Here is a 57671-nt window from a genome sequence, read left to right as displayed (position 1 = left end):
TGTCTTCCACCGCAAGCGTAAGGTCGACTGGTTCGGTGGCGTGCTCCTGATGGCATCCGCGGTGGTCTTCATGCTGGTCTTGACCTGGGGCGGCACGCGTTATCCTTGGCTCTCGCCGACAGTGATCGCGATGATCGGCGCCGCGGTCGCGCTCGCCGTCACCTTCGTGTGGCACGCGCGGCGGGCGGACGAGCCATTCCTGCCGTTGCCGCTGCTCCGCGGAACGGTGGCGCCTTACGCGCTGACGGCCGGCGGCTGCGCGCTGGGTGCGATGACCGGTCTCACCGTGCAGCTGCCGCTCTATTACGAGTCCGTCTACCATCTCAGCGCCAGCGAGGCGGGACTTGCGCTCATTCCGCTCGCGGCGGTCTCGACCTGCGGCGCGGCGATCGCCGGCCGCACCATGGCGCGCGCGAAGCACTACAAGCGCGTCGCCGTCGTCGGTACATCGTGGGCCGCGCTGTGCGGACTGGGCCTGACATTCTCCACGCTGCCGCTGTGGGCTCTCTTGGTCTTGATGGCCGCGTTCGCGCTCGGCCTCGGTACGACCTTCCCGGTCTGCGTGGTCTCGCTGCAAAATTCGGTCGCTCGAGCCCAGGTCGGCACCATCACCGGTGCGATGAACTTTTTCCGTTCGCTGATGTCCTCGTTCACGGTCGCAGCGTTTGCGGCCATCCTGCTGATCGCGCTCGGCGCCGACGTTCCGCTCGCCGGTGAGCATCATGGTGCGATCAACGCGATTCCCTCGGCCGACATGATGACCGCGTTCCGCTACGTCTTCGGCGCGGCGGCCGCAATGATGGCACTCGCCTCGCTCTGCCTGATCCTGCTGGAGGAGCGGCCGCTCGCGGGACCTGCGACCGCGCAACCCGTCGAGATGGCGGAGTAGCGGCTGGCTGCGCGCCAAGCGATCCGGCTATTTGACAGCACCGCCCGTGATGCCGGAGATGAAGCGATCAAGGAACAGATTGTAGGCGATGGCCACGGGAATACTGGCAATCAATGCGCCCGCCATGATCTCTCCCCAGAAGAAGATGTCGCCGCGGACCAGATCTGTGGCCACACCGAGCGTGACCGGCTTCTGCGCCGAAGCGGAGATAAACGTCAGCGCATAGACGAATTCCTGCAAGGTCAGCGTGAAGGTGAAAATCACCGCCGTCAGAATGGCTGGCAGCGACAACGGGAGCACCATCCTGACGAAAGCACCGAACAGGCTGCAGCCGTCGACGATCGCAGCCTCCTCGATTTCGACAGGCATCGTCTTGAAGAATCCCATCAACAGCCAGGTGCAGAACGGGATCGTGAAGGTCGGGTAGACCAGCACCAGCGACCACATCGAATTCTGCAGGCCGAGCGAGGCGACGATGCGCGAGAGTGGCAGGAACAGAAGGGTCGGCGGAACCAGATAGGTCAGGAAAATGCCGATACCGAGCGCCTCGCCGTTCCGGCCGACCATCCGCGCCAGGCTGTAACCCGCAGGCAGCGCGGCGACGAGCGTGATCGCGACGACACAAAGACCGATGATAAGCGAATTGAGGAGCCAGCGCGCGAACAGTGTCTGCTCGAACAGATACTGGAAGTGCTCGAGCGTCGGCGCCTCGTTGAACCAGAAGGGAATATTGGTGACGTTGTAGAGATCGGGGTTGCTCTTCAACGAGGTGATCAGCATCCAGTAGAACGGAAAGGCGGTCAGCACGACGAAGGCCGCCACCGCGCTGTAGAACGCGCCTTCGCCCGCGAAGTTGAGGAGGGCGCGCCGCATGTCAGATCTCCCGCCGTCGGATGTAGCGCAGCATGCCGATGACCACGAAGAACAGCACTGGCAGCATGAACAACGAGATTGCGGCACCATGCGACACATCGCCGGAGACGATGCCGACCTGGAAGCCCTCGAACCCCAGCACGGACGTCGCGCCGACCGGACCGCCATTGGTCAACAGAAACACGACGGAAAGGTCGGTAAAGGTAAACACGATGCCGAAGATGAGGCCGACGGCGACAATCGGCAGGATCATCGGCAGGACGATCTGGTAGTTGCGTCGCCAGAAGCCCGCGCCATCCACCGTCGCGGCATCGATGACGTCCTGCGGGACAGAGGTGATGCCGGCAAGAAAGATGACGATCGCGAATGGAAAGAACCGCCAGGCATTCACGACGATCACGGACAGCATCGCCAGATGCGGGTTGCCGAGCCAGTTTGGCGCCTCGGAGCGGGTGATGATGCCGAGCGAGATCAGCGTCCAGTTGATGACGCTGTAGAGCGAATCGAACATCCACTCCCAGGCGACGGTGGCGAGTGCGATGGGCACGGCCCACGGCAGGATGATCAGCGCCCGGACGATCTTGCGGCCCGGGAACGGTCGCAGCAGCAGCAGCGCGCCGAACTTGCCGAGCACGAGCCCGAGAAGCTGAGACCCGAAGGTGAAGAGAAAAGTATTGGCCAGCGTTTCCTGAAAGACCGGATTATTGATGATCTGTCTGAAATTCGAAAGGCCCACGAAGCGCCAGGACGGATCGTAGATCGTATAGGCGCTGACCGAGTAATAGACCGCGAGCAGAAAGGGCAGGCCGACCAGCAAGAGCACGTAGAGGATCGCGGGCGCGACCATGACGCTGCCGAGCACGTCGCGCCGATCCAGGATGAAGCGGAAGCGCGATGCCGGCTTAGCGATTGGTTCGGCGACCGAGACCATTGAAGGCAACCTGTTCTGGTGAGACCCCGTTCTAGTGAGATATGGCCTGCTTGCCGTCCGCGTCGAAATACCGCAATGCACCGCTGCGTACGGCGAAGCGGTGCCACTCTCCCGCGCGGATGCTTTCCTCGGCAACATGCGCCGGGGGCAACTTCGCGGCGATCACCTGCGCCGGATCGAAGCCCTCGACGGCGCCATAGACGATTCGTTCCGAACCGAGATATTCGGAGCGATCGACCCGGAATGAGAACTCCGCCGCGTCGTCGCCACTGATCATTTCCCTTGGAAGAAAGTTCTCGGGTCGAAAGCCGAGATACCCGCCGTTGCGTGCGAGCAGGTTCATCGGCGGCGTGCCGACAAAGGTCGCGACGAAGCGATCGGCCGGATTTTCATAGATCTCCACCGGCGTTCCGACCTGTCTTATCTGCCCATGATCGATGACGGCGATGCGATCGCCCATACCCATCGCTTCCACCTGGTCGTGCGTCACGTAGATCGTCGTGATCCCGACGCGTTGCTGGAATTGCCGAATCTCCTGGCGGGCCGAGGCGCGCATCTTGGCGTCGAGGTTGGACAACGGCTCGTCGAGCAATAGCGCCGTCGGCTCACGCACGAGCGCGCGTGCGAGCGCGACGCGCTGGCGCTCGCCACCGGAGAGCTGGCGCGGCCGGCGATCGAGCAGTTGCGAGATCCCGAGCAGGCTCGCCGCCCAGTTCACCTTCTTGTCGATTTCTGTACGGGGAACGCGTTGCGTCTTCAGGGGAAAGGCGATGTTGTTGCGCACCGTATAGTGCGGATAGAGCCCGTAGCTCTGGAACATCATAGCGACGCCGCGGGCGCGCGGCGGTACGTCATTGACGAGGTTGCCGCCGATCAGGAGGTCGCCGCTCGTCTGTCGCTCGAGCCCGCAGACGATGCGCAGGAAGGTCGTCTTCCCGCAGCCGGATGGCCCCAGCAGGACCATGAACTCGCCGTTCGGCACCGTAAGCGTAATGCCGTCGACGGCGAGAACGTCGTCAAACTTCTTGAAAATCTTTCTGGCGGACACTGCGGCCATTGTGGAATTCCAGGTATCGGCCCACGCGGAAATCTTCCGGAAGGACCGGTCGCGTTCTATGCCCCGATGTTCATCTGGAGCCTCCGTGCGAACCGCATGTGCATGCGGTTCGCACGCGCGGCGCTCAAGCTCTATGCAGCCACTTGTCGAGGATGCCCTCGCATTGCTGCGCGGCCCATTTGACGGCTTGTTCGGCGGTCATCGCCCCGGTCGCCGCCTTTGCCATCATGTCGCAGACGATGAAGTCGTTATAGATCTCGTCAGTGGCTGGCCACGCCGGCCCCGGATAGCCGGGCACGGCGGACCATTCGTCGGAGGTCTGCAGGACGGACAGCTTGTCACGCGGCGTCGAGGTCGGGTCGTCGGACAGCAGCGGCATCGGTTTCGGGACGATGTTGGCGAAGATCGGGTTGTTGTAACCCGAACTCGCCTTGAAGGCCTCGATCCAGTTGTCGGCATAGTATTTCAGGAACTCGAGTGCCGCCTCCTTGTTCCTAGCGAACTTCCAGACGCCGTAGAACTCGGCGGCACCGCCCATGATTTGACGCACGGGGCCCTTGGGTGGCTTCATGACGAAGATGTCGTCGGCGACTTTCTTGTTGAGCTGCTGGGCCGTCCGATAGGCGGAGATCGGGTTGATGATCAGCGAGCTGACGCCGGAGTCGATGTACTGGTTGTTGCTGGCGTCGTTCCACGAAAGCACATCCCCCGTCATGGCCTCCTTGTAGAGGGCGGCGACGAACTTGACCGCCTCGACCGACTCCTTGGTGTCGAGCACGACATGCTTGCCGCTCTCGTCCTGGAATGCGCCGCCATAACTCCAGAGCAGGCCGCGCCAGGTCGTATTCGGATCGTTGCTGTGGCCGAGCGAAATTCCGACCGGGTTGCCCTTCTGCTTCAGTTTCGCGCCGCCGATCCGCACATTGTCCCACGTATCGGGCACCACACCGATCTCGTCCCAAAGGCTCTTGCGGTACATCACCGGGAAATTGATGTAGTAGTCGGGGAATGCGGACCAGGTTTTGTCGTCCTGGTTGTAGCCGATCTGCCGGCCGATCACGGTGATCTTGCCGTATTTCTTTTCCACCGACTCGACCAGGTCAGTCACATCGACAAGGAATTTGCGGTAGAGATGCGCGCCGCCAGCTCCGTTCCATCCAAACAGATCGTGACCGGAACCAGCCGACGCTTCGGCGGCGGCGCGTGCGGCAACATCCCCGACGGGGATATGGTCGACCGTGACCTCGACGTGGTTCTTGGTTCCCCAATCCCTGGCGAAATTGTCGAACCATTTGTCGTAGGCTGGGACGAAGTGACTCCACTGCACGATCGACAGCGTCTTGGTGTCGGCCATCGCTGGAGAAATGAATGGTGTCGAAAGTACCGGTGCTGAACCGGCTGCGAGAAGGGCGAGCCCCGTGTCCTTCAGGAGCCGGCGTCGCGTGACACGATTGCGCGTGTTCATCTGCGAGTCCTCCTCCGTTTGGTTTCCTGGTTAGATCAGGCCGATCCTGTTGAGAGATCCGCCTCGCTCCCCTGGATTGTTCTTTTTGAGTACCTCTTTTGGGCTAACATAGTGCGGCGATCTGGCCTGCGATATCTCGACAAAAGCCGGTCAACAGATGTGACCCATCCGCGGCCTTCGAGTGGATCCGTCACGAAGCGGAAGTGCGATGTCTCATCCACCACGATCGGCATAGGGATTGTCGTCGGCGCGGCGCTCGGCTGCCGTCCTCGCCGCCGTCGCAAGATGGTCCTTCAACCGCGCGAGTGCCTCCGCAGACCAGTCCTTGACATCGGTGACGGCGACCCAGGCATCGACGTAATGCTCGGGCGCATAGACATGGCCAAAACCCATCGGCGTGTTGGTCGCGACCGCCATGTCGAGGGCGAGCTGAAGCATCGTGACGACAGGATACCAGCGCAGCTCCGGCGACACGTCTGGACCGCGCGGCGCTTTCATCCAGGCTGGCGCTCGGTAGGCATCGTGGTAGTCGAACAGCACGATCGGGTCGCTGGCATATTGGAGATAGACGACGCGCAGCGCACCCCAGGGCGCATTGGCTGGCACCGTCGGCCCGTTCTGGTTCATGAAGCGCACGAAGCGGCCGTCACGAAATTCCGGCAACCAGGCCGGCGAGCCCGCATTGCGGTTCGCGGTGACCGAGCGCCAGATGTGGCTCTCGAATGGCGGCCCGCTCCACAGCGCGCCGGCGATGGGGTCGCCAATCGTCTCGAACAGCTCGGCGGATCTTTCCGAGTTCATGGCGCCGAGGCTGAGACCATGCAGGTACAGTTTTGGCCGCTTGTCCCTCGGCAGCGTCGTCCAGTAGCCGTAAACTTCCGAGAACAGGGCGCGCGCAGCTTCCACGCCGTATTCGGGCTGAAACAGCAGCGACAGCGGGCTGTTGAGATAGGAATACTGCATCGCGACGCTCGCGACATCGCCGTGGTGGAGATACTCGACGGTGCCCATCGCCGCAGGGTCGACCCAGCCGGTGCCGGTCGGCGTGATGACGATCAGGATCGCGCAATCAAAGCCATGCTGGCGCTTGAGCTCGTCCAGCGCCAGCTTCGCGCGCGCCTGCGCCGTGTCGCGGGCACTTAAGCCCACATAGACGCGCACCGGCTCCTGTGCAGGGCGGCCCGTGAAGGCGCTGATCTCGGCTGCCGTTGGTCCCGAAGCCACGAATTCGCGGCCCGCGCGCCCGAGCTCATTCCATCTCACCAGCGATGCCGCGCTTCCCGTTTTCCCAGGTGCCGTCGGCTGCGGCCGTTCAGGCTCGAGCAAGGCGTCGAATTCGCGGAAGGACGAATCGAGCGCGCGGAACGCCGTGCCGATCAGGAGATTGTTGGCGATCGACCAGAACAGGAGCGTCGCGATCAGCACGCCGAGGACGTTTGCGATCTTTCTCGGGATGACGCGACTTTTCCACGCGGCCAGAAAACGAACGACAAGCACGAACAGCCGCCCCAGCGCCAGCAGCACGACGAACGTGATCAGCGCGATCGCGCAGACCTTGAGCGGATGCGCGGTCTCGACCGGAGCCATTTTCATGACGGCGCGGATCGAGTCCTGCCATTCGGCGGCCCGCCAGAGATAAATGATAGCGACGAGCAGGCAGCCGGCCGCGACCAGCGTATTGGCGGTCGATCGAACGCGCGCCGAAGGCTCGGGCAGTTCGAGATAGTGCCACAACCAGCGCCAGAGGATGCCGGCGGCATAGCCGATCGCAAAGCAGGCGCCCGCCAGCGCGCCCTGCGTGAGATAGCTGCGTGGAATGAGCGTCGGCGTGAGTGAAGCCGCGAAGAACAACGCGCCCAGCATGAGACCGACGCCGGACAGCGACAGCATCTGCCGCCGGATAAGCCAAGCAAGATTTTTGCCGACACTCATGTGTCCCTGCTGGCGTCGCTCATGTTCCCGGCCGCGACACGTCGGTCTCCTTGCTGGTGATGAACTCCAGCAGGGTCGGCACGCCGTCGCGGGTCTTCTGGATGCCGCGCTTGATCGCGGGCCCGATGTCCTCTGGCCGCGTCACCCGCTCGCCATAACCGCCGAAGGCGCGCGCCATCGCGGCGTAGTCGCCGGATATGTCGGTCGAGCGATATTTCTCCGTCGAGACCGGCATCACCTTCAACTCGATCGCCATCGAGAAGTTGTTGAGCAGGATCGACAGGATCGGGATGCGTTCGCGCACCGCGGTTTCGAAATCCATGCCCGTAAAGCCAATTGCGGCATCGCCCCAGACATTGATACAGAGCTTGTCGGGCTTTGCGAGCTTGGCGCCCATCGCAAGACCGAGGCCGTAGCCGAGCTGCGTGGTCTTGCCCCAGCCGAGATAGGAGAGGGGCTCGACCGTCCTCCAGAACGGCGAGAGCTGGTCGCGCGGACTGCCGGCATCATGAGTGATGATGGTGTTGTGGATGTCGACGGTGTGCTGGAGGTCCCAGAGCACGCGATAAGGATTGAGCGGCGCGTCGGTGCTGGTGAGCTTCGGCATCCACTTTGCGAGCCACTCCTTGTGGGACGCCGCGATCTCCGCTGCGACTGCCGATGCGTCGCGATCCGACGTAACCGTCTTGCCGATCTCCTCCAGCAGCGCATCGAGCACGAGGCCGGCATCGCCGACGAGTCCGACTTTCGCTTCGACATCCTTGTTGAGATGGTTCGGATCGAGCGTAGAATGGACGATGGTCTTGCCCTTGGGCATCGCGATACCAAAACTGGTCTCGGTGAACGAGCAGCCGATGCCGAAGATCACGTCGGCTTCGGCAAGAAACTTGGGAACCGCGCGCGGCACCGCGAGCCCGCCCGAGCCGAGCGAGAGCGGATGGGTTTCCGGAAACGACGACTTGCCGCTGAGGCTGGTGGTGACGGGGATCGCAAGCCGCTCGGCCAGCCGTTTCAGTTGCGGCCAGGCCTGCGCGTAGTGCACGCCCTGGCCGGCATAGATCACGGGCCGTTTCGCGTCGATCAGAAGCGCCGCAGCTTCCTTCACATGAACGGGGTCGGCGCCGTAGCGGGTGCGCAGCACCGGTGTGTAGTTCAGTGGTTCCGGGACCTCTTCGTTCCACATGTCAGAGGGAATCTCGACGATGACAGGACCGCCGCGGCCGTTCTTGAGCTTGGTGAAGGCGCGGCGAAAGATGTTGGCGACTTCGGCGGCGAGGATGATCGGCTCGGACGATTTGGCGAACGCCTTCATCACCTCGCTCGAGTTGAAGTTCGGCTCGATGTGCGAGAGCCTGCGCTGATAGCCCATCGGCAGCACCAGCACGGGCACGGACTCGCCAAAGCACTGGGCGACGCCGCCCATGGCGTTCTCCGCGCCGGGACCATGCTGCATGCAGAAGGCGCCGATGCTGCGCCCCGAGGTGACGCGCGAGATCCCATCCGCCATGTGGATGCCGACGCGCTCCTGCCGCACCATGACGGGCCGAATCTCCGCCTTCGCCGCGTGCTCGATCAGGTGATTGACGGGATAGCCGCAGAGGATATCGATCCCCTCGCGCTTCATGATTTCCGCCATCGCAGTGCCGAGCTTCATCGCGTCTCTTCCTTGGGTCAGGCCGGTTGATCCGGCCGGTTTGTCGGGTAGAGGATCAGGAATTCGCGGAAGCGTAAAGCGCGCGCGCCCGCGCGCAGCCGTAGGTCTGCCATGCAGGGCTGTCGCGCTCGGCGGCCATCCACCCGCGCGCTGTTTCACCCGTCTCAGACAGGCGGCGGATTGCGGTCAGTGAAGGTCGTTCGCTGGTGCCAATAAGGATAGGGCACCGTCACCTTGCTGGCTGCGTCCAGCCGCTCGATCTGACCCTTGGTCAATGACCAGCCGACCGCGCCGAGATTTTCGCGCAATTGCGCCTCGTTGCGCGCGCCGACGATCAAGGTCGAAACCGTCGGACGCTGGAGCAGCCAGTTCAACGCAATTTGCGACACGCTTTTCCCGGATTCCCGGGCAACCTCGTCGATGGCGTCCACGACGCGATAGACGTGCTCGTCAGGCACGGGCGGCCCAAAGTCGGCCGTTTTGGGCAAACGGCTGACCTCGGGCTTCGGCTGACCCCGGCGTATCTTTCAGGTGAGACGCCCCCAACCGGGAGGCGACCAGACGACCGCTCCGATGCCCTGGTCCATGCCGAGCGGCATCAGCTCCCACTCGTAATCGCGTCCGATCAGCGAATAGTAGGTTTGGTTGGCGACGTAGCGCGGATAGCCGTATTTGTCGGCCACGGCGAGGGACTTCATCAGGTGCCAGCCGGAGAAGTTCGAAACGCCGACGTAGCGGATCTTGCCGGCGCGCACGAGCACATCGAGCGTCGCAAGCACCTCTTCGGGCGGCGTAAATGCGTCGAAGCCACGGAGTTGGAACAGGTCGATATAGTCGGTACCAAGCCGGCTGAGCGACCCCTCGATCGCAGCGAGCAGATGCTGCCGCGATGAGCCGATGCCCACATGGAGGCGATGCTTGACGCGCGCCTTGAAGCGTCCACATTGCAGGTGGAGAAGCGGCAGGATATCGCGCGGGCTTGGAGACCGATGGGCGCCTGGGGGACTATGACACGTCGTATGGTCAGCGGAATGATGGCTGGCTCTGTGCTGCTGGCTGCGCCTGTCATGGCCGCCGAGTCTCCGGCCGAGCTGATCTCCGGATTCCGTCTCAAGCACGGCGAGGTTCGCGTGGTGCGCGATGCAACGCTGGATCGCATCGCGCTGGAGCAGGCGCGTGCGATGGCGGCGAAGGATGATCTCAGTCATGAGGTCCTTGGCCCGTTCACCAGGCGGGTTGCGCCGGCGCATGCGGGGCGCGCTGCGGAGAACATCGCCTATGGTTACGATAGCTTCGAGAAGACGCTGGGACAGTGGATCGATTCCTCCGGGCATCGCAAGAACCTCTTGCTGCACAACGCCTCTCGCGTCGGGATCGCGAGCGCGAGGAATGCCAGCGGCAAGCGCACCTATTGGGCCATGGTGATCGCCGGCGATTACGAGCCGAAGCCGGGCAAGGGCAAGAAGGACAGGGAGCCCGTTGTCGCCGTAAGACGCGACACCGCTCCCTCAGGGGGATCCAAGCCCAAGGATTGCCACGTCAAGCTGCTCAGCCTCTGCATTTGAGGCGGAGGGCGATGTCGGATTCGCCGGGCTAACTGCGGCGAGGAGCCTTGCGGAACGGGCTGCTGCAAAGGATGCTTGCAGGCACTGTCCATCAAGGGAATCATTATGTCCGTCGACACCCAGGCCGCCACCGATCGCCTCATGCGCTTCCTCGCCGTCGAGGGCGTGACCGGGAAGGAGGCGGCAATCGGGCGCGAGCTTACGGCGGCGCTGCGAGACAGTGGCGTGCCGGCGGGGGCGATCCGCCTCGACGATGCCAACATGCGCATTCCCGTGCCGACCGAGACTGGCAACCTCATCGTCGACCTGCCCGGCCGCGGCGCGATGCACAACCAGCCGCGGATCATGTTCATGACCCACATGGACACCGTGCCGCTGTGCGCCGGCGCGAAGCCGAAACGATCGGGGCGCAAGATCGTCAATGCGGCGAAGACCGCGCTCGGCGGCGACAACCGCTGCGGCTGCGGCGTTCTCGTCACGTTGGCGGCTGAGCTCGCGAAACAGCAGCTCGATCATCCGCCGATCACGCTCTTGTTCTGCGTGCGGGAGGAGAGCGGGCTCTATGGCGCGCGTCATGTCAAGACGGAGGAACTCGGCTCGCCGGTCATGGCCTTCAACTACGACGGCGGCTCTGCCTCCAACGTCACCATCGGCGCTGTCGGCGCGGATCGCTGGCAGGTCGAGATTTTCGGCCGCGCCTCGCATGCCGGCGTCGCGCCGGAGCGCGGGATCAGCTCGACCATGATCCTCGCGCTTGCGCTCGCCGAGGTGAAAGCCGGTGGCTGGTTCGGCAAGGTGGTGAAGGGAAAGCGGCAGGGCACCAGCAACGTCGGTCCCGTCACCGGCGGTGAGGGCCGCCCTGCAGGCGATGCAACAAATGTCGTTACCGACTATGTGCACGTGCGCGGCGAAAGCCGCAGCCACGATGGAAAGTTTTTCAAGGAGATCACCAAGGCCTACAAGGCTGCGTTCGAGAAGGCTGCCAAGCGCGTCACCAACGCGCAAGGCAAATCCGGCCGCATCAAATTCAAGGCCGAGACCGACTATTATCCGTTCCGCATGAAGGAGAGCCTGTCCGTCGTCAAACGCGCGATCGAAGCCGTGTCCGCGGTTGGAGGGACGCCGGCCGTCCGCGCCGCCAATGGCGGCCTGGACGCGAACTGGATGGTCCGCCACGGCATCCCGACCGTAACCTTCGGTGCAGGGCAGAACGAGGCGCACACCATCGACGAGTGGATCAACCTCGACGAATACGACCGCGCCTGCGCGCTCGCGGTCCAGCTTGCGACGATGCGGTGAGGGGCTGGACAGTTTTGCGACCGTCCGAGGGAGTGCGGTCGGGTCGTTCGCGCCCGGGAGTTGATCAAGATTCCGCAAGTGGCCTGTTTCTGCGCCGTTCCTGATATGGCGTGACACACTCGCTCGGAGTTGTCATGGCCGCGTCATGCCATCTATGGTCATGCCATCTATGAAAGCATGAGGGCAGGAAGCAGAACCGATGGGCAGGCGGAAGATCTCCTTGTCGGAAAGCGGGTGGATGCACCGCATGTTGCGCGGCATGGTTGATCCATGCGCAAGCTTGATGACATCGCCAAACGCGGAGAGGGGCTGCGGCCTGAGCTGAGGTCGTTTTACGAGCGGCTGGCAAAGGAGCCCGACGCGGAACTGCTCATTCGAAAGGATGGCATGATCCAGTCCGGACCAGACCCGGACAAGGAAACCATATCAGCCAAGGCACGGTGATTGGCAGCCTCGAACCCCCTCAAGCAGAGCGTGCTGCGAGTTTCCGTCGGCTTCCCTGGTTCGCGTTTGACGTCCGGCGTTCGAGTGCATTGTCGCGAGCGAACTGCACGGATATTCACCCGATCCACCCGAAAGCGCGGTTGAGAAATTCTCGACCTCCTTCGCTTTGCCACTCTCCGTGGGCCATGATGACTTTCAATGGCTCCCAGCTCAAGATCTTCGCTTTCGCCTGGCGGAGTGTCTTCCCGCGAATGAAGGTAAGGCGCCAATCGAGCGGAGCGTAGCCTTTGTCTTCGACAATCTTCGAAAGACGGGCGAGCGGTCGTTGCCATGGTCTCCAGTGCTCAGAAAGCCACTTCGAGGAGAAGTTTTCAGAAAGATCCGCCAGGATCGCCGTGCGCGAGGGGATGTGGAAGAACACGATCTCGTCCATCGCAAAGGATCCTCGGACCCAGCATTGGTCAATTTGCTCTGCCCAAGCGACGGGCGGTCGATCGACAAGCGGCGATTGGAACAAGAGGTCGCGACGCTTCCTTATCGTGGACGCAGGTGCCCACAGTTCAGCGTCCGGAAACGCTGCATGCCAGTCCCTGAGATAAAGGTGATGCAACTTGTTGGGACTGACCAAGTGCGCGGGCCGACCGATGGTTTCGATTTCGCGTCGGAGGCGCTCGGTGAGCTCGGTCGGCGACCAGACCCAGAGGCTCTCATCTCGCAATCGGACGATTACGCTGCGGGTTGGATAAGCAAAACCGTGAAATTTGACGATATCGCCATCAACCATCCAAATATCGTCGGCGATGGGAAGGAAGAGGGGCATCCTCAATCATCTCTCGAGGTGCGACCGCATTCGCATCCAGCAGGAACGAGACCTGTGCCGGCGCATCGCAGCAGTCTTCATCCCAAAGAACTGAGTGCACCTGAGTTTGTTCGATGAAGAATCCGGCGAAATGCGAATTGAAGGAACGACGTCAGTGCCCACATTCCGTCATTGCGAGCACAGCGAAGCGATCCAGACCGTCGCCGCGGGAACGTTTTGGCGGCCGGTATTTTCGGTTGCGGACGGAGGCGATCGGAATTGATGAGCGGCCCGAGGCGTGGCTGGTCGCCTCAAGACGCCCTTGCGAGGGCGCTTCAGTACTGTCGTTCGGCCGCTCGGCATGGTGCCAAGGCCGGATCTCGTGGTGCGATCAACGGAAGTCGGCGTTCGCGTCAGTCAGCTATTGAGGTTACTTCATCGCTGAGCTGATGGAGTTGAACTTGTTATTGAGTAGTGCCGAGCCCGTGTTGTTCACAACCGTAACGATTGCGAGCGCAATGCCGGCGGCGATCAGACCGTACTCAATGGCGGTGGCACCACTTTCATCGGCAAGGAAAGACCTAAGCAAAGCCATCGTCGACTCCTATTGATCCGTCTAATCTATGCGGACGTCGTTTTCGAAGTGGTAAATCGGTCGATTAAGTTTTTTCGTGCGCGTCAAAATAACAGGTTCGGTCGACCTCGCGTGCTGCCTGTATGATGGCACCCATTAAATTAAGGTTTCCTCACTCAATTCAGGTGGATTTGAATCGGTGCCCTGCGGGTGGATGCGGCATTGCAGGGGCTGGGCATGGTAAAGGAATCGAGAAGGCGCAAGGCGTGATCGCGCGTCTCTACGTGCCCTTGCGACCGCGTTTCAGCACGGCTGCGAGGCGCCCGACCAGATAGTTCACCACGCGCGGCTGCGATCGCGCGGCACCGGCGGCGACGCGCTCTTCGTCGCTCGCGTCATTCACGAGCCCGATGTAGTTTTTCCTGCCATCCTGCTGCTGCACGGGCGTACGACCTTGGCTCAATCAAGAGCGCGACCGTGCAGCGCAGAGCGGCAATAGACGGTTAATTTTCTCTTCCGTAGGAATACCCGGTGCGACGGTGAGGTCAGGCGGCCGTAGCGAAAAACGACGGCGCCGCTTAACCGACTATTGGGCCTGTTCGCCAACGGGTCGGCAAAAGGGCACCGGGCCGGCAGGGCTCATCCGTGACGGCCGTCCGCGTTCAGCGCCCGCAACATGGCGATACGGGCGAACATCATCCAGCCGCCACCGGTCTCGGCCGCGTTGATGAGGGTCTCGATGGCGGTCTGCCAGTGGGCTTCGTGCTGCGCGTCTTCTGGCAGTTGCATGATGTAGTCGGCCGCCTCTTGCAGCGTGAGCAGTTTGCGCCGGTTGGGCAGGGGGATTGGTTCGTCGAACGACGTCGACCAGGGCATATCAGGCCGGGCGATAGGCGGGAAGGGACATCGCGGCAGCGTCGCCCGGAGGTGGGGCCGCTATCCGGCCTTCCTGCCGCGCGCCGGCGCACGCACCGGCTTGTCTGCCTGCTTCTCGGCCCTCTTGGGCGCTTCCTTGGCGGCAGCGGGCTTGCCGCCTTTGCCGGCGATCGGCAGCAGCATTTCGCGCTGACCTTCGACCCGCTTCTTCGGCTTCTTGGTCTTGCCGTTGGGCCTGGCAGCGGGCGCGGCTTCCTTCTCGGTCGCGAGGCTCTTCTTGAGCGCATCCATCAGATTGATGACGTTGCCGCCGGTCTTCGGCGCGGCCTTGGCGGCGAGCGGCACACCGCTGCGCTTCTTGTTGATCAGGTCGATCAGCGCGGTCTCGTAGTGGTCCTCGAACAGCTCGGGCTCGAATGCGCCGGACTTCTTCTCGACGATGTGCTTGGCGAGGTCGAGCATGTCCTTGGTGAGCTTCACGTCCTGGATGTCGTCGAAATACTCCTTCTCGCTGCGCACCTCGTAGGGGTAGCGCAGCAGCGTGCCCATCAGGCCGGCCTCGAGCGGCTCGAGCGCGATGATGTGCTCGCGGTTGGTCAGCACCACGCGGCCGATCGCGACCTTGTCCATGCTGCGGATGGTCTCGCGGATCACCGCATAGGCATCATGGCCGACCTTGCCGTCCGGCACGAGATAATAGGGGCGGATCAAATAGCGATTGTCGATGTCGGTCTTGGGCACGAATTCATCGATCTCGATCGTGTGAGTCGATTCCAGTGCGATGTCGTCGAGTTCGTCCTTGGTGACCTCGATATAGGTGTCGGTGTCGACCTTGTAGCCCTTGACGATGTCGTCGGAGGTGACCTCGTCGCCGGTCTCCGCGTCGACCTTGAGGTACTTGATCCGGTGGCCGGTCTTCTTGTTGATCTGGTTGAAGGAGACCTTCTCGGTATCCGAAGTGGCCGGATAGAGCGCGACCGGACAGGTCACGAGCGAGAGGCGCAAAAAACCCTTCCAGTTGGCACGGGGGGCCATAGGCTACTCCAAACGCAACAGGGACAACTGGCAAGGATAACACCCGGGAACTGCGAATCATAGCAAGGCGCGGGATGGAATCTTGCAACGGCGTTAATCGCTGATCCTCTGCAGGTCCGGCCCGGAACATCGTTCGCGATGGGACGTTGCCCCGAACGTCGCGAGAAGCCGCGCGGAGGTCGCGGCATTTGGACGCGACACCCCGACAGTTGAGGGTTACCATGGCTACGAGACGCGACGATCAGATCATCGAGACATCGACCGAAGCGCGCCAGGGCGAGCCCGGTCCGTCGGTCGCAGCGTTACTCACCGTCTCGACTGGACTTGCGATCCTGATTCTCGGCGTCATCTGGTTCGTGTTCTTTCGGACCTGAGCGCCGCCGCGCGGGACGCGCGATCAGCACTTCCGACTCGCCGCGGAACGCGGCAAATTGCGCCCGCCATGCGGCCGGCTTGCCCGGCCCGCATGGCGGGCGCCGTCGTGTCGGCTTCATGACGAAAAAGTAACATTTGCCGGTTCCCGGCGTTCATATTCAGTTCACGCCGAGATTGGTCATCTTGGCAGTAGATTCCGCAGTCCATCCCTTTCGGACTATCCTTGGAGAGAAGCGTGCGCCTGCTTGTTGTTGAGGACGACCCCGATCTCAATCGCCAGCTCACCAAGGCGCTGACCGACGCCGGCTACGTCGTCGACCGCGCCTTTGACGGGGAGGAGGGGCACTATCTCGGCGACAACGAGCCCTATGACGCCGTCGTGCTCGACATCGGCCTGCCCAAGAAGGACGGCATCTCGGTGCTGGAGGCTTGGCGTCGCAACGGACGCGCCATGCCGGTCCTGATCCTCACCGCGCGCGACCGCTGGAGCGACAAGGTCCAGGGTTTCGATGCCGGCGCCGACGACTACGTCGCAAAGCCCTTCCATCTCGAGGAGGTGCTTGCGCGCATCCGCGCATTGCTGCGGCGATCGGCCGGTCACGCCCAGAGCGAATTGACCTGCGGGCCGGTGACGCTGGACACGCGAACCAACAAGGTGACCGTCTCCGGCAACCCCGTGAAGATGACCTCGCACGAATATCGGCTGCTGCAATATCTGATGCACCATGCCGGGCGCGTGGTCTCCCGCACCGAGCTCGTGGAGCATCTCTACGACCAGGATTTCGACCGCGACTCCAACACCATCGAGGTCTTTGTTGGCCGCATCCGCAAGAAGCTGGATGTCGATATCATTCAGACCGTCCGTGGCCTCGGCTATCTCCTGACCCCGCCGGCTGCGCCTGGCACTTGACCGGGCGGCGCGACCGGGGTCTTGGTCGTCTATGACCGTCTCCGACCATCTCCCGTCCTGCGCCTGCCGGGATCGAGCCAATGCGCGCTAGCTCGCTTGCCAACCGCCTGTTCCTGTCGGCGACGGCGTGGCTGGTGGTGATCCTGGCCATCACCGGCGTCGTCCTGTCATCGGTGTACAAGAACGCCACCGAGCGCGCCTTCGACCGCCGGCTCAATCTCTATCTGCGTACGCTGATCGCCGAGGTGGCGACGCCCGACGAGCCGCCGGACCGTCAATTCCAGTCGCTCGGCGAGCCGTTGTTCGAGCTGCCGCTGTCGGGCTGGTACTGGCAGATCACGCGCACCGACACCGAAAAGCCGGAGGTACGCTCGTCGCGCTCGCTATGGGACAAGAAGCTGCCGAAGCTGGAGGAGCAGGGCGTCGAGCTGACCGCGGCCGGCATCCGGCTCGGCTATGTCGATGGGCCGGAAGGTCAGACCTTGCGGATGGTTGAGCGGCCCGTCGATCTCGGCGCCGACGGCAAGTTCCTGGTCAGCGTTGCGGGCGATGCCACCGAGATTTTCGACGAGACGCGTAGCTTCGACTATTATCTCGGCGGCACGTTCACGGCGCTCGGCATCGTGCTCCTTCTTACCACGGTCTTCCAGGTCCGCTTCGGCCTTGCGCCCCTCAAGCGCATCTCTGAGGCAATCGCCGACATCCGCTCCGGACGTGCCGAGCGGCTGGAAGGCGAATTCCCCGTCGAGATCGCGCCGCTCGCGCGCGAGACCAATGCGCTGATTGAGGCCAATCGCGAGATCGTCGAGCGCGCACGCACCCATGTCGGCAATCTCGCGCACGCGATCAAGACGCCGCTCTCGGTGATCGTCAACGAGGCCACCGCCCATGCTGCCGATCCGTTCGCAGAGAAGGTCATGGAGCAGGCCGACGTCATGCGCGACCAGCTTGCCCATCACCTGGAGCGCGCCCGTATCGCGGCCAGGGTCTCGATCGTTGGCACCGTGACGGAGGTTGCACCGGCCATCGAGGCGCTGCGTCGGACCATGGAGAAGATCCATCGCGATCGCGGCATCGTCGTTGAAGCCAAGGCAGATTCCGCCGCGAGATTTCGCGGCGAGCGGCAGGATCTGGAGGAGATGGTCGGCAACCTCGTCGACAATGCCTGCAAATGGGCGGCCTCGCGCGTCTTTATCGAGGTGCGGGCGGAGGCGTCCGGCAAGCCCGATACTGGGCCGCGCCTGCGGATCATCGTCGATGACGACGGCCGTGGCCTGTCCGAGGCCGAGCGGGCGCAGGTCTCGCGCAGGGGGCAGCGGCTCGACGAGTCCAAGCCGGGATCGGGTCTCGGCCTGTCGATCGTCGTCGACCTGGCTGGGCTCTATGGCGGTAGCCTGATTCTCGGCAGCGCGCCGATCGGGGGCTTGCGGGCAGAACTGGTGCTCCCAGGTATTTAGCCCTTGATCGGCCGCGCCTTTCTCCGATCCGGGAAAGCGGGTTCGACACAAAACGCAACACCGCCGGGCAACTTCCTAAACGCCTTCTTAACGCGCCAACTCGTATGATCGCGCCCGGACGCATCCCTCGTCCGCCAAATGACCGTGCATTACCGGGCGCATGAGCCAGACATCGATCGAGCGGCTGAGAGATTATCTCGCGCAGCTCCCGCCGCAGTCGCAGGCGCTGCTGATGCGGGAGTTCGAGCGCGCGCTGGAGCGCGGCCAGGACACGGCGGTGGCCACCCTCGTGCTCGAGCAGTTGCGCAAGATCGTACGCAAGACCGAGGCCGATGAAGACGCTGCGCCGCGCACGGAGGATTTGTCGCGGCTGCTCTACCAGCCGCTGGAACCGTTCCTCGTCGAGGCCGGCATTCCGATCCGCCTCGGACAAATCCGCCGTTCCTCGCTGCTCCCCATCTGGCAGTGGCTTGGCCGCGATGGTGCCCCTGCCAAGGTGGGTGAGATCGACGCCGCGCTTTCCCGGCTGCCTGCCGGCGACGGCGGAGAGGCTCTGGCACTGAAGATCCAGGCGGTCGCGGCCGACGCAATCTTCGAGCTGACGGGGCCTGGCGGCGGCGACAAGTCGCGTGCGCTTGCCCGCGTTGGCCCGCCCAATGTCATCGAGGACCTCTACTCGATCGGTGCCGTGCTCGGGGTTCGCGAGGCCATCGCGAGCCTCAATGAGAAGCTGCCGCGGTTCCTGCGTGCCTTCGGCGATTCCCACATCGCCGCGGTGACCGCCGCGCTCAACGTTCCCGTCCTGCAGACGCCGCAGATGCTGCCATTTGCGCTGTCGATGGTGATCCAGCGGCTGACGGCGCCCTGGCAGATCATCCGCCTCGCCATCAAGATGGCAGCCTCAGACGACGAGATCCGCGTCGCCGCGACGCCGTTCGGCGTGGCGGTCACGATGGCCCTGCATGACCTGTCCTGTCTCGCCGCTATGCTGCGGCTGGACATCAAGCGCGGCCGCTTCGACAACATCGCCGAGAACCTCAAGGCGCTGCATGACGGCGTCCGCGGATTGCGCACCGAACTCGATCTGCGCAACGATTCCGCCTGGGGCAAGCAGCTTACCTCGATCCGTGCCGATATCTCCAACGCCCTGCAATCGGAGATCGATAGCGTGCCGGGCCGCGTTCGCCGCATCCTGCGCCAGCGCGCGGAGAAGGACATTCCGCCGGGCGCCCGCGTCGACAGCACCGAGGTCGAGGAAACCGCCGCGTTGATCGACTTCGTCGCGACCTGCCGCAACTATGCCAGCGAGCTTGCGATCAACGAGGTGACGCTGCGCACCTATTCGGACCTCCAGCAATATGTAGAGCGGTCGACGGAGTCCCTGGTGCAGTCGCTGCGCGCCGCCGACCACAAGGTCCGGGCCTATCGTCAGCAGCAGATGGCCGCCGCCATCCGTTTCTGCGAAGTGCTGTTCGGTGACGACTACGCCTCGTTGATGAGCCGGGCGGCCGAAAGCGCACTGACCGGCGAGCGCAAATCCTCCCGCGCCGGGTAGATTTGGGCGCATCACAGCCTGCCTGCAATTTATGGTTGACGAAGCCGGTGACGAAACGTACGGTCCGCGCGCAATTCGTCCGAATTCTGTTTGTAGGCGCATGAAACCCGTCATCAGCTTCGTGGAAATCGAGAACCGAGTGATTTCGGCGACCTATCGCAGAATGATGGTCAGGGCGAAGGTGGTGTTGGTCGAGAAGGCGAGTGGCCGGCAATTGCCGGATCCGGTCACGACGATCGCTTCTCCCGTTCCGGTCGGCGCATTGCGGATCAGGCTGCCGGAAACGGTTGGCCCGGGAACCTACTTTCTGAAGGCGCTGAACGGGCACGGCGAGGACGCGGCTCAGAGCGCGGATTTCGAGATCGCCTAAGCCGTTGGATTGTCTCGGTTTCGGCCTCACTTCGGTCGCGCCAAATTGACAATTGTCAATTGCCGCCGCGCTTGAGCGTGGTGTAAAGCCACGTGAGAGGCGCGGGATGTCGCGCTGCCGGAAGCTTGCCCGATGACGCTATGGTTCGTGTTCGCGCTGATGACGGTCGCGGCGATTTTCGCTGTGCTCTGGCCGCTCGGCCGTGCCGGCGGCGCGCAGGGCGGAGGCAGCGAGGTCGCCGTCTACAAGGACCAGCTTGCCGAGGTCGAGCGCGATCTTGCCGCGGGCCTGATTGCGGCGCCGGAGGCGGAGGCTGCGCGGATCGAGATCGGCCGCCGGTTGCTGGCCGCGGCCGGCAGCGAGTCCGCGCCGGACGGCAGCGAGCCTGCGCCGGACGGCCGGTCGAGCCTGAAATGGCGCCGCGCGGCGGCCGTGCTGGCGCTGCTCGGCCTGCCGCTGGTCGCGATCCTCGTCTACATTCCGCTGGGCTCGCCGAGGCTGCACGACTTTCCGCTGGCGCAGCGCGATCGCGCGCCCGGCATGCAGCAGCCGCTCGAGAACATGGTGACGCAGGTCGAGCAGCACCTCGAGAAGAATCCGACCGATGGTCGCGGCTGGAGCGTGCTTGCACCGGTTTTGGAGCGGCTCGGCCGCTATGATGAAGCGGTGCGCGCCTATCGCAATTCGCTCACCTATAACGGCGAAAGCGCGGAGCGAAGGTCCGATCTCGGCGAGGCGCTTTTGGCCGCGGCCGGCGGCGTCGTGACGGCCGAAGCCAAGGCAGAGTTCGAGCGCGCGCATGCGCTCAATGCAGAGGAACCGAAGGCGAACTATTTTCTCGGTCTCGCCGCCGAGCAGGATGGCCGCAAGGATGATGCGGCCGCGATCTGGCGCGGGGTGCTTGCGAAAGCGCCGCAGGACGCGCCGTGGCGCGCGCTCGTGCAATCCTCGCTGGCGCGGGTCGGCGGCGGCAGCGCCGCGCCGGCGCTCTCGGACGATACGATCGCAGCGGCCAAGGACATGAGCGAAGGCGATCGGGGCGCGATGATCCGCGGCATGGTCGAGCGGCTTGCCAACCGGCTCAAGCAGAACGGCGATGACGTCGACGGCTGGCTCCGCCTCGTGCGCGCCTACGTCGTGATGGGCGATCGCGACAAGGCGAGGGGCGCGCTCAGCGATGCCCGCGAGGCGGTGGCCAACGACGCGGAACGGCTGCGCCAGCTCAATGAAGGCCTGAAGAATCTCGGGCTTGACGGATGACGATCGCAGGAAGGGCGGAAAGAGACCAGCCATGACGCGCAAGCAGCGACGTATGACCATCATCGGCGGATCGCTCGCCGTGCTCGCGCTCGCCGCAGCACTGGTGCTGAACGCGCTGCGCGATTCCATCGTGTTCTTCTCGACCCCGACCATGGTCGCGGAGAAGCACATCGCACCGGGCAAGCGGTTTCGCCTCGGCGGCCTGGTGCAGCCGGGCTCGCTGCAACGTGGTGACAATCTCGCGGTGACCTTCGAAGTCGCCGATGGCAGCGCCAAGCTGCCGGTCGCCTACAAGGGCATCCTGCCCGATCTATTCCGCGAAGGGCAGGGCGTCGTCGCCGAAGGCGCGCTCGACGCCAGCGGCGTGTTCAAGGCCGACACGGTTCTGGCCAAGCATGACGAGACCTACATGCCCAAGGACGTTGCCGACGCCCTGAAGAAGCAGGGGCACTGGAAGGATGATTACGGCGCCAAGAACAGCACAAAGCCCGCGGCCACGACCGCGCAAGGCAATCCGCAGGGAGCCGTGCGGTGATCGCGGAATCCGGACACTACGCCCTGGTGCTGGCGCTGGGTCTTGCACTGATCCAGTCCTTCGTGCCGCTGATCGGCGCGCGCTTGCGTGATCCCGCACTGATGAGCGTCGCCCGCTCGACGGCGCTGGCGCAATTGCTGTTCGTCGGCGCGTCTTTCGTCGCGCTCGTCACCCTTCACGTCACCTCGGACTTCTCCGTCGCCAACGTCTACGAGAATTCCCACTCGATGAAGCCGCTGATCTACAAGATCACCGGCGTATGGGGAAACCATGAAGGCTCGATGCTGCTGTGGGTGTCGATCCTGGCGCTGTTCGGCGGCCTCGTCGCTGCCTTCGGCAACAACTTGCCGCTGTCGCTGCGCGCTCATGTGCTCGCCGTGCAGGCATGGGTCGCGAGCGCCTTCTACCTCTTCATCCTGATCACCTCGAACCCGTTCCTGCGTATCGCCAACCCGCCGATCGAGGGACGCGACCTCAATCCGGTGCTCCAGGACGTCGGCCTCGCGGTGCATCCGCCGATGCTCTATCTCGGCTATGTCGGCTTCTCGATCTCGTTCTCGTTTGCGATCGCGGCGCTGCTCGAAGGTCGCATCGACGCAGCCTGGGCGCGCTGGGTGCGGCCGTGGACGCTCATGGCCTGGATCTTCCTGACGCTCGGCATCGCCATGGGCTCCTACTGGGCCTATTACGAGCTCGGCTGGGGCGGCTGGTGGTTCTGGGATCCGGTCGAAAACGCCTCGCTGATGCCGTGGCTCGCCGGCACTGCGCTATTGCATTCGGCGCTGGTGATGGAAAAGCGCAACGCGCTGAAGGTCTGGACCATTCTCCTCTCGATCCTGACCTTCTCGCTGTCGCTGCTCGGCACCTTCCTGGTGCGCTCGGGCGTGCTCACCTCCGTACATGCCTTTGCCAGTGATCCGACGCGCGGCGTCTTCATCCTGCTGATCCTGTGCGTATTCATCGGCGGCAGTCTGAGCCTGTATGCTGCGCGCGTGTCCTCACTGAAGCAGGGCGGGCTGTTCGCGCCGATCTCGCGCGAGGGCGCGCTGGTGCTGAACAATCTCTTCCTCACCACTGCTTGTGCGACGGTGCTGGTCGGAACGCTCTATCCGCTCGGGCTGGAAGTCTTGACCGGCGAAAAGATCTCGGTCGGCGCGCCGTTCTTCAATCTCACCTTCGGGCCGCTGTTCGTGCCGCTGCTGATCGCCGTTCCCTTTGGCCCGATGCTGGCGTGGAAGCGCGGTGATCTGCTTGGTGCCGCGCAGCGTCTGCTGGCCGCAGGCATCCTCGCGCTGCTGGCGCTGGGGCTGGTATGGGCCTGGACGCATGGCGGCAGCGCGCTTGCGCCTCCGGCCATCGCGCTCGCGGTGTTTGTCATCGTCGGCGCGGTGACCGATCTCGTCGAACGTGTCGGTCTGTTCCGCGTGCCGTTCGGAACGGCGATGCGGCGTGCGCGCGGATTGCCGCGCTCGGTCTGGGGCACGGCCTTCGCGCATGTCGGCCTTGGCATCGCGCTGATCGGCATCGTCTGCGAGACCACCTGGAACAGCGAATATATCGGCACCATGAAGCCGGACGATGTTGCCAAGGTCGCCGGTTACGAACTGAAGCTCGATGGGCTGTTTCAGCGGCAGGGCCCGAACTTCAGTGAAATGATCGCGCGGTTCGAGGTCACCCGCGACGGCGAGGCGCTCAGCGTGATGACGCCGTCGAAGCGCAACTTCACCACGCGCGGCTCCTCGACCACTGAAGCTGCGCTCCTGACCCGCGGCGCAAGCCAGCTCTACATCTCGCTCGGCGACGTGACCGCGGAAGGCGCGATCGCCGTGCGCATCTATCACAAGCCGCTGGTGCTGTTGATCTGGTGGGGACCGGTCCTGATGGCGTTCGGCGGCGTGCTGTCGCTGTCTGACCGCCGCTTGCGTGTTGGCGCGCCAAAGCCGGCGCGCGCGCAGCAGCGCTTGCAGCCGGCGGAGTGATCCGATGCGCCGGATGATCGCAGCTTTCCTTGCGCTTGCATTTTTGGGGCTGCCCGCAGCCCATGCCGTGCAGCCCGACGAGATCATGGCCGACCCCGCGAAGGAGGCGCGTGCGCGCGAGTTGTCGCGCGAGTTGCGCTGCATGGTCTGCCAGAATCAGTCGATTGACGACTCCGAGGCACCGCTCGCGCGCGACCTGCGCCTGTTGGTGCGCGAACGGATCGCGGCCGGCGACAGCAATTCCCAGGTGATCGATTTCCTGGTGGCACGCTATGGCGAGTTCGTCCTGCTGAAGCCGCGCTTCGAGCGGCAGACCTTGCTGCTATGGCTGCTCGCGCCGCTCGCGCTGGGAGCGGGCGGTATCGCGATCTGGCTTCAGATCCGGCGTCGGGCGCAAGGCGCCGCAAATGTGACGCCGCCACTCACGCCCGACGAGGAAGCGAAGCTCGCGGCACTGATGTCCGACGAGGCGAAATCGAGCTAACCGTTTTGCGCCCTGCAAGGGACCCAAAAGCAGGCATCTGAGCCGTTCGCGGAACCTCTGCTAAGTTCCTGCGAAATCATCATTTTTGGCCTGCGCTATTCTGCCGCAGCGGTATTTGCCCATCATTACAAAAGTTTAACCCCGCCGCCAGCGCGCTGTAAGGCGCCAATCCCCATCTTCCGTATCGTAAGGCGTTGTCCAAGCAGCGCCAAAACGAATTCAAGGCCCTGGAGATTCCTGCATGACCGAACGTCCCGACCTCTCGTCCCTCCCGTCGTACCGGCAGCCGCGACGCTCGCTGCTTGCTGCCCGCAAGCTCGCGCTGATGGCCTCGGTGGTCGCCGGCCTGGGCGTCGCCGTCTATGGCTTCAGCCCGTCGACGTCGCCGGCCGACCTGTTCTCGAGCCCGGCGCATGCGCAGGTGAACAACGAGGTCAAGAAGGTCGAACGTCCGATCGGATTTGCCGACATCGTCGAGCGCGTCAAACCCTCGGTGATCTCGGTGAAGGTCAACATCAAGGAGAAGACCGCGAGCAACGATGACGGTGATGATTCGCCGTTCCAGCCGGGCTCGCCGATGGAGCGTTTCTTCCGCCGCTTCGGCGGGCAGGATGGGATTCCGGGGCTACGCGGACCGCGCGGCGGCGGGCGTGCCATCACCGGCCAGGGCTCGGGCTTCTTCATCTCGGCTGACGGCTTTGCCGTGACCAACAATCACGTGGTCGACGGCGCCGACAAGGTCGAGGTCACGACCGACGACGGCAAGACCTACACCGCCAAAGTGATCGGCACCGACCAGCGCACCGACCTCGCTTTGATCAAGGTCGAGGGTGGTTCGAACTTCTCCTTCGCAAAGCTGTCCGACGGCAAGCCGCGAATCGGCGACTGGGTGCTCGCGGTCGGCAATCCCTTCGGCCTCGGCGGCACCGTGACTGCCGGCATCGTCTCGGCCAGCGGCCGCGACATCGGCAACGGTCCGTATGACGATTTCATCCAGATCGACGCGCCCGTGAACAAGGGCAACTCCGGCGGTCCGGCCTTCAATACCGACGGCGAGGTGATGGGCGTCAACACGGCGATCTATTCGCCCTCCGGCGGCAGCGTCGGCATCGCGTTCTCGATTCCCGCCGCGACCGTGAAGAGCGTGGTGGCTCAGCTCAAGGACAAGGGCTCGGTCAGCCGCGGCTGGATCGGCGTGCAGATCCAGCCCGTCACGTCCGACATCGCCGACAGCCTCGGCATGAAGAAGGCCGAAGGCGCACTGGTGGCGGAGCCGCAAGCCAACGGTCCGGCGGCGAAGGCCGGCATCGAGTCCGGCGACGTCATCACCTCGGTCAACGGCGAGACCGTCAAGGACGCCCGCGAGCTCGCCCGCACCATCGGCGGCATGGCGCCCGGTGCGACCGTAAAGCTGAACGTGTTGCATAAGGGCCAGGACAAGGTCGTGAACCTCACCCTCGGTCAGCTGCCGAACACGGTCGAGGCCAAGGCCGACACTGACAACGACAACAGCAAAGCGCCGACCCGTGGCACCGACGTGCCGAAGCTCGGCATGACGGTTGCCCCGGCCAACAGCGTGGCTGGCGCCGGCAAGGATGGCGTCGTGGTCACCGAGGTCGATCCGAAGAGCGCGGCAGCCGAGCGCGGCTTCAAGGAGGGCGACGTGATTCTCGAGGTCGCCGGCAAGAGCGTGAGCACCGCCGGCGACGTGCGCGAAGCGATCAATGCGGCGCGTACCGACAACAAGAACAGCGTCCTGATGCGCGTGAAGAGCGGCGGCCAGTCGCGCTTCGTCGCAGTGCCTCTCGCCAAGGGCTGAGGATCAGGAGGCCTTACGAGATGAAGGGAGCCGCCGGCATTAGTCGCCCCCGCCGCGGGCTCCCTTCCGGGGAGCGGAGCAACTCCGCTTCCCCAACCTACCTTCCGGTGGAATACGCCCCCCTCCGTCGGAAGGGCCTAAGGGCGGTGAGGTCCCCCAGCTTCACCGCCCGCTCTTTTCCCGGTTCGAGAATCTTCCGCTCCGCTTGCATGCGATTGCCGACCGCGCCATGTTGACAGAAGGGCTGACCTCCTTGACCGCCGCCGACCGCACGATGCGCCTCCTCATCATCGAAGACGACCGCGAATCCGCCGATTATCTCGTCAAGGCGTTTCGCGAAGTCGGTCACATCGCCGACCACGCCTCTGACGGCGAGGAAGGCCTCGCCATGGCCGAGAGCGGCGACTACGACGTGCTGGTGGTCGACCGCATGCTGCCCAAGCGCGATGGCCTGTCGCTGATCGGCGCCTTGCGCGAAAAGGGCGATTCGTCGCCCGTGCTGATTCTCTCCGCGCTCGGCCAGGTCGATGACCGCATCAAGGGCCTGCGTGCCGGCGGCGATGACTACCTGCCGAAACCGTACTCGTTCGCCGAGCTGCTCGCCCGCGTCGAGGTGCTGTCGCGCCGCCGGGGCGGTCCCGCCGAGGACACGGTCTATCGCGTCGGCGATCTCGAGCTCGACCGGCTCTCGCATCGCGTCGCCCGCGGCAAGGACGAGCTGACACTTCAGCCGCGCGAATTCCGGCTGCTCGAATATCTCATGAAGCATGCAGGGCAGGTGGTGACGCGCACCATGCTGCTGGAGAACGTCTGGGACTATCATTTCGATCCGCAAACCAACGTGATCGACGTGCACATCTCGCGGCTGCGCTCCAAGATCGACAAGGGGTTCGATCGACCGCTGCTGCACACGATCCGCGGCGCCGGGTACATGATCCGCGACGGCATCAGATAACGGCTCGCTATCTCTCCGTTTTATCGGTCTGAGTTAGTTCTAGCTTGGCGGATTTTTAGCGCTTTTCGAGGGCGCTCCGTATCCAGCAAAATGTAAAAGCCCCGCCTAAGCGGGGCTCTTTTCAATCTGTTTGACCACGGGTCGTTGATCCGAAGCTGTGCTCCGCAATGCGCTATACCTCGTGCTTCCTCCTCTCCGGTCAGGCTGCTGTGCGCTGCGCGGATGGCTGGACGTTCTGGTTCAACCGGAACAGGTTGTGCGGATCGTACTTGGCCTTCAGCGCTGCGAGCCTTGCATAGTTCGCACCGTAAGCGCTGGACACGCGATCGGTTTCGTCCTCGGGCATGAAGTTCACATAGACGCCGCCGGTCGCATGGGGCGCGGTTTCAGCAAACAGGCTCCGCGCCCAATCGATGGAACGCTGCTGGTCGGCACGTTCGCGCCATCGCGTGTGCACATTCATCGCAAAATTCGCGCTGCGATGCGGATAGGCCATCGCGTCAGGCGCGACACGGCTGGCCGCACCGCCGAGTTGCCCAAGGAAGACCTCGCATTCGTCTGTCGGGAGACTGGCGACCTGGTTGACCATGACGTCCAGGAGGCCATCGCCGAGTTCGACGAAATTGTGCGATTTCCAATAGTTGTAGGCACCCGGAGTAAGCAGCGGGTCGAACGCGCTCTGCCATGCCGCGAAAGGCTGCATGCCGACCACGTCGGCAATCGGCGCTCCGAGGGAGCGCAACGGCTCCAATGCACGATTGCCTTCGCGCTCGTCCCCCACATAGCAGACCGCAAAGACGACGATCTCCTTGCCGTGAACGTCCGCGGGCAGGAAGGGCAGGGGTGGGGCCTTTCTGAGCACCACCCATTGCGTGAGCTCATCAGGCGCCTTGGCTGCAACCTGTCGGTAGCCGGCGAGGAGCTCTCGTGCCCGGGCAAAGGGATGGACAATCAGGCCGGAGTAGACCATCGGCCCAACCGGGTGGAGGCGAAACTCAAAGGAGCTCACGACGCCGAAATTGCCGCCGCCTCCGCGCAGTGCCCAGAACAGGTCGGAGTTCTCGGTTGTGCTCGCCTGCACAAGCTTGCCGTCGGCCGTCACCAGGTCGGCCGAGACAAGGTTATCGATCGACAGTCCAAACTTGCGACTGAGCCAGCCGAAGCCACCACCAAGCGTGAGCCCCGCCACGCCCGTCGTCGAATTGATACCGAGTGGGGTGGCCAGCCCGAAGGCTTGCGCCTCCCTGTCGAAATCGCCAAGAGTCGCGCCCGGTTCGACGCGCGCGGTGCGCCGAACGGGATCGACCCTAATGCCACGCATCAGCGAGAGATCAAGCAAAAGACCGCCTTCGCAGACGGCATTGCCGGCAATGTTGTGGCCACCGGCGCGCACAGCAAGCAGGACCCCGTGCTCACGCGCAAAGTTGACGCAACGGATGATGTCGGAAGCGCCCTTGCAGCGGATCGCTGCGCCGGGGTGGCGATCAATCATCGCATTCCAGATCGTGCGCGCCTCATCGTAGCCCGCCTCCCCGGGGAGACAAACGGCGCCCCGCACTGACTGTCGCAAAGCATCGAGAGTATCAGTTCCAAGCGCAATCGCCCCGCCCTGCAGCGAGGCCAGCCGGATCTCGGTCATGGCATTCTCTCCAAAGGTGCGGACGTGAGGGCCGGCAAGCGACGGCGCTCACGTCCCCGGACAAAAGATCACTCAAAAAAACCAGACGATGTCACTCAATGACGATCGTCGCATGCGAACGATTTCGCGGGCGGCCGCTACGCTCTCTGAGGGCGTTCAACGGAGTCCGCTCTAGACGTGAGTGCGCCTGGCGAAGGAAAGGTTCACTCATAAAATATGCCGGTCGGACGGCTTTCATCCGACGGCAGCGGGAATCGAAGCGGTCGTTACGCGCCATCGCCACAAGTCGAAGCACTAATCATAGAGACCATTGAACCCCTAGGTAGCCGGCCGATAAGTGGTCACCCATTGTCGTCCGCGAGGCAATCGATAGCGCCAAGCGATTTCCGGTAATGGTCCGGTGGCAAAGCTCGACTTGGCTCCGAAATGGTCTGTTGGGCGACGTATGGCGCGGTATGTCGTTAGTGGCTGGGCCTTGATTTGGTTGTGAGTTCCACGCTCGCGCTTGATGCGATTCACGATGGGGAGTGGTACGTCACCGATTGTTAGGTCCAATTTCTTTTCGACGACTCGTGCTTTTCATGTCGTTGTCATACGGGACGCGCAGGAGATGTATGTCCTTGCTCTGGTCACCCAAAAAGGCGGAAGCGGTAAGAGCACGCTGGCGGTCGGAATTGCAGTCGCGGCGATGGGGAACGGGGAGCGCGTCGCAATTGTCGAGGCGGATCCGCAAGGCACGATTTCAAAATGGAAAGAGCGGCGCGGCAATCCCTATCCGCGGGTCGTTCGGGTCGCCGATCCCGCCGAAATAGAAGGGGCGCTCGTCAGCCTTGAAGCTGAGGGGATCTGGCTTACGATCATCGATACCGCCGCCACGAACAATGCACTGGCCATGCGCGCCATCGCGAGGGCCGATCTTTGCCTGATGCCGGTGCGTCCGAGCCCGGCCGACATCGAAGCTGCGATACCGACGCTGATTGCTATTCGTAGGCTCAACCGCCGATTTGCTTTCGTCCTCAATCAGACGCCACCGCGGGGCTGCCGCTTGAGTGAAGCTGCAACGTCGCTCAATTCGCTCGGGGTGCTTGCGCTTCCCTATGTCGGACAGCGCAATGACCATCAGGACGCGCTTGGGGCAGGATTGGGCGTGACCGAGTTTGCACAAGAGGGAAGAGCCTCGGAGGAAGTTCGAGAGCTGGAGCGCTGGGTCCTGAAAAAGCTTGTCGAGGGGGCGTTAGATCATGAGCCACACGCAAAACAGGCGGCGTGCTAACCACCCGCGCTACGCGCGACGCTCGCTCGTGGAGTTTACCTCGGCGGCAAGCCGAGCCCTTGACGATGGCCTGTTTGCATTGTCCAGCGGGATTGCTGCTTACAATCCGGGATCGGAGCACACAGGCGAGAAGACGTCTGATCAAACAATCCTTGCACCGCAAGCGACGGCTCCCAGTCCCGTTGCAGTGCTTGAATCTCGGAATGCGGCGGCGGTACGCAAGGACGAACTCCTAGAGTCCGACACTACCATCGAGATGATGGTGAAGATTGCCAAGGACCATCAAGACAGAGCTTTTGAAAACATCGACGGCGCAGGGCAGCCGCAACCGCGATACATGCGGCGGCTCACTGACGAGGCGATCAGAATGCTGGACGATCTTCGGAGCGGTAAACTGGAGAATCAGGCGAACTTCATCCTGAGCGAATGCTTCAGAGAAGCCGCCAGCGCGTTCTCTATGATCAATCAGCAGCTCAAACGTGACGGCTATGCCGTGAGCATTGATCCATCAATCTTCATCTGGCTTGCCAGTATCACCGAACCGGAAACGCGCGACACCGGCACCATGCGGCTTGAGATCGTACCCAACCACCGAGGTCGTCCGAGCACGTACGCGCGCCAGGTCGCTCAATTTATCTGGCACCTTGAGGAGCAGGGCTGCCGGCGACAGGCCGCAATTCGGGGGGCGTCCACGAAGTTCAGCGAGAGCGCGAGCTTCGCCGAGAAGGCCTATGCCTTTTGGGAGCCGATCTTCAAACGGGCGGGACCGCACGTGAAGATGCTGACCCGCATTTCAGATCCAGAGATGTAAAGCTGACAGCGCGGCCATTTGGCGTCCGATTTGACTGAGGCCGAGGCCCGGGCGAGGACCGCCCGGCAACTTCCAATTTAGGCGATCTTGGCGATGCGGCCGAGACTGACCCCACCTGCGCCACATATGCGCCCCATTGTCTTCCCTTCGCCTCCTTAATTTACGTGCCAAGTCTGGGGGTACGAATGGGGAACCGCGCGGGGGCGCGGCTTGCAACAGTGAAAGTTTGGCAAGTTAGCTGGATTGCCGGGGCGCTGATCGCGACGTCGCTTGCCGCGATTCATCAGATCGCGGCATCGCGCCCGAGCGTCTCGACGCCGAATGCGAGAATTGCCGATGCATTCAGCGCCATCCCGCTGAAAGTGACGACGGTCCTGACAAATGCCGGCGCAGCGTTTCCGACTCCGGTCATCGAGACCAAGTTCGATACGGGATCATTGGCTAATGCGATCGTCGCGGCGGGATTCAGCGCTGCCGCGCCGGACGCGGTGATGCCGTCCGATTCAACTAGTTCGACGCGGCAAGAGCGAATGTTGCAGGTCGCCAGCCTTGAGGCAGCGCCGCCCGAGAGCCCGGCAACCCCACAGCAGGACCGTCCGAGCGCTGCCTCGCCCAATCCGGACGAAGGCGAACCGTCGTATCTCAAATACTACGTCTACTCGGAAATCCCGCCGCCGGACAAACCCGCGAAGATCGCCTTGTCGGCGTTGAGCGGCGTGCCGCTTGGAACGCCCATCCAGGAGATCGAACACGCGGCCAAGGCGTTCGGTATAGATGCCAATTTCATGAAGGCGGTCGCCAAGATCGAATCCGATTTCAATCCCAAGCAACGCACCGGCTCCTATATCGGTCTGTTCCAGCTGAGCAAGTATGAGTTCAGCAAATTCGGATCGGGCGACATCCTCAATCCTCGCGACAACGCCATGGGCGCCGCCTACAAGTTCATCACCGAGGCTGCGCTATTCGAAGTACTAACGCACAAGCAGCCAACGTTTTCCGATCTCTACCTGATCCACCAGCAGGGCTGGGAAGGAGCCGCCCAACACGTCAGTCATCCGCAGCGGATTGCCTGGAAGTCGATGTGCGCAACCCAGGAGGGCTCGGCGAAGGGCGAGCGATGGTGCAAGCGCGCCATCTGGGGCAACACGCTGCCGGCGGTCAAACGCGAATGGAAGTCGGTCGATAGTCTCACCTCTGGCGCGTTCGTCGCGATGTGGCGGGACCGCGTCGACACGCTCTATGCCCGCTATCCAGTGCTAACTGCGGCGGCCGAACGCGCGAGATAGAACAGTTTGTGACTGCCCACCGCGCACGTCTTTCCTCTTCATCCATCGCGTTGATAAGCGCTCCAACATCTTCCTCGCAGGGCATCGTGCTCGCTGCTGCCCTCACCTGGTGGGTGCATTGAGACAGCTTTTCCACAGCAGCGGACGCGGTGCAAAACCGAGCTTCGCTTTGGCGCGGCTATTGGAGGCGCCCGTCAGCTTCGTGTGGTAGTAAACCGCTTCCTCGCCTGCGATCTTCCGTGCCTCTTCCGCGCTCAAATGGGGCGGCTCGGGCGCATCGACCCAACGGGCGAAGGACGGCAGCCATTCGGAAACGGGCAGCGGATCGTCATCCACGACGTTATAAATTCCCGGTTCGGCGGTCAGTGAGGCAATTGTTCCCGCAATGGCATCATCGATGTGAACGAAGGACCAAACGGCATTGCCTTCGCCGATGATCGCCGCCTCGCGCTTTCGTACTTGCTCGGCGACGGCGCCCTCCGGGCGATACCATGTGCCGGGACCGTAGAAGAAGCCGTAGCGCAGGACCACGCCATCCAGGGCTCGCGAAGCAAGGACCCGATCCTCATATGCGCCTATGACGCGAGTGCTCTTGCCGATCTCGCCGGGCGCGTCATAGCGGAGCTTGGTCCTCTCGTCGGCGAGTTTCCCGGCCGGGGCGTCCAAATAGAAGCCGCGTGACTGGAGGATATAACGCTTGACTCCGAGCGCTTCGGCCGCTGCGAGCAGATTGCCGCCGCCCTCACGATGAAGGCGGGTATCGTTGGGCATGGACTTGATAATGTCGGCGGGGTCGGCGGGAAGCCAGGTTAGCTGGTCGATCACCACGTCCGGCGCCGCCGCCTCAATCGCATCGCGCACCGCTTTCGGATCGAATGCCTCGGCGGTGGAGGGCGAGGCACCAAGTTCGCGGAGACGATCGACGCCCGGACCGGCGCGTGTCATGCCGACTACCTGATGACCGAGCGTCCGCAGAGCGCGTACGAGCGGAAGACCCACGGCGCCGGTAGCGCCTGCAACGAATATCTTCATGACCAGCTCTCTTGTTGGCTTGCATTTGGGCGCAAGCATGCGGCCTCGAACTAACGTGGCTTGCGGCCCAAAGGAGACATCAGCCGACTTGCGTCGATTCCCTTGCTCCGGAAGTAGCCGCGCCGGTCTAGCGTGTTACCGCACCACTCCCAGTGGTCGGCTTCTCGGCAAACTCCTTGGCAATGTTTTTGTGCGCCGTTAGGACCGCGATCTGATGAGGAGAGGCGGGCATGCCTCCTGCCGTCAGAGTGGGGGTGGGCGAGACCTCCTGAACATGAGGCGATCCCACAACAGAAATCTGGACGGCGGTGATCGGGAGACCCATCGATTCGTAAGTCGGAAGGTCCGCGGCGGCTGCCACATCGGCTCCCCCCAAGATGACAACCGCAACAGCGGTAAAGAGCTCCAGACGTTTCATATTGCATCTCCTTTGGAGTAGGCGAGACCACAGCTACGATTGCAGTCGTTCGCGAGATGCTTCGTCAGGTAGGTATGGCGAGAGTTCTCTCAATCACATGATGATCATAATATAATCACGCTTTGTTGAGAGGAGCTGCGGCCGGATTTTGCGCTGGAGACAGCGTACCCAGAGTACTGTTCGTAAAATTGGTCATTTACGAAAAGTGATATATTCGGGAGGACCGAGCATGCAAATCAACGGCGTTGCCCACACGTTCATCACGGCTGGAAACTTTTCAGCCGCACGTGCCTTCTACGGACAACTACTACCGTTTATGGGTCTTACGATCGTGGCCGACACGGTGAACACCTTCTATTGTGTCGGCGGCCGTACGGGGTTCGGCATTCATGCGCCAGCAGACGAGTATGTTGGCCAACGATTCCACCAGGGCGCCGTTGGATTGCATCACCACTGTTTTCGTGCGCGAGAACGTGCCGATGTCGACGAGGCGTACGCCTTCCTCGTAAAGATTGGCGCACATATCGTTCACGAACCGCGAGACGACAGTTTTGCCCCTGGCTACTACTCGGTGCTGTTCGAGGATCCAGATGGCACGAGGCTAGAGATTAATCATGTTCCGGGCAAAGGGCTGCTCGCTCCGGGAACACAGATTGGCGGCGGCTACGCGGATGGGACGCAGAACGGGTAACAGCTTCAAATGATCAAGCTCGAGACGCCACGGCGCTCGGCCTAAACCTTTGCGCCGACGCCGCTCGTCCGCGCCGGTTTCGAGCTGTCGCACATGTGCTCTATGCCGCCTCTCTGCTGTTCTCGGCGCCATTCTGGAAGATACGTAAATGTCCCACGCAGCCGGCCCAAGCGGTCTCGTTCGCGAGCCGAGCCTGGTCGCTTATTCCCTAAGTACCTGATGCGGCGCAGCGGGATAACTGAATTGCTGCGGCGCGCATGCGCTGCTCGCCATCATGCTCGGCAAGGTCGGTATGTCGTCACCTTTTTGCGACGCGCGGATGCGTGTTCAGGAACGCAACTGAAGACCTCGCATTGTCGGCTTGTTCTTCGGTTGTTCGTGAGGCCGACAATGCGTCTTCTTTTGAGAATGGTTGCGATTGCGACGGTCCCGGTATGGATGGGACTGAGTGTGAACCCCGCTGCAGCACAGGATTTCAATGATCGATGGTCTGTTATTCCAAAGGCACATGCAGAGCCCGCTCCCGCCGAGACAAAGCAGGATCAGTCGCAAACGCAAATGCCGACTGAACAAGAGCCGGCACGAGGTTCGGAAGCTCGCTCATCCGCTCAATCTTCCAACCGAGTCTTCTCTGGAAAAGCCTCCTACTACTCGTATTCAAAAGGGAAGACAGCGAGCGGTTCGTCGTTTGATCGGAATCTACTAACCGCGGCGCACCGCCGTTTGCCGTTCGGAACGAGAGTTCGCGTTACTGATCTCAGGAGCAACAGGTCCGTGGTGGTTCGTATTACCGACCGCGGACCGTGGGTCCGTGGCCGAATCCTTGACCTTTCACTCAGTGCTGCGCGTAGCTTGGGGATTATCGATCGTGGCGTAGCCCAGATTCGCGCTGAGGTGCTTTAGCTTGATGATGGTCCTTCGGCTGTGCGCATCGGGTCGGAATGTCTTGGTGCGTTCGGACCAAGTCGAGGCCACAGCGTTCAACTAGATGTTTGAAAAGGTCTGTACAGTCTTGATCGCGACGTCGCTGATCGTGCTATCCGTGACGGCCGATTGGTTGGTTCAGGGCGGCATCCGCCAAGACGCGTCGCTAGCCAGAGCCGACGTCATCGCAGTTAGCTACAACCCGCAGCGCTGATGTGAGCCGTCACGTGCTAGAGACTGTGCGCGACCATCGCGTGCAGTGCGGCGCTGCTTGTTTCGCCAGGGCATGCGGGGGCGCCGTCGACTTGGCTTTCTTCCTATAGGCGACGTGAGCGGGCCGAAGAACTCGATACCGCCTTTGCTTCGGCCATCGCTCGGCACGCCGATGCTGTAATCGATTTTGGTGATCCCGTTGCCGTCTCGCGGCAGATAGTCCGGGAAGACGCAGGTATCAGCTCCAGAGTTTGTCGACGTATGATTTTACCGCGCGCGCAAGGGAGCGGGGAGGACTTTGGACTTTGGGTGGTGGGTGAGTGGTCGTAGGTTGCGCATGGAGAACCCGGCCGCCGCCGATGCGCTAGACCTCCCCCTTCTTGGTAGCTCGCAAGCTACGGACGTAATACCCTTGTCTCTGAACGGCCGACCTGATCTCGTCGCTGACTTTGGAAATCCTTTTTCTGCTTTTACGCCACTTATGCCTAGAGCTGAGCGCGGGTATCGCAGAGCCTTTGCTCAGGACGAGCAAGTCGCATTTATCATTGCGATAGACATCAAACACTTTTCGCCCCCGATGTTATTGAAACAAACACGAAATATGTTTCAGTTATTTTTGATCGCCCTAGCTTAGTATCTCGAATGGATGTGCGGGTTGTAAATGTGCAACGCACGCCACTTTCTGCTTCACCTCGTTCCCGATTGGGAACGAACTGATGCATGCTCGGCCAAATTGGGCGGCTTAGGGCTGGCTGGATCCATGAAGTGAAGCGCGACCGCTACCGGATGCTGGTCATCCCGGAGAACGAGCGCGCGCTTGCTATCGCGGAAGGGCAGCGGCTGGACCAAACGCTATTCCTGGATCGCGGAGGTGGCCTCAAGAACCAGTACGCACCCGAAAGGACCGCCGATTCAAACGCAGCGGCCCTTTGCTGTGTGCTCATTGGATAGTCGGCAAATCAATATCCGTAATAGTCGAAGGTCGCCTCTCCCTTCGTAGGCCCATTTCCGATAAGCGGAACTTCGCCCCATTCGACGGAGCGCAGGTAGACGAAACTGGCAAAAGGCAAGTGGCGACCCGGGATTTCTGGTTGGCCCGGTGAACTATTGGACTGTTAACGCATTATAACCATGTTGTTTTTTGATCGTTTGGAGCGACGATCGAAAAGGCCGCAAAGGGATTGCTCTCATGAGTCCCGCTCCGTCCATCGTGCCGCAGAGTCCGGAGGACCATGACGTCTATCTGGTGCTGGAGGACTTTGGTGGCGTGCTAGGCCGCGCCTGGTCTGAGACCGATGAAGAGGACGCCAATCGCGACACGTTGATCAACCACCTGCTGGCCGGAGAATACATTCGTCCGACGCGCATTGTGGCCTTCAATACCGCAGAGGGATGGGCACGCGATGTGACCGTGGAGATCGCCGACGAACTGCGCCGTCGCTTTGTTGAACTCGACGAGGTAGCTCCATCGCTGCTGGAATTCGTGGAAAGAGCAGCAAAACATTGATGTGAAACGGCGCTAGCATCCCGCGATCTCGGTGAGAGGGCCCACCTGGGTGAACGGCGGCCGATGTTCCTCAAAGACGACGCGGTCTTGCATCGACGTGCTTTTACTACTTAAGCCCGGCAAAGAATACAGACGAGTTCCATGATCGGAACACGTGTCTTTTCGTGCATGTTCACCGCAAGTTGCAAATGGATCGAATTGAAGGTATCCTGTGCCTGCTTTTGGAACCATTTATTATTGGATTGACGAAATGGTTGCTCAGAAGGCCGACGAAATTGTCGTCGGCGCCCGTTTCCAGGTGAGCAAGCTTGGTGCTCTTCGGTGCCCCGATCTGGCCAAGAAAACCGGTACGGTCGTAGCGGTCAGCCTTCGTACCACCGGTATCACAGTGTTGTTCGACGGAGGCGCAAGACCAACCTGCCTCCACAAGGACTACATAGCTCCTCTATCGGGGTGACCGCTCTTACGTGCCCTTCGCGTCGTTGCGATTTAGTCGGCCGGCACACGTTTGGCGATCGGATGAAGCTGGCGTTGAGCGGAACCAAGACGCTTCGCGTCGAGCTCGCCGAACATGATCGATGGTCTCGTTATGTTGCCGCCCGGATGGCCGAGGCCGTCGATCAGTTTTATTCCCCGGTCGAGCCGACGATATCGGTAAAGGCGACGTGGCAAGCCCGCGATCGACGCCAACGGGTGGACGCGACCCCTTTACTTAGCGCTGGTGGCCTAGTCCAATTCCAAGGCTGAGAGCCTTCTGTCTCAACGAGCCTTCGGAGCGCTTCATCAGCTTCGAGAGTTTGGCCACGGGAGTGCGGGCCTTGGAATGTGCCTTGAGCAGCTTGACGTCGTCCTTGGTGTACTCTTTGCGCTTGCTCTTTGCTGTCTTGGCCACTTGATCTTCTCCGGCGAGATTGGGCTCCCGCCTTAAGGTGATCATGCGAATGCGTCAAGCACTCGCTCCATCGTCGGGTGACCACGGTTTTTCACTTTGACCCAGAACTTGCTCCGTCCGGCCTGATAGGGCCGGTTGCGACGCTCTCGCGCAGCTTCGAGCCAGCCGCGTTCGACCGCGCCGCCTGGGGCGAACCGTTACGCGCTGCCTCACCCCTTAGCGGGGTCGTTTTGGCCGGCGCACAGCTCCAAGGTGTTTCTTCTCTGCTGGGATGGCCATTTGCAGCAAATATTGCAGAAAGGCCGGGATATTTTCCCCTTCGGCCGAGCGCCGCTGCAGCTCAGCGGCAATGTCTGTGGTTACGACGCGCGACCAGCCCTCGGTGGTGTTAAAACAGACGATGCGCAGGGGAGGGGTATAGCGGCCCTCCAATAAGTCGCAGATCAGTCTTTCGTGGTTATCCTCGCCGTAGTACCAGGTGCGCCCTACCCAAGTCCCGGAGGCGTCCAGTACGATGTAGGTGTCGTCGTCTAGATCTTTCGGCACTATGGATGGCGAGCGAGGCATACCGAGCACTCCGCCCCGGAAGTGGGAAGGCTGTGACGATCAACAAACACCGCCCAAGCGGGCCTATGCCACGGGCTGGCTTGCAAATCTGGGTTACCTCACTCGGGTATGCGGTACAATTTTGAACGTCGGTTCGCCAATGTCGCTTACCGAACTCGCAATTCGAAACGCGTCGGCCCGCGGTCACCGACTCTGGCGAACTCCATTTGATCGGCTTGCCTTCGAGGTTGGTGAAACGGAAGGCCCATACCCGATCACCGCTCGCGCGCACGACCAGGTAGAGACCCGTCGCCATCGGCATGGGCGCCGGGTTGCCTGGATTTAACTTGGTTCGAATTGAGCCCCACTTTACCTTCGTCCTATAGCTTACCAATTACCGTCCGGGTCAATTTGGTTCCCGACGGTGACCGGTCCAGACCGGCCGACTGTAAGCACAAGGACCGTCACGGATACTCACGCAGGCTGAGCGGCGCCCATTTACCACTTGCCTGATCCGGCCCGCGTCCGGCTCGCTTGGACGGTGACAGAGGGCGACTGATGCGGCTAGTGAACTGGATTATCTAGAGAATCGGATGTGTGACGATGCTCACTGATAGCAGGCAAAGCGGTCAAAATAGGTACATGATCCGTGACGGCATTCGGTAAGCTGATACGAACCACGGCGTTCCGGCTGACGCTGGTTTATCTGTTCTTGTTCGCGCTGTTCGCGGCCTCGCTGCTCGGCTATTTCGCCTGGAACACGCGGCGGCTGATCACCGAGGAGATCACGCAGACGGTGAACGCGGAGACCTCGGAGATCTCTGAGATCTACGGCCGTCGCGGCCTGCACGGTCTCGTGCTCGCGATCGAATACCGGGCGCTGCGTCCGGGCGCCAACCTCTACCTCGTAACAACGCCGACGGGGCAGGCGATCGCCGGCAATGTCGGCTCGCTGGCGCCGGGCGTGATGGCGACGCGCGGCTGGTCGGAGACTGCGTACCGGCGGATCGAGGATACCGACGATCGCGACCATCGCGCGCTGGTGCGCGTCACTGAACTGGAAAACGGCTTCCGCCTTCTGATCGGCCGCGACCTCGCCGAGCGGCGGCGCCTGTTCGGCATCGTCGCCAAGGCTGCGCAATGGTCGATCCTGATTGTCGTCGTGCTGGGCCTTGGCGGCGGCATCTTCGTCGCGCGCCGCGTGCTTACGCGTATCGACGCCATGAGCGGCACGGCGCATCGCATCATGACCGGCGATCTCAGCGAGCGCCTGCCCGTGGGGCGCAGCGGCGACGAGCTCGATCGGCTCGCGGAAAACCTCAACGCCATGCTGGAGCGCATTGAAGCGCTGATGGTGGGGTTGAAGGAGGTCTCCGACAACATCGCCCATGACTTGAAGACGCCGCTGACGCGCCTGCGCAACCGCGCCGAGGAGGCGTTGGCGAAATCGGGCTGCGAGGCTGACTACCGCGCGGCACTGGAACGGACCATCGAGGAATCGGACGGGCTGATCCGCACCTTCAATGCGCTGTTGATGATCGCCCGCGCCGAGTCCGGTCAGGCGCGCGGCAACATGGACGATTTCGACGCCTCCGATGTCGCGGGCGGCATCCACGAGCTCTACGAGCCTCTCGCCGAGGACGACGGCATGACGTTGAAGGTCAAGGCCGAGCCGACGCCGATCCACGGCAACCGCGAGCTGATCAGCCAGGCGCTCGCCAATCTGGTCGAGAACGCGATCAAATATGGCAAGCCGGTCGCGCAGTCCGCGGGAACCGTCGTCAGCATGGACAGCCGCCAGATCCTCATCGAGGCACGGCGCGAGGGTGATCGCGTGCTGCTCAGCGTCACCGATCGTGGCCCCGGAATTCCGGACGGCGATCGCAAGCACGCCGTGGAGCGTTTCGTGCGGCTCGAGGCGAGCCGGACGCTGCCGGGCTCGGGCCTCGGCCTCAGCCTCGCCGCCGCGGTTGCAACGCTGCATGGCGGTGAGCTGAGGTTGGACGATGCCCATCCGGGTCTCATCGCCACGCTGGTCCTGCCCGCCCGCGCCGGCGACAGGGTTGCTCCTCCAATACCGGATGTGCCACAGAAGGTGGCATGAATCTCTCCGCGCCGGGAAACGCGGACAAGCATGGTGGAAGTCTGGCCGCGCGCTTCGCGGAAGGCCCCCATGTTGCCGCTTCCGTCACCGCCGAACAGCGTCTTCGTGACTGGCTCGCCGAGCTCGAGCCGCAACATGCGGCTGCGATCGCGGCGCTGCTGGATCGTCCCTTCGTTTGTCCGATCCTGGCCGGCATCGCTGAATTCTCGCCCTATCTGTTCGACCTGATCCGCAACGATCCGGCGCGATTGATCCGGCTGCTTGGCTGCGATCCCGATGCACATCTGGCGTCGCTGATCGACGACGCCAGGCGCGCCGCGGCCACCGAGGAAGCCGAGCTGATGCGGCTGCTTCGCCGCATGAAATCGGAGGCGGCGCTGTTGATCGCGCTCTGCGATATCGGCGGAGTTTGGCCCGTGATGCGGGTCACGGCGGCGTTGACCGACGTCGCGGTGTCCTCGGTCCAGACCGCGCTCCGGTTCCTGCTGCGGCAGGACGTCGCACGCGGCAAGCTGCTGCCGGCCAATCCCGAAGCTCCGGAAGAGAGCTGCGGCCTGATCGTGCTGGCGATGGGCAAGATGGGTGCGGGCGAGCTGAACTACTCCAGTGACATCGACCTGATCGTGTTCTTCGATCCCGACGCGACGACTCTTGCGCCCGATATCGAGCCGCAGCCTTTCTTCGTGCGGGTGACGCAGGGGCTTTCGCGGCTGCTGCAACAGCGCACCTATGACGGCTACGTGTTCCGCGTCGATCTGCGGCTGCGACCCGATCCGTCCTCGACGCAAGTTGCGATCTCGCGCGACGCGGCGCTGCATTACTACGAGCGGGAAGGGCGCACCTGGGAGCGTGCCGCCATGATCAAGGCCCGCGCTTGCGCCGGCGACCTGAAAGCCGGCGAGGCGCTGCTCGCCGAGATCGCGCCATTCGTTTGGCGCAAGCATCTCGATTTCGCCGCGCTCGCCGACGTTCATGACATGAAGCGACAGATGCAGACCTATCGCGGTCAGAGTGAGGTCGCCGTCGAAGGGCATAACGTGAAGGTCGGGCGTGGCGGCATTCGCGAGATCGAGTTCTTCGCGCAGACCCAGCAATTGATCGCCGGTGGCCGTCATCCGGAATTGCGGGTGCGGCCGACACTGGTTGCGCTCGACGTGCTCGCCAGCAGCAACTGGATCACCAATCAGGCCCGCGATGAGCTGACCGCCGCCTACCACTTCCTGCGCCGGGTCGAGCATCGCCTCCAGATGATCGCCGATGAGCAGACTCACGCCTTGCCTGAGGACAAGGAGGCCGTGGAGCGTCTGGCGTGGTTCTTCGGCTACGAGAGCCGCGAGGCCTTTGCGGGCGACCTCCTGAGCCAGCTCGAGATCGTCCAGGGACATTACGAAAAGCTCTTCGAGGGCGATCCGACCGGCACGGCAAAGCTGCCGGCGATCGACTATGGTGCCGGCCCCGACGACCCGCGCCTGTTGCAGCAATTGTTGGCGCTCGGCTTCAAGAAGCCCGCTGCCGTCGCACAAACGGTGCGCGACTGGATCACCGGCGATTACCGCGTATTCCGCGTTGACGCCACCCGCGGCGCCTTCGTCGAATTCGTGCCGGCCCTGATTGACGGCCTTGCCCATGCCGAGGAGCCGGATCGCGCGGTCGCGGCGTTCGATCAGTTCCTGCAAGCCTTACAGCGCGGCGGGCGGCTGATCACGCTGCTCAGCCAGAACCGCGATCTCGTTGCCCTCGTGGCGCTGGTGCTGGGCGCCGCTCCCCGGCTTGGAGAGATGCTGGCGCGGCAGCCGCAATTGATGGACGGCTTGATTGATCCGCGCTTTTTCGGCGCCATGCCGGACCAGCGGGAATTATCGGCTCGGCTTGCGGCCACGGTGCGCGATGCGGGTTCGTACGAAGAGTTCCTCGACCGCCTGCGCCTGTTCGGCCAGGAGAGTCTGTTCCTGATCGGCACGCGCATTCTCTCGGGCACGGTCTCCGCCCAGCACGCGAGCACCGCATTCGCAGACGTTGCGGAGGGCATCGTCCACACCGTGCACGGACTGGTCGCCGATCGCTTCGCTGCCCAGCATGGCCGGATCAAGGGGCAGGAGACCGCGATCATCGCCATGGGGCGGCTCGGCAGTCGCGAGATGACGGCCTCGTCCGACCTCGACCTGATCCTGCTCTATGATTTCGACGGCGAGAATCCGGACTCCGACGGTCAGAAATCACTTCAGGGCGCACACTATTTCGCGCGCTTCACCCAGCGTCTGATCAGCGCCTTTACGACGCGGACCAATTACGGCGTGCTCTACGAAATCGACATGCGGCTGCGGCCCTCGGGACGAGCCGGCCCGGTGGCTTCCAGCATCGCCTCCTTCGCCGATTATCAGGCGCACGAGGCATGGACCTGGGAACACATGGCGCTGACGCGCGCACGCGTCGTGTCGGCTTCGCCGGAATTTCGTGCGCGGATCGAGACGGTCATCCGCGAGGTGCTGACGCGGCGCCGCGATCCCGTCACGATCGCCAACGATGTCGCCGACATGCGCCGTGCGATCGCGCAGGAGAAGGGCGAGACCGACTATTGGGATCTCAAATATGCCGCCGGCGGCATGGTCGATATCGACTTCATCGCGCAATATCTCCAGCTCGCCCATGCGCATGACAAGCCGGGGATTCTCGACGTCTCGACCTTGCAGGTGCTGGAGAACGCCGCCAGGCTCGGCGTGTTGGCGCAGTCGGAGACCGAGACTTTACGTGCAGCAGCGCGGCTCTACCACGATCTGACCCAGATCCTGCGCCTCTGCGTCAGCGACCGCTTCAAGCCGGAGACCGCCGGTGTCGACCTTCAGCGCGTGATGGCGCGCGCAGGCGACGCACCGGATTTTTCATCGCTCGAAGCCCGCGTGAAGGAGACCCAGAGCGAGGTGCGGCGCGTGTTCAGGGCGCTGTTGGAAGGGCAGTAGCCTCTTTCAGCGACGCGATGGCCTCGCGGACATGAGGCTCCAGCCCTGCGCCGCCGGCATCGAGATGCGCGAAGATCGCGCGCTTCATCCGGGGGTCCCAGAACTTCTTGATGTGCTCGGCGATGCCCGGCACAGCCTTGTCGTGGCCCTGGCTGCGGAAGAACGTGCCGATCTGGTTGGCCATGTAGATCAAGCGGTCAGGCGACATCGGCAACCTCCGTGGCACGGCAGGCCACGCGGCCGCCATGCGTGAACACTTCAAACCCGTCCTGCCGGGCGATGGCAATCAGCGTGATGCCGGCGGCTTCCGCGGTGCGCACGGCAAGCGCGGTGGGTGCGGAGACCGCGACCATCACCGGCGCGCCGATCGCGGCCGTCTTCTGCACCATCTCCACCGAGACGCGGCTCGTCAGCAGCACCATGCCGCCGCTCGCATCCGTGCGGCTGCGTGCCAGCGCGCCGGCAAGCTTGTCGAGCGCGTTATGGCGGCCGACATCCTCGCGCAGCGCGATGAGGCCGCGGGCAGGGGACCAGAACGCGGCGGCATGCACGGCGCGGGTCTGCATGTTGATCGCTTGCAGCGGAGCAACGCCCTGCATGGCCGTCATGATCTGCTCCGGCGCAAAGGCCTGCCCCTGCGGCACGATCGCGGCGGGGCGCACGGCCTCCGCGATGGACTCGATGCCGCAGATGCCGCAGCCGGTCGGTCCAGCGATGTGGCGCCGCCGCTCGCTCATGCGTCCGGCATCTTCCGAGGCTAGCCACATCCGGAGCTCGATGCCGTCATCGAGGCGAACCACTTCGAGCGACTGGATGTCGTCGGCGGATGTCACGATGCCCTCGCTCAGGCTGAAGCCGACGGCGAAGTCTTCGAGATTTTGCGGCGTTCCCATCATGACGGCATAGGTGCCGCCATTATAGGTCAGCGCGATTGGCGTCTCCTCCGGGACGTGCCGTGTCCCGTCAGAGGCCGCCCCGTCACGCCAGCTCTCACGATCGATCGCCTGGACCGCCACATGCATGCGCTTACTCCGCGGCTTCGGCGGGCGTGATGCGACGAGAGTGCCGCGCCTGCGCGTCATAGGCCTTCTGCCAGTCGGACGGTCCGTTGGACGGCGACACCTGCACGGCGGTGACCTTGTACTCCGGACAGTTGGTCGCCCAGTCCGAATAGTCGGTCGTGATGACGTTGGCCTGCGTGTCCGGGTGGTGGAAGGTGGTGTAGACCACGCCCGGTGCGACGCGGTCGGTGATCTCCGCACGCAGCGTGGTTTCACCGGCGCGGCTCTTCAGCCGCACCCAGTCGCCGTCGCGCACGCCGCGCTGCTCGGCGTCGTGCGGGTGGATTTCGAGCCGGTCTTCCGCGTGCCAAACCACGTTGTCGGTGCGGCGGGTCTGCGCGCCGACATTGTACTGGCTGAGGATGCGGCCGGTGGTCAGCAGCAGCGGATAGCGCGGGCCGGTGCGCTCGTCGGTCGCGACATACTCGGTGACGACGAACTTGCCCTTGCCGCGGACGAAGCCGTCGATATGCATTACCGGCGTGCCCTCGGGCGCCTTCTCGTTGCAAGGCCACTGCACCGAGCCGAGTTCGTCGAGCCTGGCGTAGGAGACGCCGGCGAAGGTCGGCGTCAGCGCCGCGATCTCGTCCATGATCTCGGAGGGGTGTTTGTAATTCATCTCGAAGCCCATCGCCTTCGCAAGCCCGATGGTGACCTCCCAATCCGCAAGGCCGTTCTTCGGCGTCATCACCTTGCGCACGCGCTGGATGCGGCGCTCGGCGTTAGTGAAGGTGCCGTCCTTCTCGAGGAAGCTGGATCCGGGCAGGAAGACGTGGGCGTAGTTGGCGGTCTCGTTGAGGAAGAGATCGTGGACGATCACGCATTCCATCGCCGAGAGCGCCGCGACCACATGCGAGGTGTTGGGATCGGACTGCAGGATGTCCTCGCCCTGAACGTAGATCCCCATGAACGTGCCTTCGACCGCAGCATCGAACATGTTGGGAATGCGCAGGCCCGGCTCGGGATTGAGCTTGACGTTCCACATCGCCTCGAACTGGTCGCGCACGGCATCGCCCGAGATGTGACGATAGCCCGGCAGTTCGTGCGGAAATGAGCCCATGTCGCATGAGCCCTGCACGTTGTTCTGGCCGCGCAGCGGGTTCACGCCGACGCCGGGGCGGCCGATATTGCCGGTCGCCATTGCGAGGTTTGCGATCGCGATCACGGTGGTCGAGCCCTGGCTGTGCTCGGTGACGCCGAGGCCGTAATAGATCGCACCATTGCCGCCGGTGGCGTAGGTCCGCGCTGCTTCGCGCAGCACCTTGGGATCGACGCCCGTCAGGATGGCGGTCGCCTCCGGGCTGTTGTTGGGCTGCGCGACGAACGCGGCCCATTCCTCGAACTCGCTCCAGTCGCAGCGTTCGCGCACGAAGGCCTCATTGACGAGGCCTTCGGTGACGATGACATGCGCCAGCGCGGTCATCACGGCGACGTTGGTGCCGGGCATCAGCGGCAGATGCAGCGCCTTCACGTGCGGCGATTCCACCATCTCGGTGCGGCGCGGATCGATCACGATCAGTTTTGCGCCCTGTCGCAGCCGCTTCTTCAGGCGGGAAGCGAAGACGGGGTGGGCGGAGGCCGGATTGGCGCCGATGACGACGACGACATCGGTATCTTCGACCGAGTCGAAGTCCTGCGTGCCGGCGGAGGTGCCGAAGGTAGTGGCGAGGCCATAGCCGGTCGGCGAATGGCAGACGCGGGCGCAGGTGTCGACATTGTTGTTGCCGAAGCCGGCTCGGATCAGTTTCTGCACCAGATAGGTCTCTTCATTGGTGCAGCGGGACGAGGTGATGCCGCCAATGGCGTCGCGGCCGTATTTCTTCTGGATGCCGCGCATCTTTGCTGCGGCGAAGGAGAATGCTTCATCCCACGACACTTCGCGCCAGGGATCCTCGATCCGCTCGCGGATCATCGGCTTGAGGATGCGTTCCTTGTGATTGGTGTAGCCCCAGGCGAAACGGCCCTTGACGCAGGAATGGCCGCGATTGGCCTTACCGTCCTTCCACGGCACCATGCGCACGACTTCCTCGCCGCGCATCTCGGCCTTGAAGGCGCAGCCGACGCCGCAATAGGCGCAGGTGGTGACGACCGAATGCTCGGGCTGGCCGATCTCGATCACCGACTTTTCCGTCAGGGTCGCGGTCGGGCAGGCCTGCACGCAGGCGCCGCAGGAGACGCATTCTGAGCCGAGGAAGCTCTCGCTCATGCCCGGCGAGACACGGCTGTCGAAGCCGCGGCCCGAGATCGTCAGTGCGAAGGTGCCCTGCACCTCCTCGCAGGCGCGGACGCAGCGCGAGCAGACGATGCACTTCGACGGATCGTAGGTGAAGTAGGGGTTGGACTCGTCCTTGGGCATCCAGGCGGCATTGATCTCGCCATGGGACTTGGCGAAGACGTGGTTCTCGCCTTCATAACCGTAGCGCACGTCGCGCAGGCCGACGGCGCCGGCCATATCCTGCAACTCGCAATCGCCGTTGGCGCCGCAGGTGAGGCAGTCGAGCGGATGGTCGGAGATGTAGAGCTCCATCACGCCCTTGCGCAGCTTTTTCAGCCGCTCGGTCTGGGTGTGAACGACGAGGCCGTTCATCGCGGGCGTGGTGCAGGAGGCCGGCGTGCCGGCGCGGCCTTCGATCTCGACGAGGCAGAGGCGGCAGGAGCCGAACGCATCCACCATGTCGGTCGCGCAGAGCTTCGGGATCTGGTGACCCGCTTCCATCGCCGCGCGCATGATCGAGGTGCCCTCGGGCACCGAGATCTCCTTGCCGTCGATGGTCAGCGTGACCATAGTTTCCGATTTCGAGCGCGGCGTGCCGAAGTCGATTTCCTCGATCAGAGACATCGTTGTTCTCCTATTCCGCGGCCTGAAGGGTGGCCGGTGCCGGGCCAAAATCTTCCCGGAAATGCTTCAGGGCACTCAGCACGGGGTAGGGCGTGAAGCCGCCGAGTGCGCAGAGCGAGCCAAATTTCATGGTGTTGCAGAGGTCCTCGACGAGCGCGAGGTTTTCGCTCACGCGCTCGCCGCGCATGATCTTCTCGATCGTCTCGACGCCGCGGGTCGAGCCGATCCGGCACGGCGTGCACTTGCCGCAGGATTCGATGGCGCAGAACTCCATCGCAAATCGTGCCTGCTTGCGCATGTCGACGCTGTCGTCGAACACGACGATGCCACCATGGCCGATCAGGCCGTCGCGCGCGGCAAAGGCCTCGTAGTCGAACGGCGTGTCGAACAGCGCGCGGGGGAAATAGGCGCCGAGCGGCCCGCCGACCTGCACGGCGCGGACCGCGCGGCCGGTGAACGTGCCGCCGCCGATGTCGTCGACGAGCTCGCCGAGCGTCACGCCGAACGCGGTCTCGAACAGCCCGCCATGACGGATGTTGCCGGCGAGCTGGATCGGCATCGTGCCGCGCGAGCGGCCCATGCCGAAATCCGCATAGGCCTTGGCGCCTTCGGCAAGGATGAACGGGACGGCTGCGAACGACAGCACGTTGTTGATGACGGTCGGCTTGCCGAACAGGCCGTGATGCGCCGGCAGCGGCGGCTTTGCGCGCACGATGCCGCGACGGCCTTCGAGGCTCTCCAGCAGCGAGGTCTCCTCGCCGCAGACATAGGCGCCGGCGCCGACGCGCACCTCGAGATCGAAGCTCTGCGTTGACCCGCCGATATTCGTTCCGAGATAGCCGCCATGCTTTGCCGCCGCGATCGCCGCGTTCATCGCCTCGACCGCGTGCGGATATTCGCTGCGGACGTAGATGTAGCCTTTGGTCGCGCCGACCGTGATCGCCGCGATGGTCATGCCTTCGATGACCAGGAAGGGATCGCCCTCCATGATCATGCGGTCGGCAAACGTCCCGCTATCGCCCTCGTCGGCGTTGCAGACGATGAACTTGCGATCGGCCTTCGCCTGGGCGACCGTCTTCCACTTGATGCCGGTCGGGAAGCCAGCGCCGCCGCGGCCGCGAAGGCCGGATGCGGTGACCTCGGCCAGGATCGCATCCGAGCCGAGCGACAGCGCGCGCTCGAGGCCCTTGTAGCCCCCATGGGTGCGGTAATCCTCGGGCGAACGCGGATCGATCACGCCGCAACGGGCGAAGGTGAGGCGGGTCTGGCGCTTCAGCCAGGGAATCTCGTCAGCGATGCCAAGGCGCAGGGGATGCTGTCCGTTGCTTGCCATGGAGTCGAACACGGAGGAGACATCCTCCGGGCCGACCGGTCCGTACGCGACACGACCCTTGAGAGTTGCAACCTCGACCATTGGCTCCAGCCAACACAGTCCGCGTGAGCCGGTCCTGACGATTTCGACTGGAAGGCCGCGCTTCTCCGCAGCCTGCTCGATCGCCGTGGCCACATCGTCGGCGCCGACAGCGACGGCAGCCGCATCGCGGGGAACGAATATCCGCATCTTCATCGCTGCGCCTCCGCCACCAGCGCATCGAGGCGCTTCTCATCGAGCCGGCCGACGAGGCGACCATCGAGCATCGCCGAGGGCGCGGTGGCACAGAGGCCGAGGCAGTAGATCGGCTCCAGCGTCACGCGGTCATCGGCCGTGGTGTTGCCCAGGGAGACGCCGAGCTTCGCCTCGGCACGGGCTGCCAGCGCATCGCCACCGGCAGCCTGGCAAGCTTCCGCGCGGCACAGTTTCAGAACGTGGCGGCCGGCGGGCTTGTGGCGGAAATCGTGGTAGAAGGTAAACACGCCATGAACCTCGGCGCGCGACAGGTTGAGTGCCTGCGCGACCATGGGAATCGCCGCCTCCGGGACATAGCCGAAGGCCTCTTGCAGGGCATGGAGGATGACCAGCGTCGCGCCCTCCTGTCCGGCGTGTTCGGCGATGATTTCAGCGCCGCGCGTTTCGTCCCAAGGTTCGTGAATCCCCGTCATTCTTCATTCTCAATCAGAGGGTAACCTGCTCCATGAGTATTTGGAATCATTCGAAAATCAATAAAGCCGTCCCATGCTGCGATCGGGAATTCGCATCGATAGGGTGACGCAATCGGGTGATACGAAATAGCAATGATTGTTCCGGCAACGTCCCGTTTTCGGGTGTTGGAGAAGGCTCATCGTGATAGCTTGCATGCCACCACAAAATCCCAGGGGAAAAGCGGTTGCTCGACAAGCTTGAACTTCTGCTGGCGCTGGCCAAGGAGCGGCATTTCGGACGCGCGGCGGAGGCCTGCGGCGTCACCCAGCCGACAATGTCGACCGGGTTGAAGCAGCTCGAGGAGATTCTCGGCGTCATGCTGGTCCAGCGCGGCTCGCGCTTCCAGGGCTTTACGCCGGAAGGCGAGCGGGCGCTCGACTGGGCCCGGCGCATCGTCGGCGACGCCCGCGCCATGCGCGACGAGATCAACGGGCTGAAGCACAAGCTCTCCGGCGAGATCCGCATCGCAGCGATCCCGACCGCGCTCGGCATGGTGGCGTCGCTGACGACCCCGTTCCGCGCCAAACATCCGGAGGTGCGTTTCCGTATCCAGTCGACTACGTCGTCCGAGGTGCTGGGGCTTCTCGAAAATCTCGAGGTCGATGCAGGGCTGACCTATATCGAGAACGAGCCGATCGGCAAGGTGCGCACCATCCCGCTCTACAACGAGAGCTATCGCCTCCTGACCGCGCCGGATGCGATGTTCGGTGACCGCGAGACGGTGACCTGGGCGGAGGTCGGCAAGGTGCCGCTCTGCCTCCTGACGCCGGACATGCAGAACCGCCGCATCATCGACCGCGCGTTGCGCTCGGTGAATGCCGAGGCGACGCCGACGCTGACGTCGAACTCGCTGCTGGTGCTGTTCACCCATGTGAAGACCGGGCGGTGGGCGAGCGTGATGCCGGCGAAGCTCGCCGAGACGCTCGGCCTCAAGGATACCGTCCGCTCGATCCCGATCACCGATCCCGAGGTCAACTACAGCATTGGCCTCGTGATCCCGCAGCGCGACCCGATGACGCCGCTGATCGCCGCGCTCGTCAACGTCGCGCGCGAGGTGGCGCCGACGCTGCAATCCTGATCGGGGTCAGGCGGCCGCGGGGATCCTGGCCGAGGCCTTGTTGGCATCGCGCGGCAGCGTGACGCGCACGACGGTGCCGACGTCGATCTTCGAGCGCAGCCGCATCGAGCCGCCGTGCAGTTGCGCGAGCGAGCGGGCGATCGCAAGCCCCAGGCCCGAACCGTGATAGGTCTTGGTGAGCTGGCTCTCGACCTGCTCGAAGGGGCGGCCGAGCCGCGTCAGCGAATGCGGGGCGATGCCGATGCCGGTGTCGGCGATCATCAGCACGACCTTGTCCTCGAGCTGCCGGCTGCGCACCACGATGCGGCCGCCGTCCGGCGTAAACTTCACGGCGTTGGACAGGAGGTTGACGATGATCTGCTTGGTGGCGCGGCGGTCGGCGACGACCGAAATGATGTTTTCGATGTCGGCGTCCAACGTCAGGTTCTTGTCTTCGGCACGGCCCGAGACCACCCGCAGCGATTCCGCGAGCGTGCGGGACAGGTCGAGCTCCTCCATGTCGAGCTTCATGCGGCCGGCCTCGATCTTGGACATGTCGAGGATGTCGTTGATGACCTCCAGCAGATAGTGACCGCTGGTTAGGATGTCCTGGCAGTATTCCTGATACTTCTCGTTGCCGAGCTCGCCGAACATGCCGCTTCCCATGACCTCCGAGAAGCCGATGATCGCGTTCAAGGGCGTGCGCAGCTCGTGGCTCATATTGGCGAGGAATTTCGACTTGGTCTGGTTGGCTTCCTCGGCGCGGGTCTTTTCGCGCTGGTATTTCTCGGCGAGATCGGCGAGCTCGTTGGTCTGGCGCTCCAGCGCCGCCTGTGAGCGCTTCAGGTCGATGACGGTGGCGCGCAGGCGCAGATCGTTGTCGACGAGCTTCTGCTCGTGTTCCTTGATGCGCGTGATGTCGGTGCCGACCGAGACGTAGCCGCCGTCCTTGGTGCGGCGCTCGCTGATGTGCAGCCAGCTGCCGTCGTCGAGCTGCGCCTCGAAGGTGCGGGCACCCGGTCCCTGATTGGCGGTCTCGTTGTGGCGGGTGCGCACCTCCGGCATGCGGCCGACCTCGAGCACGGTCTCGTAGGAGGTGCCGGGGATGACGGCTGAGTCCGGCAGCCTGTGCAGGCGTTGGAAGTGCGAGTTGCAGAGCACCAGACGGTCGCTGTTGTCCCACAGCACGAAGGCTTCCGGGATCGTCTCGATGGCATCGCGCAGGCGCAAGTCGGCTTCCACCGTCCTTTCGGCAAGGCTCTTCTGCTCGGTGATGTCGACCGCGATGCCGATCAGATGCATGGCGGAATCGCCCGTGGCGCGCGTGCGCTCGCAGCGCACGCGGAGCCAGATCCAGTGGCCGTCGACGTGCTGCATGCGGAAACTCTGGTCGATGTGGTCGATCTGGCCCGAGATCAGCTGGTCGGCGATCGCGAACAGGTCGATGTCGTCCGACTTCACCAGCGCATTGACCTCGCCAAAGGTGAGGAGCTCGTTGCGGCCGTCGAGGCCCAGCATCGAAAACATCGACTGCGACCAGAAGATCTTGCCCCGCGAAAGATCCCAGTCCCAAAGGCCGCAGCGCCCGCGGTTGAGCGCGGTGTCGATCCGGCCGCGCACGGCGTCGTTGATCAGGTCGCCCTCGCGGGCGCGGGTCGACTGCCAGTGGAAGGCGAAGCCGAGGATCAGGACGACGAAGCCGGTGGTTGCCGACAGCGTCACCGAGAGCGCGGCATCCGAGCCCCAGATCGGCTCGTTGCGCTCCTGGATCACGGTGACCTGACCGGGCAGCGACCTGATCGGCCGGGAGATCGCCATCGCGCTGTTGCCGCTGGGCAGCGTGAGATCGGAGACGTCGTTCTGTTGCGGCGGCATCGCCACCAGCTGCGCGGTAGTGATCGCATCGAGCAGGCGGTCGTTGCCGGCCGGATCGGTGTCCACGGGAATGCGTGCGAGGATGCGGCGGTCGGTGCCGACGGAGGTGACGATGACGTGGCGGCCCGAGGCGGCGCCCCAGGAGGGAATGAGCTCGGGCAACAGCGTCGGCAGACGCTCGATGTTCTTCTGGCGGTCCATGCGCACCGAGGCGAGGCGATCGATGCGCTCGGCGAGCAGGTCGGCGAGCGCCTGAATGTCGTGTTTGACCACCAGGCGCTTCTGCCGGGTCTGGTCAACGACCTGGACGAAGGCGCCGAGACAGATGGTGATGAGGAAGGCGATGATGAGAGTAGGCACAGCGCGCCGGAGCGCCGGCTCGGCGATCAGGAGCCGGTGGTAGGCCGGTTTCGCGATCGATTGCGCCAATCCCTTGATCGAATCGGATTGGACGCACGCGCTCGCGGCGTCTGCGCGCGGCATGCCTTCGGCCCCCAGAGATATTGCTGCACCACAATTCGGAATGAAGCCCCCGCTCGCTTCCGAATCACAGCGATTTGAATCCAGTTTTCGCGGGCTGTCGAGAGTCAACGAATCGTTAACGCGAAATAATTCTTATCCAATGGAGAGTTTGCGCCGCGAGGGTCCGCAATCTGATGTGCGCGGCGAGTCCGAAACGGGAACGTGTGAACTCTTCGTGTGATCAGTCACGCGCGCGGCGGCTCGGCGTGACTGATCACACGCTTCACGCTCGGGAAGGCGCGACGCAGCGCGCGCTCGATCTCGTCGACATGCTCGTGCACCTTGATCACGCTCATCGACGGCGTGGCGCGGCAGTGGAAGTTGACGATCTCGCCGGCGTCGGTGTTGCGCACGCGCACATTATGGATGTCGTTGATCTCGCCGCCTGCGGCGAAGCCGGTGAGCGCGGCTGCAATGGCCTGCACCCGTTGCGCCGGAGCGTCGACGCCGAACGGCAGCTCCGGCTCGAGCGGCTCGATATGGACGTCCACCTCCACATCCTCGCCGAATTCCTCCTGGATGCTGCGCTCCAGCGTGTTGGCGACGTCATGGGCTGCGACCAGTGGCATCTCGGCATCGACCTCGAGATCGATGCCGACGATCAGCTTGGCGCCGAGGTCATGCACGGTGACGTGATGAATGGCGAGGCCGGAGTTGCGGGCGATCACCATGATGCGGTCGCGCACGGTCTCGTTGTCGCGCGCGACCGGGACTGCGGTGAAGGTGAGGTCGGCGTCGCCGAACGCCCTGCCGACGGCAGCTTGCGCGTTGCGCTTGATGTCCTCGACGCGGTCGATCGGATAGGTCCGCGGCACTTTTGCGATGGTATCGATGAAGTAGGTCGCGCCGACCATGCGCACGCGCAGGCGCTCGACATCGAGCACGCCGGGCACGCTCTTGATCGCGGCGGTCGCTTTTTCCAGCGCGCCCTCCGGGGCGCGATCGACCAGGGTCTGCACCGTCGATCCTGCCATGCGCAGGCCGAGAGCTGCGATCATCACGGCGACGGCGGCGGCCGCCGCGGCGTCGCCCCACCAGAAGCCGAGGGCGGCGAGGATGAGGCCCGCGATGACGGCGAACGAGCCCATCACGTCGGAGGCAAAATGCAGGGCGTCGGCGGCGAGTGCCTGGCTCCGCGTCTCCCGCGCGGCGCGATGCAGTGCACGGGCGCGCCAGAGATTGACGACGATGTCGATCACCAGCACGACGAAGGGCACGGCCGAGATGGTCGGCGGCGGCGAGCCCTCGCGGATGCGGCTATAGGCCTCGACCAGGATGCCGCCGGCCAGCACGTAGAGCAGGGCGGTGACGCCGAGCGCGGAGATGCTCTCGAGCTTGCCATGGCCGTAATGATGCTCGTCGTCGGCAGGCTTGTCGGACACCCGCACCACCGCCCAGGTGATGATGGTCGCGACCAGGTCGATCGAGGAATGCAGCGCTTCCGAGATCAGGGCCAGCGAGCCGATCGCGATCCCGACCACGAATTTGGCTACCGCCATGCCGCCGCTGGCGAAGATCGAAATCGCGGCGACCGATGTCTTGCTGTGCTGTGCTGTCATGGCCGGGGATTTAGCAGGCAGTCCGCGAACATCAAGCGACGATCCACAGCTGCAGTCGCAAGTGAGTTGCAAGAGCGGGACTGTTGCGAGTTGTTCCAGATTGAACGAGGTGGCGAACCAATCACTCCGTCGTCATGCCCGGGCTTGACCCGGGCATCCACGTCTTTGTGAGTCGCGGCGGCACGTAGATGGCCGGGTCAAGCCCGGCCATGACGAGCGGTGAGAGTGGCGATATATCGCCTTTACTCCGCGCTGCCCGAAAGGCGCCCTCACAGCGTCACGACGATCTTGCCGAGATGCTTGTTGGCTTCCATGTGTGCGAAGGCCTGATCGATGTCGTCGAAGGTAAACACCTTGTCGATCGGCAGTTGCAGCTTGCGCGCTTCCACCGCACTCCAGATGTCCTTGCGAACCTCCTCGAAGATCTCGCGGATCTCCTCGATGGTGCGAGTGCGGAAGGTGACGCCGATATAGTTGATGCGGCGCGCGGCGTGCAGGTCGAAATTGAAATCGGCATGAGTGCCGCCGAGCCGGCCGACATTGACGATGCGGCCCTTCACCTTGGTGGTGGCAAGGTTCTGGTTCGCGACCTTGCCCGAGACCTGGTCAACGATGAGGTCGACGCCTTCGCCGCCGGTGGCCTTCAACACCTGGTCGACCCAGCCGGGGTCGGAGGAGTCGATCGCGAGATCGGCGCCGTAGTCGGTGAGCCGGCTGCGGCGATGGGCATCCGTCGACGAACCGATCACGAGCTTTGCGCCCTTGAGCTTGGCGATCTGCATCGCCATCAGGCCGACGCCGGAGCTTGCGCCCTGAATCAGGACAGATTGGCCCGGCTGAATCCCGCCGACGGTGACGACGGCGTTGTGCATGGTCGCGATCGCGACAGGGAGCGTGGCGGCTTCCTCGAAGTTCATGTTCGAGGGGGCGCGGAACAGGCGGCCGTGATCGGCGAGAGTGAACTCCGCGAACGCAGCAGTGCCCGAGCCCATGATGCGGTCGCCGACCTTCACGCCCTTCGCGTCGGGCCCGAGGGCTGCGACCTCACCGGCCCATTCCATGCCGAGTACGGTGCCGACCCCGCCGGCCGCGCCATGAGCGTGGCCCCTGCGCATGCCGGTGTCGGCCCGGTTGAGCGCGCAGGCGCGCACGCGAACCAGCACCTGCGTGCCTTTAGGCGCTGGTTGAGCGACGTCGGAAATCGCAGCTCCCTCAGGGCCGTAGACATAAGCCTTCATGCGTTGCTCCCGCTGCTTGCAGTGATTATTCCGCAGCCTGCGCTTTCGGATGAACGATCATGCCTTCGAGCCGGTTCCTAATGATGGCTTCCGCCTCGCGCACGATGCGGGAGATGAGCTCGGCGCAGCTCGGGATATCCTGGATCAGGCCCTGCACCTGGCCAGCCGACCAGATGCCTTCGTCCGAATTGCCTGACGCATAGACCATCTTGCCCCGAGCGCCGGCGACGAGCTCGCGGATGTCCTCGAACTTCGCGCCTTCCTTCTCCATGGCGACGACCTTGCTGGAAATCGCGTTCCTGGCGACGCGCGAGGTGTTGCGCATGGTGCGGAAGATCAGCTCGGTCTCGCGCTCGTCACTGGCGACGATCTTCTCCTTGATGAGCTGGTGAATCGGGCTCTCCTTGGTCGCCATGAAGCGGGTGCCCATGTTGATGCCGTCGGCTCCCAGTGCCAGCGCGGCTACGAGCCCCCGCGCGTCGGCGAAGCCGCCCGAGGCGATCATGGGGATCTTGACCTTGTTGGCGGCCGCCGGAATCAGGATCAGACCGGGCGTATCGTCCTCGCCCGGATGGCCTGCGCACTCAAAACCGTCGATCGAGATGGCATCGACGCCCATGCGCTCGGCGGAAAGGGCATGGCGGACGCTGGTGCATTTGTGCACGACCTTGACGCCGTGCTTCCTGAACTCGTCGACATGCTCCTGCGGCTTGTTGCCGGCGGTCTCGACCACCTTGACGCCGGCTTCGATGATCGCGCAGCGATATTCGGCATAGGGCGGCGGCTTGATCGCGGGCAGGATGGTGAGGTTGACACCGAAGCGCTTGTCGGTGAGGTCGCGGCACCGCGCGATCTCCTTGGTGAGGTCCTCCGGCGTCGGCTGGGTCAGTGCTGTGATGAAGCCGAGCGCGCCGGCGTTCGCCACGGCGGCCACGAGTTCGGCGCGCCCGACCCACTGCATGCCGCCCTGGACGATCGGGTGCTCGACGCCGACCAGCTCGGTGAAACGTGTCTTCAGCATGGGCGCCCTCTGTTTCCTCGGGCGCGTGACGGCCCTGTTATCGATTGGTTTCGGCAGCAGGATGCCGCCCGGTCCGGCAAAAGTCTATTCGCAGGGGGGGGCCAGGACAGGGCAATCATGCGAGGGGCGGGAGGATTCCGCGCGGCGGATAATTCTGTGCGGGCACATCTTCGCTGTCCGATCCGCCGATGCACGCTCGCAATCGATTGACCTAAATCAAAGCCAGGCGCGGCTCTACGCCCGAACTGTCTCCACACAACGTTTGGCGGTCCGAGCGAGATGACGCTGACCTGGTACGTCACCTTTGAAACCCGCAAACAGGGACTCCTTCTTTCCAAAAGGCGAAGCCCGCGTGAAACCAGGACGTTTGCGACCGAAGCCGAGGCCAAAGTCTTCGCGCGCGCAAAGCTGGACGAAGGGCTGATCGTTTTCGCAGGTACGATAAATCCCCATCTCCCGAGGCGGCATATCGCGTCTGGCGACGTTCACACGTGGCTTGCTGAAGGATGCGACGGCGCGGCCGATCCTTCGGGCCGTTCCGACGCCGATTGAGGGTTTCGCCGGACGTGCAGCGCTGTGCAATTTCCGATTGTGCTTGAGTGTTGCCATTTGGTTACGGGGCCTGAAGACCTTCGTCACTAAACTTCCAGCTGGAATCGAAACAGATATGCACGTGAACGTGCATAAGGATCGATGCCGTCTGATTGCATTGGGGGACAAGGAGATAATGACATGAAGAAACTTTTGTTGGCGGCTGTCGGCTTCGCCGGCTTGGGCTTGGCTGCTCCCGCATCGGCGGCCGATATGGCCGTCAAGGCACCGCCACCTGCACCTGTGGTGGCGATCTACAACTGGAGCGGCTTCTACATCGGCGCCAATGGTGGATGGGGCCAGAGCCGCGGCTGCGTGGACTTCGTCACTGACATTTTTGGAACAGTCGCAGGTGGTTGCGCTACCCGCTCCGGAGGCCTTGTCGGCGGACAGATCGGGTATCGCTGGCAAACCAATCAGTTCGTGTTCGGATTGGAAGCACA

Annotated in this window: 52 protein-coding genes and 2 pseudogenes (1 of these 54 running past the window's edge); 26 read left to right on the top strand and 28 right to left on the bottom strand. The window is 63.3% G+C overall.

Annotated features, from left to right (window positions below; translation table 11 throughout):
- A protein-coding gene (locus Q3C01_RS19680) for an MDR family MFS transporter (protein WP_458146960.1) crosses the window boundary here: on the top strand, positions 1-889 show its 3' portion. It extends 695 nt beyond the left edge of the window; 889 of the gene's 1584 nt are visible here — the last part of the coding sequence; its start codon lies off the left edge, out of view; the stop codon is at positions 887-889.
- A 27-nt stretch (positions 890-916) separates the two neighbouring features.
- Here Q3C01_RS19680 and Q3C01_RS19675 read toward each other — a convergent pair whose 3' ends face one another.
- From Q3C01_RS19675 to Q3C01_RS19645, 7 genes and pseudogenes are all read right to left on the bottom strand, one after another.
- Entirely contained in the window at positions 917-1762 is an 846-nt protein-coding gene (locus Q3C01_RS19675; RefSeq protein WP_458146959.1) for a carbohydrate ABC transporter permease, read from the bottom strand.
- A 1-nt stretch (position 1763) separates the two neighbouring features.
- Positions 1764-2693, bottom strand: a complete 930-nt coding sequence (locus Q3C01_RS19670) for a carbohydrate ABC transporter permease (RefSeq protein ID WP_458146958.1) — start codon at positions 2691-2693, stop codon at positions 1764-1766.
- Positions 2694-2724: 31 nt separating this feature from the next.
- Positions 2725-3750: an ABC transporter ATP-binding protein gene (locus tag Q3C01_RS19665; RefSeq protein ID WP_458146957.1), complete on the bottom strand. Its 1026-nt coding sequence runs from the start codon at positions 3748-3750 to the stop codon at positions 2725-2727.
- A 124-nt stretch (positions 3751-3874) separates the two neighbouring features.
- Positions 3875-5215: an ABC transporter substrate-binding protein gene (locus Q3C01_RS19660; RefSeq protein ID WP_458146956.1), complete on the bottom strand. Its 1341-nt coding sequence runs from the start codon at positions 5213-5215 to the stop codon at positions 3875-3877.
- A 213-nt stretch (positions 5216-5428) separates the two neighbouring features.
- Positions 5429-7147 (bottom strand): alpha/beta hydrolase, encoded by a 1719-nt coding sequence (locus Q3C01_RS19655; protein WP_458146955.1) that lies wholly within the window; start codon positions 7145-7147, stop codon positions 5429-5431.
- A gap of 19 nt (positions 7148-7166) precedes the next feature.
- Positions 7167-8801 (bottom strand): thiamine pyrophosphate-requiring protein, encoded by a 1635-nt coding sequence (locus tag Q3C01_RS19650; RefSeq protein WP_458146954.1) that lies wholly within the window; start codon positions 8799-8801, stop codon positions 7167-7169.
- Positions 8802-8965: 164 nt separating this feature from the next.
- Positions 8966-9700 (bottom strand): annotated as a pseudogene (locus Q3C01_RS19645) (aldo/keto reductase); the annotation flags it as partial.
- Between the two features lie 90 nt (positions 9701-9790).
- Between Q3C01_RS19645 and Q3C01_RS19640 the strand changes: the two are divergent.
- The 3 genes from Q3C01_RS19640 to Q3C01_RS19630 all read left to right on the top strand — a co-directional run bounded on the left by Q3C01_RS19640 (position 9791) and on the right by Q3C01_RS19630 (position 12109).
- Positions 9791-10366, top strand: a complete 576-nt coding sequence (locus tag Q3C01_RS19640) for a CAP domain-containing protein (RefSeq protein ID WP_458147020.1) — start codon at positions 9791-9793, stop codon at positions 10364-10366.
- Positions 10367-10471: 105 nt separating this feature from the next.
- Positions 10472-11665 (top strand): M20/M25/M40 family metallo-hydrolase, encoded by a 1194-nt coding sequence (locus tag Q3C01_RS19635; protein ID WP_458146953.1) that lies wholly within the window; start codon positions 10472-10474, stop codon positions 11663-11665.
- A gap of 270 nt (positions 11666-11935) precedes the next feature.
- Positions 11936-12109: a hypothetical protein gene (locus Q3C01_RS19630; protein WP_458146952.1), complete on the top strand. Its 174-nt coding sequence runs from the start codon at positions 11936-11938 to the stop codon at positions 12107-12109.
- A 115-nt stretch (positions 12110-12224) separates the two neighbouring features.
- Here the strand turns inward: Q3C01_RS19630 and Q3C01_RS19625 are convergent, their stop codons facing one another.
- The 5 genes from Q3C01_RS19625 to ku all read right to left on the bottom strand — a co-directional run bounded on the left by Q3C01_RS19625 (position 12225) and on the right by ku (position 15393).
- Complete coding sequence (locus Q3C01_RS19625; RefSeq protein ID WP_458146951.1) at positions 12225-12929, bottom strand: DUF4336 domain-containing protein; 705 nt, start codon at positions 12927-12929, stop codon at positions 12225-12227.
- A gap of 409 nt (positions 12930-13338) precedes the next feature.
- Positions 13339-13503, bottom strand: coding sequence for a Flp family type IVb pilin (locus Q3C01_RS19620; protein ID WP_027521278.1), 165 nt, complete (start codon positions 13501-13503; stop codon positions 13339-13341).
- A 259-nt stretch (positions 13504-13762) separates the two neighbouring features.
- Entirely contained in the window at positions 13763-13924 is a 162-nt protein-coding gene (locus Q3C01_RS19615; protein WP_458146950.1) for a hypothetical protein, read from the bottom strand.
- Positions 13925-14121: 197 nt separating this feature from the next.
- The gene (locus Q3C01_RS19610) at positions 14122-14358 is read right to left on the bottom strand and encodes a hypothetical protein (RefSeq protein WP_458146949.1); all 237 of its coding nucleotides are present in this window, start codon (positions 14356-14358) and stop codon (positions 14122-14124) included.
- A 60-nt stretch (positions 14359-14418) separates the two neighbouring features.
- Positions 14419-15393 carry a non-homologous end joining protein Ku gene (gene ku / locus Q3C01_RS19605; protein ID WP_458146948.1) on the bottom strand — a complete coding sequence of 325 codons (975 nt, stop codon included), beginning with the start codon at positions 15391-15393 and terminating at the stop codon, positions 14419-14421.
- Between the two features lie 221 nt (positions 15394-15614).
- Between ku and Q3C01_RS19600 the strand changes: the two genes are divergently transcribed.
- The 11 genes from Q3C01_RS19600 to Q3C01_RS19550 all read left to right on the top strand — a co-directional run bounded on the left by Q3C01_RS19600 (position 15615) and on the right by Q3C01_RS19550 (position 27092).
- Positions 15615-15767, top strand: coding sequence for a hypothetical protein (locus Q3C01_RS19600; protein WP_449381475.1), 153 nt, complete (start codon positions 15615-15617; stop codon positions 15765-15767).
- Positions 15768-16003: 236 nt separating this feature from the next.
- The gene (locus tag Q3C01_RS19595; protein ID WP_449381476.1) at positions 16004-16678 is read left to right on the top strand and encodes a response regulator transcription factor; all 675 of its coding nucleotides are present in this window, start codon (positions 16004-16006) and stop codon (positions 16676-16678) included.
- Between the two features lie 80 nt (positions 16679-16758).
- On the top strand, positions 16759-18135 hold the full coding sequence (locus Q3C01_RS19590; RefSeq protein WP_458146947.1) for an ATP-binding protein: 1377 nt from the start codon (positions 16759-16761) through the stop codon (positions 18133-18135).
- A 160-nt stretch (positions 18136-18295) separates the two neighbouring features.
- Complete coding sequence (locus Q3C01_RS19585; RefSeq protein WP_458146946.1) at positions 18296-19690, top strand: hypothetical protein; 1395 nt, start codon at positions 18296-18298, stop codon at positions 19688-19690.
- A 100-nt stretch (positions 19691-19790) separates the two neighbouring features.
- Complete coding sequence (locus tag Q3C01_RS19580; protein WP_458147019.1) at positions 19791-20060, top strand: hypothetical protein; 270 nt, start codon at positions 19791-19793, stop codon at positions 20058-20060.
- Between the two features lie 132 nt (positions 20061-20192).
- On the top strand, positions 20193-21320 hold the full coding sequence (gene ccmI / locus Q3C01_RS19575) for a c-type cytochrome biogenesis protein CcmI (RefSeq protein ID WP_458146945.1): 1128 nt from the start codon (positions 20193-20195) through the stop codon (positions 21318-21320).
- Positions 21321-21351: 31 nt separating this feature from the next.
- The gene (gene ccmE, locus Q3C01_RS19570; RefSeq protein ID WP_458146944.1) at positions 21352-21855 is read left to right on the top strand and encodes a cytochrome c maturation protein CcmE; all 504 of its coding nucleotides are present in this window, start codon (positions 21352-21354) and stop codon (positions 21853-21855) included.
- On the top strand, positions 21852-23834 hold the full coding sequence (locus tag Q3C01_RS19565) for a heme lyase CcmF/NrfE family subunit (protein WP_458146943.1): 1983 nt from the start codon (positions 21852-21854) through the stop codon (positions 23832-23834). The genes ccmE and Q3C01_RS19565 overlap by 4 nt, the downstream gene beginning before the upstream one ends.
- 4 nt (positions 23835-23838) lie before the next feature.
- Positions 23839-24318 (top strand): cytochrome c-type biogenesis protein, encoded by a 480-nt coding sequence (locus tag Q3C01_RS19560; protein ID WP_458146942.1) that lies wholly within the window; start codon positions 23839-23841, stop codon positions 24316-24318.
- A gap of 241 nt (positions 24319-24559) precedes the next feature.
- Positions 24560-26137: a Do family serine endopeptidase gene (locus Q3C01_RS19555; protein ID WP_458146941.1), complete on the top strand. Its 1578-nt coding sequence runs from the start codon at positions 24560-24562 to the stop codon at positions 26135-26137.
- A 274-nt stretch (positions 26138-26411) separates the two neighbouring features.
- A complete protein-coding gene (locus Q3C01_RS19550; RefSeq protein ID WP_254105763.1) occupies positions 26412-27092 on the top strand; it encodes a response regulator transcription factor in 681 nt (226 codons plus the stop codon).
- Positions 27093-27291: 199 nt separating this feature from the next.
- Here the strand turns inward: Q3C01_RS19550 and Q3C01_RS19545 are convergent, their stop codons facing one another.
- Entirely contained in the window at positions 27292-28731 is a 1440-nt protein-coding gene (locus tag Q3C01_RS19545) for an FAD-binding oxidoreductase (RefSeq protein ID WP_458146940.1), read from the bottom strand.
- 610 nt (positions 28732-29341) lie between these two features.
- Here Q3C01_RS19545 and Q3C01_RS19540 point away from each other — a divergent pair.
- The 3 genes from Q3C01_RS19540 (at position 29342) to Q3C01_RS19530 (ending at position 32101) form a co-directional block, all read left to right on the top strand.
- Positions 29342-30004 (top strand): nucleotide-binding protein, encoded by a 663-nt coding sequence (locus Q3C01_RS19540; protein WP_458146939.1) that lies wholly within the window; start codon positions 29342-29344, stop codon positions 30002-30004.
- A complete protein-coding gene (locus tag Q3C01_RS19535; protein WP_458146938.1) occupies positions 29973-30815 on the top strand; it encodes a hypothetical protein in 843 nt (280 codons plus the stop codon). Before Q3C01_RS19540 ends, Q3C01_RS19535 begins: the two co-directional genes overlap by 32 nt.
- 218 nt (positions 30816-31033) lie before the next feature.
- Positions 31034-32101 carry a transglycosylase SLT domain-containing protein gene (locus Q3C01_RS19530; protein WP_458146937.1) on the top strand — a complete coding sequence of 356 codons (1068 nt, stop codon included), beginning with the start codon at positions 31034-31036 and terminating at the stop codon, positions 32099-32101.
- A 102-nt stretch (positions 32102-32203) separates the two neighbouring features.
- On the opposite strand, the gene Q3C01_RS19525 is transcribed toward Q3C01_RS19530, so the two are convergent.
- On the bottom strand, positions 32204-33133 hold the full coding sequence (locus Q3C01_RS19525) for an NAD-dependent epimerase/dehydratase family protein (RefSeq protein WP_458146936.1): 930 nt from the start codon (positions 33131-33133) through the stop codon (positions 32204-32206).
- 127 nt (positions 33134-33260) lie between these two features.
- Positions 33261-33551, bottom strand: coding sequence for a hypothetical protein (locus Q3C01_RS19520; protein ID WP_458146935.1), 291 nt, complete (start codon positions 33549-33551; stop codon positions 33261-33263).
- A 229-nt stretch (positions 33552-33780) separates the two neighbouring features.
- Here Q3C01_RS19520 and Q3C01_RS19515 point away from each other — a divergent pair, with 229 nt between their 5' ends.
- Positions 33781-34242 carry a VOC family protein gene (locus Q3C01_RS19515; RefSeq protein WP_458146934.1) on the top strand — a complete coding sequence of 154 codons (462 nt, stop codon included), beginning with the start codon at positions 33781-33783 and terminating at the stop codon, positions 34240-34242.
- 93 nt (positions 34243-34335) lie between these two features.
- Entirely contained in the window at positions 34336-35145 is an 810-nt protein-coding gene (locus Q3C01_RS19510; protein WP_458146933.1) for a septal ring lytic transglycosylase RlpA family protein, read from the top strand.
- A gap of 598 nt (positions 35146-35743) precedes the next feature.
- Here Q3C01_RS19510 and Q3C01_RS19505 read toward each other — a convergent pair.
- Positions 35744-35944 (bottom strand): hypothetical protein, encoded by a 201-nt coding sequence (locus Q3C01_RS19505; RefSeq protein ID WP_458146932.1) that lies wholly within the window; start codon positions 35942-35944, stop codon positions 35744-35746.
- Positions 35945-36568: 624 nt separating this feature from the next.
- Between Q3C01_RS19505 and Q3C01_RS19500 the strand changes: the two genes are divergently transcribed.
- A complete protein-coding gene (locus tag Q3C01_RS19500) occupies positions 36569-36886 on the top strand; it encodes a hypothetical protein (protein WP_458146931.1) in 318 nt (105 codons plus the stop codon).
- A gap of 489 nt (positions 36887-37375) precedes the next feature.
- Here Q3C01_RS19500 and Q3C01_RS19495 read toward each other — a convergent pair whose 3' ends face one another.
- From Q3C01_RS19495 to Q3C01_RS19485, 3 genes are all read right to left on the bottom strand, one after another.
- On the bottom strand, positions 37376-37576 hold the full coding sequence (locus Q3C01_RS19495) for a hypothetical protein (RefSeq protein WP_458146930.1): 201 nt from the start codon (positions 37574-37576) through the stop codon (positions 37376-37378).
- Positions 37577-37598: 22 nt separating this feature from the next.
- Entirely contained in the window at positions 37599-37778 is a 180-nt protein-coding gene (locus tag Q3C01_RS19490; RefSeq protein WP_458146929.1) for a hypothetical protein, read from the bottom strand.
- A 216-nt stretch (positions 37779-37994) separates the two neighbouring features.
- Positions 37995-38345: a hypothetical protein gene (locus Q3C01_RS19485; protein ID WP_458146928.1), complete on the bottom strand. Its 351-nt coding sequence runs from the start codon at positions 38343-38345 to the stop codon at positions 37995-37997.
- 628 nt (positions 38346-38973) lie between these two features.
- Here Q3C01_RS19485 and Q3C01_RS19480 point away from each other — a divergent pair.
- Positions 38974-40428, top strand: a complete 1455-nt coding sequence (locus tag Q3C01_RS19480; protein ID WP_458146927.1) for a sensor histidine kinase — start codon at positions 38974-38976, stop codon at positions 40426-40428.
- Positions 40425-43385 (top strand): bifunctional [glutamine synthetase] adenylyltransferase/[glutamine synthetase]-adenylyl-L-tyrosine phosphorylase, encoded by a 2961-nt coding sequence (locus Q3C01_RS19475; protein WP_458146926.1) that lies wholly within the window; start codon positions 40425-40427, stop codon positions 43383-43385. Before Q3C01_RS19480 ends, Q3C01_RS19475 begins: the two co-directional genes overlap by 4 nt.
- Here the strand turns inward: Q3C01_RS19475 and Q3C01_RS19470 are convergent.
- The 5 genes from Q3C01_RS19470 to Q3C01_RS19450 are packed head-to-tail and all read right to left on the bottom strand — an operon-like array spanning position 43360 to position 49325.
- Complete coding sequence (locus tag Q3C01_RS19470; protein ID WP_458146925.1) at positions 43360-43593, bottom strand: formate dehydrogenase subunit delta; 234 nt, start codon at positions 43591-43593, stop codon at positions 43360-43362. The two genes, Q3C01_RS19475 and Q3C01_RS19470, sit on opposite strands and share 26 nt — an antisense overlap.
- Complete coding sequence (fdhD, locus tag Q3C01_RS19465) at positions 43583-44407, bottom strand: formate dehydrogenase accessory sulfurtransferase FdhD (protein WP_458146924.1); 825 nt, start codon at positions 44405-44407, stop codon at positions 43583-43585. The genes Q3C01_RS19470 and fdhD overlap by 11 nt, the downstream gene beginning before the upstream one ends.
- Before the next feature lie 4 nt (positions 44408-44411).
- Entirely contained in the window at positions 44412-47285 is a 2874-nt protein-coding gene (gene fdhF, locus Q3C01_RS19460) for a formate dehydrogenase subunit alpha (RefSeq protein ID WP_458146923.1), read from the bottom strand.
- A gap of 10 nt (positions 47286-47295) precedes the next feature.
- A complete protein-coding gene (locus tag Q3C01_RS19455) occupies positions 47296-48852 on the bottom strand; it encodes a formate dehydrogenase beta subunit (RefSeq protein WP_458146922.1) in 1557 nt (518 codons plus the stop codon).
- Positions 48849-49325 carry a formate dehydrogenase subunit gamma gene (locus tag Q3C01_RS19450; protein ID WP_458146921.1) on the bottom strand — a complete coding sequence of 159 codons (477 nt, stop codon included), beginning with the start codon at positions 49323-49325 and terminating at the stop codon, positions 48849-48851. Before Q3C01_RS19450 ends, Q3C01_RS19455 begins: the two co-directional genes overlap by 4 nt.
- Positions 49326-49549: 224 nt before the next feature.
- Here Q3C01_RS19450 and Q3C01_RS19445 point away from each other — a divergent pair, with 224 nt between their 5' ends.
- Positions 49550-50443, top strand: a complete 894-nt coding sequence (locus Q3C01_RS19445; RefSeq protein ID WP_458146920.1) for a LysR family transcriptional regulator — start codon at positions 49550-49552, stop codon at positions 50441-50443.
- 6 nt (positions 50444-50449) lie between these two features.
- On the opposite strand, the gene Q3C01_RS19440 is transcribed toward Q3C01_RS19445, so the two are convergent.
- The 4 genes from Q3C01_RS19440 to Q3C01_RS19425 all read right to left on the bottom strand — a co-directional run bounded on the left by Q3C01_RS19440 (position 50450) and on the right by Q3C01_RS19425 (position 56637).
- Positions 50450-52780, bottom strand: a complete 2331-nt coding sequence (locus tag Q3C01_RS19440; RefSeq protein WP_458146919.1) for a PAS domain-containing sensor histidine kinase — start codon at positions 52778-52780, stop codon at positions 50450-50452.
- 224 nt (positions 52781-53004) lie between these two features.
- A complete protein-coding gene (locus tag Q3C01_RS19435; RefSeq protein ID WP_458146918.1) occupies positions 53005-54378 on the bottom strand; it encodes a cation-efflux pump in 1374 nt (457 codons plus the stop codon).
- Between the two features lie 269 nt (positions 54379-54647).
- Positions 54648-55616 carry a quinone oxidoreductase family protein gene (locus Q3C01_RS19430; protein WP_458146917.1) on the bottom strand — a complete coding sequence of 323 codons (969 nt, stop codon included), beginning with the start codon at positions 55614-55616 and terminating at the stop codon, positions 54648-54650.
- A gap of 25 nt (positions 55617-55641) precedes the next feature.
- Positions 55642-56637 carry an NAD(P)H-dependent flavin oxidoreductase gene (locus Q3C01_RS19425; protein WP_458146916.1) on the bottom strand — a complete coding sequence of 332 codons (996 nt, stop codon included), beginning with the start codon at positions 56635-56637 and terminating at the stop codon, positions 55642-55644.
- A 279-nt stretch (positions 56638-56916) separates the two neighbouring features.
- Between Q3C01_RS19425 and Q3C01_RS19420 the strand changes: the two genes are divergently transcribed.
- The gene (locus Q3C01_RS19420; RefSeq protein ID WP_458146915.1) at positions 56917-57189 is read left to right on the top strand and encodes a hypothetical protein; all 273 of its coding nucleotides are present in this window, start codon (positions 56917-56919) and stop codon (positions 57187-57189) included.
- A 180-nt stretch (positions 57190-57369) separates the two neighbouring features.
- Positions 57370-57671, top strand: a pseudogene (locus Q3C01_RS19415) (hypothetical protein); the annotation flags it as partial.

The sequence above is a fragment of the Bradyrhizobium sp. UFLA05-109 genome (assembly GCF_054185165.1).
Note: the sequence above shows the minus strand (reverse complement) of the source record. Positions and strands in the feature narration are given on the sequence as shown.

Coding starts and splice junctions, on each gene's coding strand:
- Q3C01_RS19675 (WP_458146959.1), bottom strand. CDS start 1,762: ATGCGGCGCGCCCTCCTCAACTTCGCGGGCGAAGGCGCGTTCTACAGC.
- Q3C01_RS19670 (WP_458146958.1), bottom strand. CDS start 2,693: ATGGTCTCGGTCGCCGAACCAATCGCTAAGCCGGCATCGCGCTTCCGC.
- Q3C01_RS19665 (WP_458146957.1), bottom strand. CDS start 3,750: ATGGCCGCAGTGTCCGCCAGAAAGATTTTCAAGAAGTTTGACGACGTT.
- Q3C01_RS19660 (WP_458146956.1), bottom strand. CDS start 5,215: ATGAACACGCGCAATCGTGTCACGCGACGCCGGCTCCTGAAGGACACG.
- Q3C01_RS19655 (WP_458146955.1), bottom strand. CDS start 7,147: ATGAGTGTCGGCAAAAATCTTGCTTGGCTTATCCGGCGGCAGATGCTG.
- Q3C01_RS19650 (WP_458146954.1), bottom strand. CDS start 8,801: ATGAAGCTCGGCACTGCGATGGCGGAAATCATGAAGCGCGAGGGGATC.
- Q3C01_RS19640 (WP_458147020.1), top strand. CDS start 9,791: ATGGGCGCCTGGGGGACTATGACACGTCGTATGGTCAGCGGAATGATG.
- Q3C01_RS19635 (WP_458146953.1), top strand. CDS start 10,472: ATGTCCGTCGACACCCAGGCCGCCACCGATCGCCTCATGCGCTTCCTC.
- Q3C01_RS19630 (WP_458146952.1), top strand. CDS start 11,936: ATGCGCAAGCTTGATGACATCGCCAAACGCGGAGAGGGGCTGCGGCCT.
- Q3C01_RS19625 (WP_458146951.1), bottom strand. CDS start 12,929: ATGCCCCTCTTCCTTCCCATCGCCGACGATATTTGGATGGTTGATGGC.
- Q3C01_RS19620 (WP_027521278.1), bottom strand. CDS start 13,503: ATGGCTTTGCTTAGGTCTTTCCTTGCCGATGAAAGTGGTGCCACCGCC.
- Q3C01_RS19610 (WP_458146949.1), bottom strand. CDS start 14,358: ATGCCCTGGTCGACGTCGTTCGACGAACCAATCCCCCTGCCCAACCGG.
- ku (WP_458146948.1), bottom strand. CDS start 15,393: ATGGCCCCCCGTGCCAACTGGAAGGGTTTTTTGCGCCTCTCGCTCGTG.
- Q3C01_RS19600 (WP_449381475.1), top strand. CDS start 15,615: ATGGCTACGAGACGCGACGATCAGATCATCGAGACATCGACCGAAGCG.
- Q3C01_RS19590 (WP_458146947.1), top strand. CDS start 16,759: ATGCGCGCTAGCTCGCTTGCCAACCGCCTGTTCCTGTCGGCGACGGCG.
- Q3C01_RS19585 (WP_458146946.1), top strand. CDS start 18,296: ATGAGCCAGACATCGATCGAGCGGCTGAGAGATTATCTCGCGCAGCTC.
- Q3C01_RS19580 (WP_458147019.1), top strand. CDS start 19,791: ATGAAACCCGTCATCAGCTTCGTGGAAATCGAGAACCGAGTGATTTCG.
- ccmI (WP_458146945.1), top strand. CDS start 20,193: ATGACGCTATGGTTCGTGTTCGCGCTGATGACGGTCGCGGCGATTTTC.
- ccmE (WP_458146944.1), top strand. CDS start 21,352: ATGACGCGCAAGCAGCGACGTATGACCATCATCGGCGGATCGCTCGCC.
- Q3C01_RS19560 (WP_458146942.1), top strand. CDS start 23,839: ATGCGCCGGATGATCGCAGCTTTCCTTGCGCTTGCATTTTTGGGGCTG.
- Q3C01_RS19555 (WP_458146941.1), top strand. CDS start 24,560: ATGACCGAACGTCCCGACCTCTCGTCCCTCCCGTCGTACCGGCAGCCG.
- Q3C01_RS19550 (WP_254105763.1), top strand. CDS start 26,412: ATGCGCCTCCTCATCATCGAAGACGACCGCGAATCCGCCGATTATCTC.
- Q3C01_RS19545 (WP_458146940.1), bottom strand. CDS start 28,731: ATGACCGAGATCCGGCTGGCCTCGCTGCAGGGCGGGGCGATTGCGCTT.
- Q3C01_RS19540 (WP_458146939.1), top strand. CDS start 29,342: ATGTATGTCCTTGCTCTGGTCACCCAAAAAGGCGGAAGCGGTAAGAGC.
- Q3C01_RS19535 (WP_458146938.1), top strand. CDS start 29,973: ATGAGCCACACGCAAAACAGGCGGCGTGCTAACCACCCGCGCTACGCG.
- Q3C01_RS19525 (WP_458146936.1), bottom strand. CDS start 33,133: ATGAAGATATTCGTTGCAGGCGCTACCGGCGCCGTGGGTCTTCCGCTC.
- Q3C01_RS19520 (WP_458146935.1), bottom strand. CDS start 33,551: ATGAAACGTCTGGAGCTCTTTACCGCTGTTGCGGTTGTCATCTTGGGG.
- Q3C01_RS19515 (WP_458146934.1), top strand. CDS start 33,781: ATGCAAATCAACGGCGTTGCCCACACGTTCATCACGGCTGGAAACTTT.
- Q3C01_RS19510 (WP_458146933.1), top strand. CDS start 34,336: ATGTGCTCTATGCCGCCTCTCTGCTGTTCTCGGCGCCATTCTGGAAGA.
- Q3C01_RS19500 (WP_458146931.1), top strand. CDS start 36,569: ATGAGTCCCGCTCCGTCCATCGTGCCGCAGAGTCCGGAGGACCATGAC.
- Q3C01_RS19485 (WP_458146928.1), bottom strand. CDS start 38,345: ATGCCTCGCTCGCCATCCATAGTGCCGAAAGATCTAGACGACGACACC.
- Q3C01_RS19475 (WP_458146926.1), top strand. CDS start 40,425: ATGAATCTCTCCGCGCCGGGAAACGCGGACAAGCATGGTGGAAGTCTG.
- Q3C01_RS19470 (WP_458146925.1), bottom strand. CDS start 43,593: ATGTCGCCTGACCGCTTGATCTACATGGCCAACCAGATCGGCACGTTC.
- fdhD (WP_458146924.1), bottom strand. CDS start 44,407: ATGCATGTGGCGGTCCAGGCGATCGATCGTGAGAGCTGGCGTGACGGG.
- fdhF (WP_458146923.1), bottom strand. CDS start 47,285: ATGTCTCTGATCGAGGAAATCGACTTCGGCACGCCGCGCTCGAAATCG.
- Q3C01_RS19455 (WP_458146922.1), bottom strand. CDS start 48,852: ATGAAGATGCGGATATTCGTTCCCCGCGATGCGGCTGCCGTCGCTGTC.
- Q3C01_RS19450 (WP_458146921.1), bottom strand. CDS start 49,325: ATGACGGGGATTCACGAACCTTGGGACGAAACGCGCGGCGCTGAAATC.
- Q3C01_RS19440 (WP_458146919.1), bottom strand. CDS start 52,780: ATGCCGCGCGCAGACGCCGCGAGCGCGTGCGTCCAATCCGATTCGATC.
- Q3C01_RS19435 (WP_458146918.1), bottom strand. CDS start 54,378: ATGACAGCACAGCACAGCAAGACATCGGTCGCCGCGATTTCGATCTTC.
- Q3C01_RS19430 (WP_458146917.1), bottom strand. CDS start 55,616: ATGAAGGCTTATGTCTACGGCCCTGAGGGAGCTGCGATTTCCGACGTC.
- Q3C01_RS19425 (WP_458146916.1), bottom strand. CDS start 56,637: ATGCTGAAGACACGTTTCACCGAGCTGGTCGGCGTCGAGCACCCGATC.
- Q3C01_RS19420 (WP_458146915.1), top strand. CDS start 56,917: ATGACGCTGACCTGGTACGTCACCTTTGAAACCCGCAAACAGGGACTC.